This is a genomic window from Cetobacterium sp. 2A (assembly GCF_014250685.1).
Taxonomy (GTDB): domain Bacteria; phylum Fusobacteriota; class Fusobacteriia; order Fusobacteriales; family Fusobacteriaceae; genus Cetobacterium.
Genome location: NZ_JACFAJ010000005.1, coordinates 1 through 56,411, shown reverse-complemented (window position 1 = coordinate 56,411; position 56,411 = coordinate 1). Strand labels below are relative to the sequence as shown.

Below are 56,411 nucleotides of genomic sequence, written 5' to 3'. Positions count from 1 at the left end.
AACCTCCTATAAGCGGAATAATAAAGCCTAAACAAAGGTATTTAAAAAGATTTATTATATAGAGCATTAAATTTTCTAGTATATCTTTCACAAAATCTCCTTTCTTACTTTTTGAAGTCTGCTTCAATTTTGGTCATTTTTTTAATTTTGTCTTTCCCTCCAGTTATGTGTAAAAATATTTTTACACTATTCCAAATAACTTTTGTTACAGTAATAAATTTATTCATTAGTTTTCTCCATGTGTTTTTTAATTTGTTGCATCTCTTTTACTAATTCATTTATTTGTTTTTGCTGTTCTTGTATTGCTTTTGTTAGAACTGGTATAAACTCAGTATAACCAATACTTAAAACTTCTTTTCCACCATTTATAGAATGGTCCTGATAGCCACCAAAATCAACTCCCAGTTCTCTCATAGTTTGAAATACTTCTTGCGCTATAAATCCTTGATGAAGTCTCCATCCTTTTTTACTTCCATCTTTTTTTATATTTTCAATATCAAATATTTTCAATGCTTCTGCATGATTTATCTTTCTACCCTTTTTATTTAATTTTTCTATTTTTTTTCTAATTTTATCAATTTCTTGATAATCTCTGTAAGATTCTCTATAGTCAAATCTGTATTCCCTAGGCTTTAATTTCATAATGAACCCTAGTCCTAGTTCCGTATCTTTTATATCAGTTTTATCTCTTTCGTCCGAACGATTCTGAACACTCCCATAACAATAAGCTGTTGTAGATCTATCACCAAGTTGTAGTTGATGATCTCCAGTTGCAGTTGACTTGTATCCTAAACATGTTGTGAATGAAAAATCATTAATACCTTCTCCACTCTGAAATCCTACCGCTGTATTGAAATCTCCATATTGTAAATTACGAAGAGACCCTGATCCCAAAGCTGTATTCCCACTTGCACTGTATTGTCTGTCGCATAAAGCCTCACTTCCAAACGCTGTATTATCAGTGCCTGAGCTTGTTTTAAAGAGAGCTTCATTTCCTACCGCTGTATTATTTCTTTCAAGCATCTCTTCACCATCAACTTTATTGAAAATTACTGAAGAACTGTTGTATCTAAATGAACCACCAACTGATATTTTTCCATTATCAATATTAATTCCTTCTCCTATTTGAACTATACCTCTTCCATTTTTTGTTGAAATTGGATATATTGGGTTAATTACTCCATCTGGATTAATCTGCATATTTACACCAACTCTCACTCCACCTAATTTAGTTTTAGTTGCTGGTTTTAAAGTTTCAAACTCTCCCGCCATTTTAACAACAAATTCAAATCCTTTTTGTTTTTTTTCAAATAGTTTAGCATTGTCTAAATTATCGCTTGAGATAACTACATATGATCCAATAGGAATTTCATCATTGATAAAATCATTTTCCATCTCAACAATTGATGAATATGTTTTAAAAATATGAAAAGAATTCCCTTTTGTACCTTTAGGAGAAATAAATTCTCCTATTTTTTCATCGTTATCAATAAAAATTTCATATACATTATCACCGTTTGGAAGTGTCTCTTTAAATTTTAAAATTTTTATTGAGAAACCTCTGTAAGCTTCAAAAAAATCCTCTAATGTTCCTTCATTATCTTTTCCCAACCATAATTCAAAAGCACTTTCACCATCTAGAAGATTGACTGGATAACTAGTTCCATTTGTAAGAGATATCAAAATTCTATTAGTAAGCCCCTCTTTTACATGGGTTATATTAGAAATTCCAACACCATCTTCACCTTTAGGACCTAAAATACCCTGTATACCTTGTTCTCCTTTTGGAATAGTGAATTCCCCTATAATGAAGTTATCTTCTCTTATGACTTTATAAACACTATCTCCATTTGGAAGTTTTTCTTTAAATACTATCTTTGAAATTGATAATCCTGATGGTCCTGTCACAACACCAGCTTTCACTTTTAAATTTATAATTCCAGTGCTCATTAACTCACCCTTTCCCATATATATTTAGTTATATATTTAGGTACAATACTAAAAGGTTTCCCTTCACCAACTTTATCAGTTTTCAATTTCCATAAAGTTCCACCTTTTCCACTTTTAAATTGTTCTCCCGATTGTTGAATTGACGGTGAAAATCCCCATCTCGCATCAGTAAAACCACCTACATCGTGACCGTGTTCTGGCAGGTGCTTTAAAAGTAGATTTATTTCATAGTTTCCCCCAGTTTGATTTAGAGTTTTAAATAATGGTTCTCCATCAATAACAGGATGGATGAATCCTTCTGTTATTCTTTTCCATTTAGTTTTAGGCCATCTAGTTTCAGGATTTGTATTGGATGAAGTAATTAAGACTTCGCCTACACCATGTGGACAAGCTTCTAATAAAGTTTTAACTTCTTTAGCCATTTCAATATTAAAATTTGTTAAGAGTTTAAGAGAATTACAAAGATTATCCCAGTTTGTATTTAATACATGACCTGCCGGTATGTCTGCCATTGGTTTATTTAAAGTATTTATATCAGTGCTATAAATTTCAGGTTTATATACTTCTGTAATGTTTGAAATAACACCTTCTAATGTTTTTGTTAGTTGATCTAATCTATTCATGTAGGTCTCCTTATTTAATTATAGTAACTGTATCATCTTTTATTTTGCTGTCTACATAAAGCCAGTTATTTCTTTTGTATGATATTTTCCCTCCTCCTAAGATGGATGTTGTACACTCCATGGATCCATCATCCTCAACAGAAATTCTGTGAACTATTGAATGAGCTCTGAGGTGTAAGGGTTGTTCTGTTATGTTTGGATGTATAAACCAAAGTTCATCATTTAATTTTAACTTAGGCATCAAGGTAGTTTCTATTGAGTAACTAACCTGCGGGTCTTTTAAATCACTAAGAGCCATATTGGCCAAATTAAGAGCTCTATCTTTTGTTGTTACTACATCTTTGGTAACTTCAAGACCTAAAGTTAGTCTATTTTCTCTTTGGTAGAGGTCTATACTTCCTTGACTTCTAACTTCAATGATGTTCTCTTTAGATAACTCCTTATCTTTATAAATGACTTCTACAATATTTCTAACTTCACTTAATCCTCCAGAAGAGGTGAAATTTCCTATTAGGTCATAGGTATTTAATTGATAAGTAATATAATTAACATTAACAATGTCTTCAAAGGCTAAAACTTGCTTGTTTTTGCTTCTATTGTATTTAAAGTATAGAGCCCATCCTTTAGCTAATGCTAGCTTCTGGATAGCTTCCCAGATAGTTACATTTTCTATTTTGTAATCTTCTGTTAGAATTGTAGTATTATCAGCACTTTCAACGCCATATATAAACTCGAAATCAGTTTGTTTATTATCTTCTAAAATAGCTTTTATAGTATCTACATAAGTAGTATTTTTAGGATAAGTCTTATTTATTGCCATAACATCAAGTTTCCACGATAAATCTTGGCATATATATGTTACTTGGTGATATTCATTTGTTGTATAGTCGTCTATATATCCATCAAAGATAATAACATCTTCTTTAGAGTTAAAAAGCAGACATACTACAAGTCTGACTCTTTTTGGAATAGGTTTATTTAATTTAACTCTAATTCCTGTTCCTTCTTTTGTTACTTTCATAATTTCATAAGGGAAATTTAAAGGATCCTCTTCTTTAGAAAAATATAAGTATTCAACTCCGTATCTATCACTAAAATATAATCTAGAAAGATAACCTTTAGACCAAGGAACAAAGTGATATTTGTAATATCCTAAAAGTTCAATTACATCTGGATCAACGTTAGGAATATAATACTCATCTGTCTCATTCCCTTCAATTTCAACTCTATCACTGTCTAAATCACTTGCAATTACCTCTATTAATAAATTTATATTTTCATATTTTTGTAATATTCTGTTGAAATAAAGATAAACTCCATTATTCATTTTTGAAATACTCGTTATCTCAATATTTGCTTCGCTTGGAGTCAAATCTTCTCCACCATCATTTAAAGAAACTATCTTTACATTTTGGACTCTTTTTAAATTTCTAATAAATAGATAATCTTTTTCAATCCCAGCAAAGTCATAATTATAGGATTGAAGTGATTCAACTGTTCTGACTTTTACCCTTATCCGTCTATTTGGCTGAAATTGGTTGGTAGATAGTGCCGGTTGAACTGTTAAAGCTTCATTGATATTACAGTGAGTTGTTATATCTGCAAATTTCTTTAGGTTATCAAGTCCGAAACTATTATTTCCAATTCCATTAGTGTTTCCTAATCTAATTTCTGTGGTTCCTATAACTAAATTGGTAATATCTTGCCATTCTCCAACATTATTGAGGATTTCATATTTAACCTGGTATTTTCTTTTCAATTATTAAACCTCCTCTAATGTGAAGGAATATGATTTTCCTAGTTTTAGTTTGCCATCTATATGTACCTTTTGAAGCTTTTCTTCTACTTCTCCAGTTAATAATGTCTTATATTTTTTTCCATGAATACAAATAACTATCCATTCTCCTACAAAATTTCCATAGATAGATCTTTCAAATTCATCAATAGAATTTATAATAAGACCTTTTTTCAGTTCGTATGGATTATCTGTCATAGGTATAGTTTGAATGTTAAATTTTCTTTTTCTTTTAGAATCAAAAGTACTACTAGATATTAGCTCTCCTTGATGATTTCTAACTATAGATAACATTGTTGAAATAGTTGTATTATTTATCGTTGAAATACTATTAATTCTTATTCCGTTTATAATTATTCCAACTTTATCATTAGCTACACATGAATACTTAAAATCACCTGTGTATTCATTTGAATAAGAGGTTGAAAACAACAGTTCCGAATGATTTCTTATAAACCCTTTAAATTCAATTTCAATACTTCTATTTCTCACTAAATCAGGAAGAAGAATTGTTCCTCCACTTAAATTTATTGTTTCAAATTTAGATTTAGCCCACGAAGGCAAAAGAAATATTGGGGTAACATCTTTTTCTAAAATAAAATCAAAATGGATTGTAACTATTTCAGTTTGTATATTTTTTTCGATAGTTATTATATGATCTGTATTTTCCGCCTTTAAATTTTCTGTTCTTATCATGCTTTACCACCTTATCTATATCTAACTGTAGCTTTCATTTGTTGATTATCAATTCTCTTAGCTTTTTGTACAACTTCATTAATTTTCAAATCAAACGCTTTTCCTCCAATTTCAAGAGATATCACGTTATCAACTTTTAATTCTGGTATTTCAATCATTATATTTTTTAAAGTTTTCTCTAAAGAGTTTTCTTTTAATTGTGGAATAGATATTGCATTCTTTTCAGATTTCATTAGATTATCAGTTCTTAAATTCATAGTATTTAGGGTGTTTACTAGACCATTTAAATCACTTTGATGATTTCCTAAGTTTTGTAACCATAGATTAGTTGCCATTCCTTGAACAGTGTTCTTACTATTTTTATTGGCTTTATCTACAGTATTGTTTAGATTATCTAAAGATATACCTAAAGACTCAAAGATACTCTTTAGTTCTTCATTCCCAAGTTCCATATATTGTTTTATGAGGTTTATATATTCATCTAAAGATAAATTCTCAAGATTTGATATATCCAAATCAATACCTAGATTTTTATCATTCTTAAACATGTCAGTTATCATATTTGTTACCTTATCACTTAATCCATTAAATAGACCCTTTGCTATTTCAGTTTGTAAAAAGGCATTCTTCAAGCTGTCTGCAACAGCTTTTTCAAGATTATCTCCTAAGTCATCTATTCCATCCCCAAATCCCTCTCTCACTACTCCACTTATTTTATCTGCTGAAAAGTCTATGATGTTCTTAATAGTTTCTTTTAGAGACTCCTCAAGCTCTCTATTTGCCTGTGTTATCTGTTGTGCCAATGCTCCGATATCTATTGCTCCATATTTCCCTTCTCCTGTTGAAATAGTGTCTCCATTAACGACCGCTCCACCAGTTGTAGCTTTAAACCAATCCATAATCTCTTGCTCTTGCATATGCGGCATAAGTTTTTTTAATTGAGAAATACTCATTCCATCTTTTCCAACTTGTGCTCCAGTTAAAGAACTTTTAATATCATCATAGTTAGTATTTTTAGACACTTGATCTAACATATTAACTTTAGTTCCTAACCCACTTTTTTCTAATTCTTCATTAAAGGCTTCAATTGTATCTTGAAATTTAAATTGTCCCGATATTTGCCCTTCCTGAAGTCTTTTTTGAGCTTCCTCAGCTCTTTTCTTCTCTCTCTTTGCTTTCTTTTTCTTTTTGTTACCAAATAATCCCCCCGTGGCTCCACCAACTGAACCCCCTACTATTGCTCCCACTTGTGCACCCGCAGGACCTCCAATAGCAAATCCTAATCCAGCTCCAGCAGCCGAACCTACAGCTGAACCGATTTGCCCTTCTTGACTCCCTCCTGAAATAGCAGCATCTACACCAGAACCTACTCCCATTCCATTTCCAAAGGCCTCTAATCCTTTACCAACTGAGGTATCTTTAAAAGCACTACTAGCACCTAAGGAGCTTGATATTTTATCCAAAGTTTCTGTAGGCATATTACTTACAGTATCAAAAATAGCACTTGCCCCTTTCATCATGTTTGAAGCAGTTTTGTTTCCTGTTGCATCAAATACTTTTGATAAATTATTTAAATTTTTAGTAACGCTATTTATAGAATCTTCGAATTCTTTTATTCTCTTTTTAGTTGATTCTTCCAACCCGGTAGTATCAAAATTTAGCTGAGTAGAAGTTATCTCATTGTTGATAGATTTAATCTCGGAAGAATCTTTATTTGGATCTAATTTATCTTTTTTTGATTTTAAAAGGGTTATTTTTTCGTCGGTATTAATTAAGGCTAATTCTCTTTCCCTCTCTTCTTTTAATCTACTGTATCTCTCTTCAGAGAAGCTGCTTTCTATTTCTTTTAGGTTCTCTTGATACTTTCTTTCTACTTCAATCTTTTTATCATTAAAATCATTTTTGATATCTTGTTCCTGGAGTTTATATAGTTTTTCTTGTTCTTCTTTTCTCAATTTCTCTTGATTTTTTCTATTATTCTCTTCTCTAATTGCTGCATTTGCTTGAACATCATCTTTTTCAAGAGTTAAACTATTAATTTCATTATTAGTCTTTTCTACAATCGATTTATCTCTCTCATTAAGTATCCTTGATTTTAATTCTTCAATCTTAATTTCAAGCCCCGCTATTCTACTGTCATCTTCAATTTTAGATAGTTTACCTTGATAAGCTTCATCTATTTTAGGTCTTGTTCCATCTGTTGTAGTTTTCAATTGTACAGCATATTCTTTTTTTGCTTCAATGATAGCTCTTTGTTTTGTTCTTTCTAATTCTTTATTTTTAGCATCCCAGTTAGTGTAATTTCCTTCTGTTTGAGAAGTAGTTTCTATCGTTTTATTCTCTTTTGTTTTATTCTCTTTTAGTGACTGTAATTTTTCAGAATTTGGATTCAACAGTTTATCTTCTATATTTTTTTGATCTGTTACTTGTTTTTCTAATTGTTTCACTAAAGATTCTCGCAATTGAAAATAACCTAAATCTTCAATTTTTTCTTTATTATTAGCAGAGTTTTGTATTTTTGGTAATTTAATTTCTCTTAACCATTCATCGAATGTTTTTGCAGGATACTCTCCATTTTTTTCATATTCTTCTTTTTGATATCTATTAAACTCCCCAGTATTAAATCTTCCTCTTCCAAGCTTAGCTTCAACATCAGCAAGTTGCTTTCTTGTTGATTTTATTTCTTGTTCTTTACTTTTCAAAGTAATAATACTAGCTTCTTCATTTACTTTCTTTTGAGCTTTATGGATCTCTTTTAATACTTCTGCGTAATCTCCGCCATTTAAAGTCCACTCTTTATATGTTTCAGCAACTCCTGGAGCCAAAATTGTTAAATTTTCAATAGCTTTATTAAAAGTTACTTGTTCTTCTTTACTTAAAGTTTGTTTTTTAGAAAGTTCTTCTAAAGTTTTTATTGAATTATCTAATTCATTATTTAATCTTTGTCTTGCTGCCGTTTCTGTATCCGCACCAGTAACAAGGTCTCCAATACTTGCTAAGACTTCCCCTGCAACACTTCCTATTGTTTGTTTAAATTGAAGCCAGTAATTATTGGCTCTAGCTAGTCTTTTTTCTTCAGTATTTAATAAATTCTCAAAATTTCTCTGTAGTTCATTAACAGGGTCATTAATTGCATTTAGTTTATTAATGTATCCATCTATATCATTTCCTATGTTTAGCCAAAAAGATTTTGCTTCTTTTCTTCCAAATAAGCTTTCTATTTTAAAGTTATTTGCATTTGAATAATCTTTAAGTTGTCTTAAAATTCCTTCAAAGTTTCCACCACTACTCATATAACTATCTAAACTTTGTCCTGAAATTTGTGTGAATAGTTTAGATACGTCACTTCCAACATCTAAGAGCTCATACATGAATGCACCCATTTGTGTTTGTGCTATTTCTGCTTTAGAGCCTTTCGCTGTTAAAAGAGCTATAGAAGCTCCAACTTCATCAATTCCAATTCTAAGTTCTTTGGCAACTGGAACAGTTTTATAAAGTTCTCTATTAAATTCCTGAACTGTTAATTTCCCTACTTTTTGTGTTCTTACAAATATATTAGCTATCCTATCAGCATCTTCGATTTCTAAGTTATAAGCATTTAAAACTGTAGTTAATCCATTTACTGATTCTGTTGTAGTTGAAAATCCAACAGTTGCAAGCTTATTTGCAGTTTCTAGTAGAGCATACTTTTTATGAGTATCTCCTATAGCAGAAACAACTTGATATAGCCCTTCTTTTAGCTCCAATGGATTAACTCCAGTATCTTTAGCTATTCTCCATGTATTTGAGTTGATACTCGCTCCACCAGAAGCTGAAATAGTTCTTGCTTTTTCAGTTGCAAATTCCATCTGCTGATTGAACTTAGCTCCTTCTAAAGTAATATCTTTTAAAGCTCCTAAGACTTTTGTAGCTAATGTTGCTGCTAAATTTCCAACGGCTATATCCATCATTCCAAAAGCCTTTTTAGTATGACCAGATTGATTATTTATTTTATCTAACTCTAATGAACTATTTTTCAATTGATTAACAAGATTTTGGGTTTTATTATTCCCATCTGTATAATTTAGAGCTTTAGCTTTCAAAGTTGTAGATTCAATTTCAGCCCGTAATAATTTTATATCTTCAGTTGAAAAAGCTTTTGGATCTAGTTTAATAGATTTGACAATAGAGATAAGGGTTTTAGCATCAGCAAAGGCCTCTTTAAAAAGGCTTCCGCCAGTTCCAACTTTAAGTTCCTTAATTTCCTTCTTAGCTTCCTTTATTTGAGCTCGCCATTGTTTCACTTGCTCTTTATCAAATGCCTTTGGATTCAAGGCTACTTTATCAAGTTGATTTTGGACATTTTTAATTTCATTTTGCAATTCGTTTTTTTTCTTAAATTTTAAAGCTATTTCCGCAGTAAATTCAGGAACTATTTTTCCAAGATTTTTTATATCTTCTTCAGCTTTACGGGTATTTGCTCCTATAATTATTTTTAAATTTTCTTCCATCTACTACCTCCCCTCTATTTTTGAGAAATAAAAAACCACGGAGATTGTAAATTCCGTGGTTAAAGCTTTATTATTCAATTCCTAATTCTTTTTTTAGTGCTTTTTGGAGTACTTGAGAAAAGTTAATATTCTTTTCTGTTGCTAACATGTCTAGCCATGTTGGAATATTCAAAGTTTTCTTCTTGTATACTGTTTTTGTTAGAGCTTTTTCATATGGAAGCCACAAACTTATATAAATAACTTCCTGATTGTTTCCAAGGTTAGCTCTAAAATCCTTTGTCCCTGAAGGTTTTGGTAATTTCTTTTTAGAATCTTCATATTCTGTAATAAGAAGAGTTAATAATTCCTTAGAGTTTTGAATGGTATCGTTGATATTATTCCCATAAGTAGCACATTCTCCAGTGCTAAAATCAGGAATTTCAACATATATGACATCATTTATATAAGTTAAGATTACCGGATATACAATATCATTCATTTTTCTCCCCCTTTTTTAAAATGGAAGCCACAAACTTATGTAAATAGCTTCCTGATTTTTTTTAAGCTTCTTTCTAATTTCTTTCATGTTAGAACGTTTTGGAAGTTTTTTTTCAATGTCTTCATGCTCTAGGGTTAATTTTTTTAATAATTCTTTAGACTTCTTAATGGTATCATTTACATTATTTCCATAAGTAGCACATTTTTCTGTCTTAAAATCGGGAATTTCTACAAAAATTCTCTCATCTATATAAGTTAAAATAATTGGATACACAATATCGTTCATTTCTTCTATCTCCTTTTAAACGTTTCCATAAGATACTACAGAAATAAATAATATGTCAATACGATTACGGATTACTAATTATTTTTATTAAATTTCCAATGTTCCTAGATTCCTATTCTTCCTTATTCTTTAAAGAGTAGAATAAGTCTAAAGCCTTGCTTTCCAAAGGATATTTATCTTCTAAACTCCCTGTATTTTCTTTCCTGTTTAGCAAATCAAACTTTTCTTTTCCACCCATAATTCCAATCATTGTATTTACTATTGTATTTGTATGTAAAACTTCTCTTTCTAACTTTTTATAATCTGATTCAAATACCAAAGATATTTCCCAATTTGTTAAATTCAAAGCTTCTTTCTGGGTATAACCTTTACTCATAAGTTCCAAAATTAAAGCTTTATAATCTGTTTTTATATATTTCTCTAGCTCTTCTGAGTCTTTATCTGAAGTTCTCAACTCAAAGGGATCTACAGCCATTTTAATGAGTTTGATAGACAGTTCTAGTAGAGCTTGCTTTGTTTCTTGAATCAAGGGATACGAATTTAAAAATTCTTCATCTGAAATATCCTCTTGAATACAATATCTCGTGAATATGACTAAACTATCTAAATCTTGTTCTTGTATTAACTCCAACATATCTTGTTCACTTTCAAATTTTTGAGAAAGTTTTATTCTTGATAAAAGATTGTATTTTAATGTATATTGCTTATCATTTATAATTAACTTCAACTTAGCCCTCCTCTTTTAGTCTATAAATCTAAATAAATATATTTACTTACATTTATAGACTAAAGGGGGAATAATCCCCCTTTAATATTATTTAATTGAATATTTTCTTTTCAATTTGACCTGATTGTAACTTTAAAGCTGATTTATATTCTAATTTGCTATTTCCAGATACTTCACCAGATGTTGTAAATTCAGATACTTTATAAATCCCTACTGTATATGGAGCAAACTTAACCTTCATAGCTCCCTGTCTTACTCTTACTGTTGATTCGTTGTTATAAGCTGCCATTAGAATAGCAACTGTTGGGATTGATGCATCATATATTCCAGCTATCCCTTCTATTGAAGCTGATTTTAACCCTCCTATTGATCCTTTGTATCCACCAGAAGTTTGGGTATCAACACTTATCTCATCTTGGCTCTCATTTGCATCAAAGTTTGTTAGTTGTCCTATTTGGAAGAATCCCTCATTTTCAGAAATAATTATATCTGTAAATGTTCCGTCCAAAGGCTCTCTTTTTAAAGTTATTTTCTTGTCTACTATAGATATAATCGGTATTGTCTCTACTAGATCTGGATCTGCTAGTTTATTGAAATTTTCTTCAGTATTAAGAGCATCCAATTCAGTTTTGTTAAAAAGAATAGCTGACATTCCATCTTTGAATATTGGGACAGTTTCTACTCCAGTTATAGTAAATATTTTGGGGTTATCTGAATCAATAGCTCCTTTAGAGCTTTCTAATGCTGGGAATATTGTTTTAAAATCTCCCACATAATTAGGTTGACCTTTTAAAACTGAATATGAACTTAATCCGACTACAACTCCTGCTCCATTTAACTCTACTTCTAGAAATCTCTCTCTTGAATTGTGAGCTATCTCTGTTATCTTCTTTTTCTTATCTGCTGTTTTAATATTCTTTAGAACTTTATTTTCTTTCTCTGCCATTATCTAACTCCTCCAATTTTAAAGTTGATACTAAATATCTGTAATGTTGAATTGGCTCCTACATATCTAGATCTAACCTGATAAGCTCCTGTTTCTTCTTTAAGAATAGATATAATTCTTTCTGATATTTCTTTAGCTTTCAAGTACGGATCCATAACTAAATCATTTACCTGAACCAATATTTGAATACTGTCTTCTATAGATGTATTTGTTACCCCTTGAGAGTTTGTATCTAATATAAAGATTCCTTCCGATTTCTCACTAGAATAGCCAAGACTAGCTAAATATCCTAACTCGCTTTCGTTCAAAAGTTTTGCTATTTCTTTAATCACTCTCTTTTATCTCCTCTTTTATAAATTCAGAAACTAAGTGCTTTGTTTCTTCAAAAGGTCTTTCTAAAAATTTATGTCCTGTACCTTCTGTAGAATAATTTGTTTTTGGTATTTCATGAACATATACATTGTATGGAGCTATTGCCCCTCTACTTCCAACCTCTATTGTTAAACTATCCTCTGTAGCCTCAGTTTTATAGATACTTCTTCTTAATTCACCAGTATCCAAAGGTGTGGCCTTTAAAACTTCTTCATGGAGTCTCTCTCCATATTTATTTAATGCTTTAGCAACTGCTTGATTTAATCTTTTAGATATAGATAATCCACTCAATAGTCTCACCTCCTAGCTGGCTAATCTCTTCATAACTTAGAGACTTTAAAGCTTCTTTTCCTGGTAATTCTTCTTTATTCTCCAACCTCTCATAAAGAAGTTCTTTTCCATATGGATTAAAAGGGACTATTAACATTGCAGTACTTGTAATGTCAGTTCCATTCTTTCTAATAACTTTAGTTTTATACTCCCACCTACCTTTAACAATATGCTTGATGAAAATTATTTTAGGCCTACCTATTTCATCCTTTTGATCTGTAGGATGTTTTTCCCAAATAGTTATCAAATCTTTATTAAATCCTAGCATCTCTCCTAGAGTCATTTCTCACCTCATATTAAAAGATTTTGGAATATATTTTTTTATAAAGTTATATGCTTTTAAGTTATTAAACTCACAATTTTTCAAACTTGTTACCAAACCTTTATCAAATGTAACTGATGCACTCTTATCTGATTTTGATACAACCCCTAATTGGGATAGTTTAATCTCTTCTGATCGCTTATTTAAAGCTATATATAATGTTTCTAATGCTACACACAGCTGAATATCAAACCCTAAGATTCCATTTTGATAAAGAAGAGGGAAAGTTAATTCCCCTACCTTTTTACTTTTATTAACAATTCCAAGATTTTCAATTTTAAAAGTAGCTCTTTGTGCTGCATATTGCTTTTTACTATCTTCTAATTTATAAAATTCTTCATAAATATTAGGCTCTTCATTCTGAATTATCTCGCTTATCTCCAGAAGAGTTAAATAGCTTTTATTCATTTTTATCTTTACCTTTTCCTTTAGTTTCTGGAGCTACATTAGTTTCTTCTGTAATAGAATTTTCTATTACAATATTTTGAGGAATTGCCCCACTTAAAGCTGTTGCTATAGCTTTCCCAATTTCTTCAGCTCCACTCTTAGGAGAAGTTGTAAATTCTGTTAAATCTACTTTATGTTTTATTAAAACTACTGGAATTTGTTTGTGAGAGTATACTTTTTTCCAGTTATCACCTTTTTCAAGTTCTTCTACTGTACACATCCCATCTGTTTTCCCATCCCACTTTGTCCCTCTGATATGGAACGTATGATTTTTTCTAACTAAAATACCTTCCTCTTCCATAAAAGGAATTTTTCCAGATTCTACTGGATATTTCTCTCCACCTCTTCCGTACGCTATAGACCCTGACGTAAATAAATATGTTGTATAAACTCCATCTGCTGTAGGAACTAGCGCATCATCTATAATAATTCTTTTTCCTGCATATACTTCTATTTCTTGTCCTTGTTCACTTTGTTTAATACTTGAAATTAAATTTTTCATTTTTAAATAGGTGTAAGTAGTTGAGTGTACTGCTATTGCTGCTAAATTCTTTTGTCTATCCCCAAGTAATCCTTGCCCTTCAATCACAGTTGTAACTCCAAAGTTTTGAGCAGTTCCTGTTCTTGTTGTTATATCTAAAATATTACTTTGCATTTCAGCTGAAGAAAATACCCCTTTCAAAAGACTCAATATTCTCTTTTGATCTAAGTTTGATATTTTATGATTGAACTTTTGTCTTATAGCTTTTATTGCATCTGCTCCTGCAAGTTCAGATGCTAATTGAGAAGATCCAGCCGTATATTTGTCAAATAGCTTTACTGCAACTTCATATTTCGCTGTGATTTTATTAAAGTTAGGAAGACCTGTGTCTGAATCTGTTCTTTCTTCATATTCCCCTTCCAATTCATCCCAGTAAGGCATAGTGAAGGTAAATCCACCTCTCGTTACTAATCCGTCAAATTCACTATTTCTTACCATTACCCCACTTTGATAAAAAGCATTAAGCTCTAAAGGTTCCTTGTTCATATATCCAGCAAATATCTGTGGGACTACAACATCTGATATTTTTGTTGCACCTGTTGGTCCAGCAAACAACTGTATATTAAGCTGGTTACTCAATAACCTCTTCTCCTCTATTTGTTTCACTCTTACTTCTTTTGATTTTCTCATTGTTCCCTCCTAATTTTAGTAGTTATATCCTGTCTCGTTCATAAACTTTTCCGCTAATTCTTTGTTTGTTTGAAAAAGATTTATTTGTTTATTTTCATCCCAATGTTCTTTACTCCAGGGATTATCTTCTGTTAAAATTCCTTTTCCACCTCCCGTTCCATCTCCAGGTTTTCCATCTTCTTTAGCTTTAAACAAATCAGGATAGTTTGTTTTTAGTGATGTTATTTGTTCTTCTAATCCTACTATTTTAAAATCAGCATCAATTTTTATAGTATCTAACTTGATGTGAGGTTTTAATAGTTCATAATTACTACCTAAATGTTTCTCTATTTCGTTCTCTACTAACCTATTGTTATATTTTCCAACCTCTTCATCTAATTTGATTTTCGTTACTAACTCTGCTTTAATTTCATCATCTGTTATTTCATCTGCTTTTTTACCCAACTTTTGAGCCAAATAATTTTTAACATTTGAATTATACAAACTATCTGCATATTCTTTATTTTGGGTTATAAAAGCATCAACACTCTCTTTTGTATGTTCTTTTACAACCTCTTTGGTTTCAATCTTTACAGTTCCTAATTCTATTAATTTAGCCTGAATCTCTTCAGGTGTTTTCAAATCTTTTATAGCCTCTCTAATTGCATCTGCTGTAATCGCAGCAAATATTTGGATCCCTCTAAATTTAAACATTGATTTGTTCATCCTTCTCTCCTCCTATAGTTCTTTTAACCTTTTATTTAAATCTCTAATAATCGCTTTAACGTTCTTTAATCTAAGTCTTAGAGTTTGTATTGTCTCTACATTGCTATCTGTTATCTTGACCCCTTTGAAGCGGTCTAGCTCTATCTCTAGTGCTCTTTTCCTCGCATTATATATATTAAGTTTTTGTTTTATATTGTATTTCTCCCTGTCTTTATCTCTTCTGTTATCTTCGTGATTGTTTGAGCGCCTTTTTATTTCATCTATTTCCTCTTTGCTTCTCCCAGTCTCAAAAAATCCACTTAAAAGATGTTTACAGTTAGGATGTAGTGAATTATACCCTTGTATAAATCCTGGAACTGTTTCATAAAGATAAGGATAATCTTTATTTCCTCTCTTTATGCTATAAACTCTACCTTCCGCATATTTTGCACAGCTTTCACAAGTCCAGTAATGCTTTGAAAATATCACCAAATCACTTTCAAGCTGCTTTACAGTGTTTATAGTTGCTGTATTTCTAGCTTGCTGAAACATACTATTTAAGCTTAAATTTGCATATGAATCTATTTTCATCTTTAAAGGATTCCCATTTTTATCTATGAGTTTGAAATAGATATTTTCTCTTAATCCATCCACTAGACCACTTATGGCCTCTTCCTTACTTTTTCCCATAAATCTACTTGTTAGTTGGTCTCTAGTAGCTCTATTTGTCGCATTTGTTATTGCTTTTTGTTCTTTCTCAAACCAACCTCTAACCTGTCTACCTATTCCTTTCTCTGCTCTATTAATCTTATCGTTAAACATTGAATAAATAGTTTCAATCTCTCTAGAATCAATCTTTGTAAACTTCTCAAAATCGATTAGTTGTTGCTTTGGAGATAATAAAGGTTTTGCTTTCTCCCACTCTTCTATTTTTTGTTTTATATATTCTTCCTGGAGTGAGTGTCTTATCTCTCCTCGTATCTCTTTAGCTTCCGTAAAAGCCTTTAAAAGGCTTTTAATTAAATAAATCTCATAATCTATGACTTTATTATCTCTTAGCTTTTTTTCAAATGAATAAAGAAGATTATCAATGGTCTCTTGATATAACTTTATCAATCTATCTGTAGATTTTTTATTCATTTATGCCTCCAGGAATATTAACCTCTGCATCCTCAAACATATCTGCAAGAATCTTTTGTTCTTCAGCTATTTTTTTCAACTCTTGCTCCGGGTTAGCTACTCCTCTATTTTTAAGCAAAGTTGTTCTTGAAATAAGCTTCGCATCTATGAGTGCCCTTTCGTTTTCGATTGCCTCTTTTTCTGAAAGACTTATTCCATCTTGAAACTCTATATCTATATCCAACTCTTTTCCTGTCTCTATCTTATATGCTTGCTGATATAGCTTTATAAGAGGAACATATAGATTATTTGCTATATCTCTACATGTATTGAGAGTTGGAGTTATGGCTTTTTTGAAAGCTTCTCCTGATGCTATCCCACCATCTTGGGTAAGACCTAAAGAGATTTCATTAACCCCTAATTGGCCATAAGCATTTTTAAGCATTCTTTCTAGATGAGGGTAAGTAACTTTCATATGATCCACTGGAGGAGCTAAATATCTCAAAGAATCTGTCAAAGTTGAATCTTCCCCATAATAATAATCTCTTTCCTTTACAATTCTCTCTCCAGTCGTTGTGTCAGGTTCACTAAAGTCTAATGCTCCAACCATTTTAGGATTTGTATATTTGTTAAATACTCCTGAAATTGATGTTAATCTTGTTGTTAATTCAACAAATGTACTTGTCAACCCTTCGTATATAGAATTTGAGTATAGTGATGTTTCATCTTCATAAATACCACTCACATGATGTATATTAAACTCTCCTAGCTCTATATCCACATCTCCATTGATTTTTTTATTATCTATTTTCACAAAAGCTTTACTTTCGTTATTTAATACATGAACTTTTCCATCTGGTTGAAATACTTCTACATACGAATAAATCTCTCCTAAATCGTTCTTTCTCTCTTCTGCATAAATATATAATCCAGCTTCTGATCCATTCCATGAATCAGGAACTATAATCACATTCTCTTTTTTAAGTAAGATTACCTTAGCTTTCCCTTCTCGTTTCTCGACTTTAAAGAAACTATCCCCAACAACCAAAGAGTCATGAACTAATTTTTTAAATTTCTTATGGAGACCTTCTCTAATTTCAAAATCTTTAAGCCATTGTCTAGCCTCTTCCTGAACTATTATTTTAGGTTTTTCTCCTACAGAATATTTTTTTAATGTTTCTATAGATGATTTCGGTAATGTATCTTCTACTAAAATATCTAATATTGTTCTTCCTGTTGAATACCCATTCCCCTCAGAATCGTAAGCTTGTAGTACTCCTTCATCTGTTAAATGTCGAGCTACTTCATTTTGGAGTCTTAAATTCTTAACAATCCTGCCTTTGTGATACCTTCCAACTGCATTTTTAGAATAGTCTCTATATCTCGTGATAGTTGGTATTCTTGATTTATGATTTGAGATATAATCTTTAATATTATTTTGTATGTCTTTATAATTCATAGGCAGCTTCTCTCACCTCCTTTCCTAACACTTTAAGCAAATACTAAAATCCACTTGGTTTATTTCTAGGAACATTAAGTTTCTCAAATCCTATTACAGTGTTAAATAAATATCTTGCCTTATCCATATGATGATCAAAGGCTTTAATTGGTTCTTCTACTCCTCTCTCCAATTTTTTAGTATCCCACGCGTAGGTATAGAACTCTGATATTGTTTTTTCACATCTATTACAAACAAAGAATTTTTTATTACTTAAATATGTTTGTACTAAAGGTATTCCAGCTATTTCATCCGACTGTCCTTTGACCGTATTAACAGCCTTTCTAACTGTTATATGCTTGTTTTGTAATGCTATACGGAAAGAAGCTGCTGAAGGGTCAAATATTGCAAACTGTATATATCCATGTTCACTTTCAAGCTTACTTTTCCAAGCTATAAACTCATCAGCATATTGGCTATCATCTTTAGGTTTTTGAGTCTCATTTCCCGAATGATGATATTCGTCTATTAAATAAACATATTTCTCTCTTCCTTTGTTCTTCACTCCAAAGAATCCCCAAGCCATTGGATTTTGTGTCCCATAGTCTCCTGATATATAGTATTTATCGCACCTAGGAATATCATCAATATCTATTAAGTTATCGTCTGTGAATGAATAGACAAGTCCATCAGCCCCTACCCATAATCCCAGAATGTATCTTTTATAAAATACTCCCGTATATAGATTTTTGTACCTATCTTTGATTTTTAAAGATAAGGATGGATTATCTTCCATTGTAAAATGAAGGTATAGAAATTTCTTATCTCCTGCTTTGTCTATATAATCAGTTTTAAACCAGTGAAACGGACTTCCTGGATTACAAGTAAACCAAAACTTAGATCCCTCAACTGAGCATCTTGACATGGCCATAGATACAAAAGTTTCTGGCATTAAGACAACCTCATCAAAGTAAACTCCAGCTAATGTTTTACCTTGTATCAGTTCAGATGATCCTTCATCTTTTCCTCCGAACATATAGAAGTAATTCTTTACTTCTCCTTTAGAAATTATAATCAGATTATCTGTAGTCTTAACTACTACTTTGTAACCATTTCTTTTAGCTATTTTTTTAAGATCCTTCAGTATGTTTCTCTTAAAAGCTCCTACAGTCTTAGCACAAAATGCAAAATCCTCCTCGTTAAATGAGTGCATAGCCCACTCTAAAAAACTAAATGATGTTGATAAAGTTTTTCCAGATCTGACTGATCCATCTGAAACTATTCCCTCATAATCTTTGTACGGGCTTTCCTCTCTCCACCAAGTCATTACTTTCTTTTGCTTCAAACTTGGCTCTATAAGATTAAATATCTCAGTTGATTTCTTTCTTTGACTTCTCTGAATATTTAATCTAAAACAATTCTCTACTTCCATACGTGTAAAGTTATAATTTGACATCTGTTGTGTCTTCAATATTCCATATTCCCTCCTCTTTCCACTTTTCTAATTCTTCCTCTACTACTCTCTCTGTCTCTCCTACAGTTGGATCATTTACTTTAATTTTAGTTTCTAATAACTTCAATTGAGTTATAGCTATCTTTTCTTGAGTTATTAATGATAATCTCTGTTTTTCTATTTTCAGTTTCTCTTTATTTATCTCAAATATTGGATCTAATCCATAAAATTTGTTTAGAAAATCTAAAGATTTACCTTTGTCTTCTAGTTCAATCATAGGTCCATTTGAACCATACCCAATCTTCTTAATTAAAGTGCCATCTACTTCGTCATCATCTTTGATTTTAAAGTTCCATCTTTTTAATCCTAAATCATCTTCAGTTGTTTTAAATTCAACAAAATCTTTTATATCTGCAAAAGCTATTTGTTTATGTCTTTCTAAAATTCTTTTTGTTTCTAAATAATCATCTTGTGCATAAAACTCTTTTAGCTCATTTAGATACTCTTTTACCTTAACATTTCTTAACAACCTGCAACCTTGCTCCATAGCTGTTACTTTGCTATATCCAGCTTTGATAGCTGCCTTGGCAGCATTAAAGTTTTGCATATAATATATACAGAAAAGTCTTTGTTTATCAGTAAGTTCGCTATCAATAAAAGTTTCTAAAATTTCTTCTTTTACTACTTTTTCATATGCATTATTTTCTTCACTTTTGTGTGCATACTTTTTTGTATTTTGTACGCATACCTTTTCTTCATCTTTACACCATTTATATCGTTGTTTCCAACTCTTTACAGTATTAAGTGATACCTTATGTTTATCTGCGATATCTTTATACTTCATTCCATTCTTATAATCTGATTCAGCTAATTCATACTTCTCCACTTAACCACCCACTTTAGATGGAGCTCTTATTCTCATTATTATTTATCCTCCAACAAACTAGTCTCTTCACTATATCCTCTTTTGTTGCCCAAAATTTGGCAACGTTTCTACTTTTTTTATTTTTTATAGATTTTTTTGCTTTTTAATCCAAAAGGTTGTAAAATATTAGATATAAATTGAAGAATTTCTTATTTTTGTAAAATTATTAAAAAAATTAAGGAGGTATACTATTGTGAAAAGTAAAATATCATTATTTTTAACTGGAATAAGTTATATTGCTGGTTCTTTTGCTAATGTTAGTACTACTTCACTTACTTCATATACTCATAAACCTTTACCAAGTGATTCAGCTTCTTTAAGTAAAGATTGGATAAATGTTGGTAATAGCATAAGGAGGGGAATGAGTGAGTACGAAACATCAAAAGAGTATGCAGGCAAGCGGAAAAAGTGATAATGGGCAAGAAATGAAAGTTGTTCATCAAGAAGCATATCAAGGGCCCTTGCCTCACCCAGACTTATTAAAGAAATTCGAGGATATTACCCCAGGAGCTGCTGAAAGAATTTTATTAATGGCTGAAAAAGAACAACAACATCGACATCAGTTAGAGAATGAAATTTTAATAAAAGAAAGTGAAAATATCAAAAATGAAATTGAATTGAAAGGCAGAGGATTGATTTTTGGATTTTTATTAGCTTTACTGATAATAATCGCCGGAGTTTATCTTTTAATATTTAATAAATCATTAGAGGGATTTAGTTTAATCCTAGGAAGTATTGCTATGATCATTACTCCTTTTTTCTTTAATAAAACTAATAATCAAAAGTAATAATTGAATCGTCTTGAGAACATTCAAATAGAAACCACTCTTCATTGAGTGGTTTCTATTTATAAAAAATAACTATATCGCTAACCCTCTTAGATCTATTTTTTCTCTTAGCCATTTTTCATGATTTTTTATTTTGTATTTTATTTTTACTAATCTTCTTCTTACTCCACTGCCCTTCAATCCTAATTTGTCAGCTATGTGCCTTGGTTTCATTCTCTTGCTCATTATATAAATCTCAAACTCTCTAGGCGTTAATATTCTCTCTATCATGTCGTACATCAATTCAAGTACTAGCTCTCTCTCTTTTGCTCCTGCCATTTCATAACCTCCCTCCAAATTTCAAAGACTAACTTTTTTATTAAAAATGTTAGTTAGAATAAACTCTGCTGTTTGTACTTATCCCTCAGGCTATTTGCTAAAAGATTATATTTCCCTCTGTAAAATTCATTTTCTGAAACTCCTATCTTTTCAGCAAGGTCCTTATTTGTTAAGTTAAAGTTGATGTATACTAAACTCTCTAATTTTTTATATCTTTGCTTTATTTTATTTTGAGATTTTCTGTATTTAACACCACTTACCCTTAATCTTTTAGTATTTTCCATAACTACGCTCCTCTCTCAACTGAGTGATATCGCTTTAGTATTTCATACTTAGTTTTAGTTCTGGCCATAACTTTTGCTGTAGCATGTCCATATTGTTCTAAAGCTATTTCGTATGCTTTGTTCTCTATATCAATTCTTTCTTTTTCAGGAAGTTTATAAAAAAAATCATTTAAATTTTCCCTTAACTCCAGAGCCACTTCTTTTTCTTTTTCAGCTAAGATATTAGACTCAATAGCTTCACGATTCACCTTGGAACCTCTAACAGTTTCTCCTGGCTTTAAAACTTTATCTTCTTTTGCTAAAGTCCAGTTCTGCTCTAAAGCTTTATATATAAATCCAGATCCTTTTTGATATTTATTAGCATGATTAACAACCTCTTTGATTTTCTCAAGAGGTAAATATCTATTCTCAACTAAAAACATGATATTCTTACAAGTTGTTATATCTTTGATTTCTTCATGTAGATATGTTTTAATCTCTTTAATTTTTAAATTAAGAGAACTACTACTATTTTCAATTTCATTAGAGGTTAGTTCTATATAATTTATATTATCTTGTTTAGTAGTAGTTCTTATTGAGTTATTCTTACTAAAGTTATTCTTACTAGCGTCTAAGTCTTCTAGACTACTAGCAGTTAAGCTTTCTAGACTATCAGTAGTTAAGGTTTCTTTACTAGTCAAAACATCTTTACTAGTAAAGTTTTCTAGACTACCATCATATATATTTAAATAGAAGATTGAACTAGAATTAAATCCCTTCTTTTTATCTATTAATTTTAGTTTTTCTAAATCTTTTAGATTGTTAGATACTGTTTGTCTAGAACAATCTAAATCTTTCTGCATTTCATCATATGAGTATCTAATATACACTTCTCCAGTTTTATCTATCCATCCTTTTTTAGATGAAAGTCTTAAACGATCATACATAAGAATATAAGTTTTAAATGCTCCTTGTGATATTTTTCCAGCTATGAAAATATCCATCAACCATTTAGGTACTTGATAATAGTTAATATTATCTAAATCTTCTTTTTTTATTGCTCTCATTTGTTCCTCCTATGGACCAGAACACCGCCAAGTAAATCTAGTCTTTTTATTTTTTTATAGATACCACCTACTAGTAAGATTTACTTGGCTTTCTAGTAAGTAGCACATACAAAGAAATAATATTTGTTTTTAATTGTTACCCTCAACCCTTAGTTAGATTGGCTATGGATTAAGAGCATTAATTGAATACTTACTTTAAAGCCAGCTAATAGGAAAAAAAGTATTTCAGATTCTTCTTGAATCAAAGTACTATATTATTAATAATCTAGGCCTAGATTAATACTTGAAAAAAGGAGAACTAAACCTATGAAATTTTATATTAACAAAGTAACTCACGAAGTACATAAGCATTTTTGTGAGCATGTAGATAATCCTAATCTTGTTGAATTAGGAAATTACGAATGCTGTTACAGCAGCAAAGGTAAAAGGATATAATAGAGCTGATGGGTGCGCATATTGTTGCCCACAATCTCACAATAATTAGTTATGTAGAAGGGGAGGCAATTATGCCTCCTTTTTTCCTTTTCACAATTCGAAGATTTCTACACTATATACTCTTACATTCCATCACAATGATTCTTTTAGGACTTATCACTCCTATATCAAGTCCTTCTATTTGAGCTGATTCATCTTTACAGTGATTACTTATAGTTCTTATTACCTCATCAGTAAATTCATCAAATGTTTTCCCTGGATTTTTTTCAAGCCACATATCAAATATATCCTCTGTTTCCTTAGGTATTTCCTCCAATACAACCCCAACATTTTCTAAAATTGCAAGCTTTGTACCTAGACATACTTTATCAAGATCAAGAGTTATATATACTTCATTCCCTCTTTTCAAAAGTAACGCATTTCCTATCGTTTTAAGTTCATATTGATTTTCATTTGATACAATTTTGTACTTCTTACCTCTCATTACTATTTTATTCATTTACAACACCTCCTAATTAAGTTGACAAATATCAACTTAATATCAAAAAAATTTAAATGGTTTTAAGCAATTGAAACATCTGTTTTAAAATTTTTCCGTTGCCTTCTGAACAAGATTTGTGTAAGTACTGTCTGCTTCTACCATCAGCTTCGACTAAATCTTTAAATTTTTTATTTTTTTTAATTAATTCCAATTTAAGATTTTTAAAATTCATATTAATCACCTCTTATAAAACATTATACAATATAATTGACGATTGTCAACTGCGATTTGTAGGTGGTTTAAAATTTTACTTTTTATATATAATAGATAATCTTTTGTTGCGGATTTAATAAATCAAATTATATAATATAGGTTAATTTCACTAAAAAAATAAGGGAGGGATTTTATGAAATTTTTTTTAATAATCACAATTTTATTTTCATTATTAATCGGGGGATGTGCTCCATCTTCAACGGCAGTTTTAAGAGAAGCTCAAAATAATGAAATTGCAATGCTACAAGATGTAAAAAGACAAATATTGTTAAGACCAGCTAATACTCCAAAAGAGAAACTAGCTAAAAAAGGGGACTTAAAAATGGTAGATGATCAAATAGCCTCATCTATGAAAGTACAACAAAATGCTCAAAATATCCAAAATCAAAAAACTAATAATACAATAAAATCAGTTGTAACTGGAGTAGGAGCTGTTGGAGCTGCCACATGGGGAATTCATGAATTAACTAAATAAACTAATAATTAAATAAGGAGAATAAAAATATGTTAGATTCACTAATGAAAAATACTAGAAAAGTAGCTAAATATTTAATTGGAGTAGGATTTATAGGTGCATTACTATTGGTTGGAACTCTAAGAGGTTGTTCATCTGATAACTCTACAAATAAGCATGATGCTGCAAATACACAAGCTGTGGTTGATGGAGCGGTTGAATTAAAGAAAACTTTGGATACTACTTCTATTGAAACTAAAAAATTAGAAATGCAAGATAAATCAATACTTGATGTAAATAAATCTGAAGAAATGAAAATGCAGTTAGAAATGAAAAAGTTGGAATTAATTGAAGCTCAGAAATTAAAAAATGAATTCGAAATAGAAAAGTTGAAAATGGACAATGAGGCTCTTATAAAAGAAGAACAAATAGCTGAAAAAACAGCTAAAATTAAAGCTGCTTCAGCGGAAAAAGCGGCTAAAATTAAAGCTGCCGCTGCAGAGAGAGCTAGAAAAGAAAGAGAAGAAATTGAAATCTTAAAAGCTCTTGCAAACTAAAAAATAGAATACTCATCTTAATACTGAAGGAATTTTATAAAAAAATCTACAGCAAATTATAAATTTAAATTAGATGGAAGTATTGAAGTTGAAAAAGTTGAATATTTTTAAAATTAAAATTATTAATATAGAATATAATTCCAATTATTTTTAGGAAGAAAATACAATAAACTAAAGCAAATAGGTGGGAAAAAGCGTGTCTGAAAAACGATTGAAAATAATTTCTATTACATTAATACCAATTATTTTGCTTTTAGCAATATTAGGAATTATTTTTAAGAAAAAAGAATTTACTGAAAAGAATAATCAAAATGAAATACAGGATAGTATTACTGGGAATAAAATAAATAAAAATAAAGAAATTACTGATTATTATAAGAATTTAGGGTATTATGACATTCATATTATAGATGATAAAGTTTTTGTACAAACTGGATATTATAAAAATGATAATATCAGATCCTTTACAGTTTTTACAGAAGAAACAGACCCCGAAAAACTTATTGAATATTCTGTAAAAAAAGATTACACTCCCGGCGGTGAAACCATCATTCATTTCTTTAATGATTTTATAAATACACCAGATAATAATCTTTATAAGGGATTTAGTTCAGCTGTATGGCTTAGAGGAAGTTTCTTCGATAAAAATAAACCTTATATGATAGGAACTTATCAAAAATTAATAAATGGTGATATTACATGGTACGATAAATCAGATGCTACATGTAAAATCTAAGGGGATGATTATGAAAAAAATAATTATGTTATTAATATTATTTAGTAATGTTATTTTTGCAAATTATAAAGTTAAAACTTTAAATAAAGAAATTATTCCAAATATAAAATATTCTATTGATTTTGAAATTCCAATAGTTAATGGAAAATTCCCAACGGAAAAACAAATGCAATCAATTGCATTAAAAGAAAAAAAAGATAATCCTGGGTATGAAAATTATTTTATTTCTTTTTTATTACCTGGAATGGAATTAAATAATGGATATTTTGCCACAGCAGTTAGTATCAATAATAATAATTCAGACATGGTTCCAGAAATTCTTTTATACATGCTCTTTGGAACTGAATATCAAAAATATTTGAAAGAAGATAAAAATGGAGCATTCTATTTAGAAAATATTAAATAATTTTTCTAATAATAAATATAGAAGGTGATAATTTATGAAAAGAACTTTAGTTTTGTTAATACTTCTATCAATGTCTAGTTTTGGCCATTCTGGAAGGTTAGATTCTAATGGTGGTCACTGGAATAGAAAGACTGGAGAATACCATTATCACAGAAAATCTCCTAGTTCTTACAATTCTTCTTCTAGTAAAACTGAAGAGGAAAAGGTATCTAAAAAAACTAGTATTCCTCAAGTTAAAAAGATTATTCCTAAAAAATTAATGTCAGAGGATGAAATTTATACAAATTTACTTTTTTTAGGCTATAAAGGTGAAAATGCTATTTATGATTTTCAAAAAGAAAATGGATTAGTTGCAGATGGAATAGCAGGAACTAAGACTATTGAACTATTAAAAAGAAAAGTTAGCGAATAAAAAAGTAAGAGAAACTATTGCTTCTCTTACTTTTTTTATTTAAATTCAACTCTTAATAATTTATTTTCTACCCCATCATCAGTTAACTCTATAACTTTTTTTGAATCTACAAAACTATCAAATTCTGAATAAATTCCAGAATACTGAAACGTGTTTAAAGATACGATATACTGTTTATTTTCTTTTTCTGCAATATGTTTACCTAGTGAAATAATGGAAATTATATTTCTGGAGTCTATTCCAGAAAAACATGACGAATCATGTATCAAAAACTGACTCTTATCAGAAAATTTTAAAATTATAAAATCCATTAAAATATTTTTTACAGCTTTTCTTCCTTCTCCAGTATCTCCATCTAAAGTTAATTCTAAGTCAAATAAACTTTTTTTTCTATTATTACTTGATATAGAAAAATCAAAATATGCTGTTACATTTGTAGAGAAAATATCTTTAACACATTGATATACAAAATTATTTATAGTTTCTAATTTTTCTTGATATTCTTTGAATTTTTTTGAAATTTGTGATTTTTTTAATTCTATATCATCTTCCATCTTTTCTATATTCAAAAGTAAATTATCAGTACTACTTAACGAACCTCGCTTGTAATTTAGTTCCTGAATATCTAAATTTATTTTCGATATATTATTAATAATTTCTTGATATAACTTACTTTCAGATATGATTTTCAGTTCTTTTTTTATAGTATTTTTTAATTTTTCTATCTGAATATCAAATTGTTTTATTTCATAATTATTATTCTCTATTTCTTTATTAATTGATAAAAGTCTATTTTGATAAATTGTTTCAAAAAAACTTTTAACATCAACAAGTCTTTTCACTACAACTTCTCCTAAATCAACCTTTGCTTTCTTGTATAGGCCCTCAATCATCAACGACCCTTTATCTAATTTGTTTGACTCTTCTAAATATTTTCTTAAGTTGTTATTTTCTATTTCAACTTTATATTTTTTAAATTCAAGCTTTTTTAAAGAATCTGAATTTTGAGCATATTCTTGAATTATATTTGAATTTAAAGATGTTAAATCTAAATTTTCCAATTTTAAATTTAACTTTTCTATTTCTTGTTCTTTTTCCTCTAATTGTTTAGTAATATTAAAAAGTTCTTTCCTTACATCTTTCAAATTTATTTCTAACATCTTTAACATTTCTTTAATTGCTTTAGATTTTTTTTCTTTTTCATCTTTTAACTTGTCATATTCTTCTAAATCATTAATAAAGTCAAAATTCATAAGATTACAAAACACTTCAAAGTCTTTAAGTGATGGATTTGGAAATCTTGTACTTATTATATTTTCTCTAGATTTTAAAAGGAATACTTTTTCTAATTCTGGTCGATTTATCCTTAATATTTTTTTAAAACTATCTAATTCCAACTTTGTGTTGTTATAAAAAATTCCCTCTGTTCCTATAACTCTTTTTATATTTACTTTATTTCCATCAAATAATATTTCACCTTCTATTGCCCAGTCATTTAAAAATTTTGAAAATAATTTACTCGTAGAATTACTTCCTAAAATATAATTAACAAAAAGTAGTAATAATGTTTTCCCAATACTATTTGAACTTTTTTCTTTTGCTTCAGGGTCTATTATTCTACCTAATATAACAGATAGTCCTTCATTATTAAAATCAACTTCCCTAACTAGTTCTTCTTGAGGGTTATATACTTTGATTTTTAAAATTTTCATTAAATACTTCCCCCTTTTCATTGTAGTTTATACATCCCATTAAATACATTACTTCGAGCGTGTATAAAAATTTATTAAACGTTGGAGGGTATTTAACAATTTTACTTCCTATGTATTTTTTATTAAAACTAGACCACAGTTTATCAATAGTCATATATTTTTTCCCAATCACATCTAAAAGAAATGCCCCAATTCCTATCAAACTTTCTGATGGAGTTATATACTTATCTGGTAAAATCATCTTTTACACCTCCTTATATTTTTATTAAAATTATATCATAACTATTAATTTTAGATAATCTATTTTTCAAAAATATCACATCTCTCAAAAAGAAAAACAACAATTAATTCTACAGTGGGTTTTATTAAACTCCCCTTATCTACCAAGCTAGATAAAGCTTGTATTAAATTATTATATAATTCATCTCCAGAAAAAAAATTTTTTAGTTCCAAATATTCTCTTATTATGTATGCTTTTAAGATATCAAATTTATCTTTTAACTCGAAGTCAGAATTAATTATGCTTCCTTCTACTTCTTCCATAAACATTGTCTTTTTTAAAATTCTATTTATTTTAGAATAATTTTCAGTTAAATTATTCTTACTTAATTTTTCTTCGGGAGTAATAATTTTGTAATTTAAATCTGATGTTGTTTCTAAAAAATAAACTTTTTCACAAATTAGTTCTATAGTATCTATTATTACCTTTGGAGTTATCTCATCTAAAACATCTATTGTAAAATTACCCATTTGTTTTAATAATTTACTCAAACTTTCTGAAGATAATTCTCCCAATAAATCTCTTATATGATCTAAATTTACTAAACTAGACTTAAATTCACATGAATATTTTTTAGAAATTTCTAAAGAAATATCTTTATAATTACTTTTAGTTTCAGCAGGAAGACCTCCATCGTGGGTATTGTATAAAAATATAAATTCACTAAGTTGTCCCCCCCAGTTATTTTTTTCAACAACATGCTTTACCAATCCCTCCAAATCTTTTCTAAATTTTTCCCTTAAATCTCCTATTATAGATTTTTTTTCTATTATAGTTCTGGGAGCATATATTTGATAAAAGATTCCTTCCTCTTCTATCCAACCATCATTTTTATCATCTCCTGCATAAATTGGATCAGGTGTTGTAAAAGTTTGTTTTTTTATTGTTTTATAATATTCTCTCAAAATAGGACTTACTCCATTTTGAAAATTCATTCCTGTTCTTCCTTGCAAATCTTTTACAATAGCTTCTACTTTAGAATACTTATCATTCATTAATTATACCCCATTTATAATTTTTTATTTTATAAGAAACTCCCCTTGTAAACAACCTTTATTTTAATAAAATCTAACTATTCGTTAAAATTTTTATAAATAATTTCAATTCACTTTTTAATTCATCTGAATAAGTTGAAATATCTATTAATTTTTCAATGGCTCTTTGCAGAAGTTTCTTTTTTTCTTCACTCATTGTACGGTACCCATTAGAAATATTTAAAAGTTTTCTTTTTACTTCATCAGAAAAATTTATTAGTTCTTTTCTTTCATCCAATGTTATGTCTTTGCAAGTTTAAAAAAAATCTATCATATTATCAATATATAATACTTTATCTTTTAAAGGTAATTCATTAAAATACTTCCAAATGTTATTAATCGAATCTTTGATAGAACTATTCATAGAATTTAGAATATTTTTATACATTCCCATAGCTATCCTCCAAAAAAATTGATTTTATTATAAACTCCCCTCGCAAACAAACTTTATTAATTTATTTCTTTTCTAATAATCCATTAATCATCATTTCAATAATATTTCTTTGGCCAGGTTCCAATTTATCTATCATTTCATGTAATGGATCTACTCTTTTCTTTAAATCTTTTTTTATTATATTTACAACTTTACCGCAGCAAACTATATCATCTGTTTTAAATTCTATATCTTTAAATATATGATTATCACTTTCTAGTATATATGTCCCATTTTTATTTTTTAATCTTTTTACGACAGATTCTCCAGTACTTTTATTTAAAAATACCCCTATTTCTCCAATAGAAATTTCTACTTCTTTTTTTAAAACTATTAAATCTCCACTGTAGAATGTAGGTTCCATAGAATCGCCTTTAACTTTTATAGCCACACTCTCTCCTGACATTTCTGGGATAGAGATATAATCTATAGGTTGAGCATCTGGAATAACCCCTATTCCGGCAGCAACACTTTCAAATACTGGAATTGTTATCATTTTGATAGGGTCTTTTATTTGTTCTATAATATAATCTTTTTTATTGGATTGTTTTATATTTAATTCTTCAGTATTAATATAATCTCTATCAATAAAGCCAGCTGTAGAAAATAGCTCTATCTGATTTAATTTCAAAATTTTTGATAATTCTTTTAAATATATAGGATTAATCTTTTTCTTTTTTCCGTTCTCTATTCTTGATAGGTCAGCTTTATTTATTCCAGTACGTATTTCTATAAAATTTGTACTATATCCAAGTTCTTCTCTTCTTCTTTTTATAATATTGCCTATTTTTAAAGCTACCTCTTCTGACAATTCAAAATTTTTCATAGTTAAATTAACTCCTCATTACCCTTTATTTTATTTTAAACTTTATTATTGACAAATATCAATTAAAAAATAAAATACAGTCGACAAACGTCAATAAAAAATATATAATAACTTTATATATACAAGTATTTAAATTTTTTTAACTTTTAAGTTGATGATTGTCAACTTAAACAAGTTTTTAGAAGTTTATCAATGAAACAAAAAAGATTATTAAAATATAAGAAATATAAATTTTATTTTTTATATTGCAGTGTACAGCTTAAGAATTTTAAAACAGAACAAAAGGAGGATTTATGACACTAGCAGAATTTTATAAAAGATTAGAATATTTAGAATCACTTGGAATTGGTAAAAATATAACTGTTAGTGAATTAAAAGAAAAAATGGGGTGGAAATAATGAAATTTAAAAATTTCTTGTCAACTATGAAAATAACGAATGATGTCTGGAAAATTTTACAGTCTTGGGAACAAGAATTTGCAATTCAAGATTTATAGAATGTGGTGGATTGTTACAAGATGTTCTTATATACCTGAATAAAATGGAGGTAAAAAATGCAAGTAGAAAACATATGTGGTAAGGCAGTTGCAGATGAAATCTGGAGAGTTATAGAAACGAATGAAACATTAGAAGAATATGAAAGAATAATGTGTGAGTGTGGAGAGCATGAGGCCAAATTCAGACTAACTGATGAGCTTGGAAGTGATTTAAAACTGTGTAAAAAATGCTTAGTTGAAGTTGAACAAGAATATTTAGAAGAAGAAACGAGTTATGAATTTAAAAATATTTAAGTTTTTTAGGTTCTTTAATCCGAAAATAAATGATTGAAGAACTTATCAAAATTTAAAACTTTAAATTTTAGTAGTATGCTCCAAAACTCCCCTAGAAGTTACCCCCCAAAACTTCTGGAGCATACCACTAAGACTTAAAAATAATAGGGAGGTCTAAACTATGACTATAAAAGGGTTGAAAGAACTAGCAAAATCAAAAGGATTAAAAGGGTATAGTAAATTGAATAAATTAGAACTTGAGGAATTATTAAAAGAACCAACTGAAGCAGAAAAATTTGAAGAAACAATTCAAGAAGAAGTTGAATTAATAATCTACAAGGATCAGGACAATTGGTTAGAAACAAGAAAACTTGGTATTGGAGGGTCTGACGTCGCTGCAATACTTGGAGAAAGTAAATATAAATGTGCAGTCGATATTTGGAATAGTAAAGTAAATGGGACATCATTTGAAGGAAATAGATTTACTCATTGGGGTCATATGCTTGAAGAAGTTGTGGCAAAAGAATTTAGCAATAAGCATAATGATTTTATTGTTTTTGAATTTAATAAAACATTCAAAAGAGGTAAATCTTTAGCTAATGTAGATAGAATTTTATATGATCCTTTAAAAAATGAACATGGAGTTCTAGAAGTAAAAACAGCTAACTTTTTTTCTGGTAAAGAATGGAATGGCGAAACAATACCTCAAGAATACTATTGTCAAGTTCAACATTATTTGGCTGTAACAGGTTTAAAATTTGCATATATATGTTGTCTTGTTGGAGGTAATGATTATAAAGAATTTTATCTTGAAAGAAACAATGATGAGTGTAATTACTTATTAGAGTATTGTGACTGGTTCTGGAAAACTTATATAGATACTAAGTTACAACCTCCTCCTGATGGTTCTGCTGCATATAGTGAGTATCAAAAACAAATGGCTGAAAAGTTAGAGGATAAAGAGATTGAACTTAATTTTGATACTGTTGAATTTGATAAGTTAAAAGCAGAAATAGAAGAGAGAAATCAAAAAATAGAATTAATCAAACAAACTTGGATAGATGAAATGATTAAAACAGGTGCTAAAAAAGCTAAACTTGGTAATCATAAAATAACAACAGTTACTCAAAAGAGAGAATCTATTGATAAGAAAAAGTTAAAAGCAGAAATTAAAGATGCAGATAGATTCTTTAAAGTAACAGAAAGTAAATTTTATAAAGTAAGCTAACCGAAACGATTAAATAGGAGGATAACATGACAAAAGAAATTAAAACAGCAAAAAATAAAATAGGTACTAGTGCAAATATAACACAAGCACAAGAAGGACAATTCAGTCCAACAACAATACTTCAAAATATGCTTAAAGAAAATGGGAAGAAACTAAAGGCTGTTCTCGGAGATAATGCTGGTGCTTTTATGGTATCTGTAATCAATCTATATAATACAGACTTAATCGGAGTAGAGCCACAAACAGTTTTAAACTCAGCTTTTATAGCAGCAGCTTTGAAGCTTCCTATAGAAAAAAATCTTGGATTTGCATATATTTATAAATATGGTAATCAAGCCCAGTTTATTCTTGGTTATAAAGGGATGATTCAGTTAGCTCTTAGAAGTGGTGGAGTAAGAAAAATAAATGCTATTCCAATAAGAGAAGGACAAATAATATCCTTCAATCCACTTACAGAAGAAGTTAATTTTAACATGACAGTAACTGGTGGAGAAGTAGTTGGATATGCTGCTTATATGGAGTTAATTAATGGTTTTAATAAGACTATTTATATGAGCAAGGATGAAATTGAAAATCATGCAGATAAATTTTCTCAAACATATAAAAAAGATAAAGATAGAAAAGAATGGGATAAAAAATCAGTTTGGTCAAAAAATTTTGATGAAATGGCCATCAAAACTGTATTGAAAAAAATATTGAAGTTTGCTCCATTATCAACTGAAATGCAACTCATGGAAACTATTGATCAATCTTCAATTAAAAAAGCCGATATTGACGAAGCAACAGGATCTTTAATAGTTGAAAGTGTTGAATATGTAGATAACCAACAAAATATGACAAAAGCAACTAAAGAAGAAAAAGAAGAGCTGTTATCTAATGCACATACTATTTCATACGATATTCTTAAGGTGGCAAAGGAACAAGGTATTGATTTTAACAATGCTACTAAAGATGATTTAGATACATTACAATCAGTATTAGATGAAGAAACCAATAAGAGGATGTAATTATAAAATTGCAAGGGAGTAAATAAGTTGAGAAGAGTGGATGAAAGTGGAATACAACTAAAGGATGTTAAATATTTTAATCCAGAATTTCATGATAAACATAAAAATGAATGGACAACAAAAGAAATTGAATACATCACAACTTAAGATACATTAGTTGTGATGAGCCTGACCCTTGGTCGAACAGCTGGAGCTATTTGTTAAATAAGAAGTAAATTAAGAAAAATAAGAGGTTGAATAATGAGATTAAATAAAACTTGTCTATCTTGTAAGCATGTAACTGGAAATATAAATATAGGGGATGAAGTTTTCCTTAAATGTGGATTTTTATCAAAAGTAGAAATATTTGTCGAAATAGATTATCAGTGCAAAAATCATGACTTTATAGATGTTATTAAAAAAAATATAGATAAACAGGAGGATTAAAAATGTCAAAATTATCTTATTCTTTTGATGAAGAAAATTACTATGGAGATTTCGATACAATAGAAGAACTTATTAATGAAGTACTAAACGATTCTAATTTTACAGATAGAATAGAACAAGGTGAAAATTATTTGTTAATTAATATAGGTGAAAATGTTCCGTATTGTGATTGTGGGTCAGATATTTACGAAGATATGATTGAGTTTTTTCAAGAAATAGCTTATAAGGAATCGGACTATGCAGAAAATTATTTATCAAATATAAAACCTGAACACGAAGAGAATTTTAAAAAGAAACTAGATGAAATATGGAACGACTTTAAAAAACAAATTAATGACGAGCATCCATTCTACAATGTTGAAAATTGTAAAGATTACAGAGTTTATACAAATGGAAAATATGAAGTTTTGGATGATAAAAATCGGTAGGTGTGTTTAAAATGATAATTAAAAATAAAGAATATCTTAATCGTATTTTGGAAATTGTTCCTCTTGAAGGTGAGGTTAAAAATTATCAAGTTAGATATAAATTTATAAAAAATTCAGAAAAATTAAATTATTTAGTAGTTAGAGTAAAGTTCATTGGTTTCATTGTTAAAATGAAGGTTCAAAATTAAAAAAATGGAGGGTGAAATGAAAAATAATATAGGTAAAATTAAATTAAATGTTAAAACAACAGTGAGTAAAAATAATATAGAGAAGAATAAAGAGATTCTAATTAAATTTTTAGAAAAGAAAATAGCTGGTTAGGAGATATAAAATGAAGAAAGCATTGATAATCTTAAGAGTTTCTGACCAGCACCAAGAAGAAAGAAACTCTTTGGAGAAACAGGAGGAGCAAGCTTTGCATTATTGCTCCTTCAAAGGATACGAAATATATAAAGTTATAAAAACTGTTGTTTCTGGAAGAAAAAATAACAGAGAAGACTTTCTAGAATTAGAAAGAGAAATAGAAGAAAATAATTTTGATGTTTTAGTGTTTTATGAATTATCAAGGCTTGCAAGAAATGCTTATTTTATTCATAAATTAGTTCATTCGATGAGAATTAAAGAAATATCCTTTGAAAGTATAACTGAAAGTTATCTTAATGAGGGAACTCCAACATCTAAAATAATGCTTGGTATTATGGCTTCGCAGGCCGAAATAGAAAGTGATATAATCTCTAAAAGAGTTAGAAATAGAATGCAATTTTATGCAAGTCAAGGTTATCATCTTTTCCCTGCTCCGAAAGGTTATCGTTTAGAAAATAAAGTATTAGTTATAGATGAAGCTGATTCTCAAAATATAAGAGAAATTTTTAAAAAGTTTTTAGAGGGATCTTCATATAAAAGTTTATCAAGAGAATATAATTTATCAAGTCTATCAATCAAAAGAATTTTAGGAAATGTAACGTATTTAGGAAAGATAAAATTTGGATTTGAAGGTAAAAACCCCAATACAGGAAAGTGGGAAAAGAATAAAGCTGGAGCTATCTACGAAGGAAAGCACAAAGCTATAATAGATGATACAACATTTGGTTTAGTTCAAGAATTAATAAATCAGAAAGATAAATCAAGAAATAAAGTTATCGAATCGGATTATATTTTGACTGGATTAATGCATCACAAATGTGACAATTCTAGAATGTTTGGAAAAACTCACAGAAGAAAGAAAACCGGTTTATATAGACTTTATTACTGTAATAAATGTTATAAAACTATAAAGGCAGATATTTTGGAGGAGTTAATTTTATCATCTTTAAAAGAAAAAATAGTTGAATTGAATTTTTTAGAAAAGAAATCAATAAATAAAAAAGTAAAAAATGTTCAAGATGTTGTTAACAAACTTTTTTCAAAGCGTGGTAGAATAATAGAAATGTATGGTGATGGAGTTATTAATAGAGAAGAGTACTTAAAAAACATAAAAGATATTGATAAAAAAATATCTGAATTAGACAGTAAAGATAAAAAAATAGAGAAAGATACAAATATGGATATTTTATTAAAAGATAAGCTTGTTGAGATTATTGAAAATTTTGAGAACTTGACTATATCAGAAAAAAAGAGTCTGTTAAATATTTTTATAGAAGAAATAATAATAGATGATGAAGTCCTGATAACATTCAAGTTTTAATTTAACCTCTAGAGACACAGTTGGACAACCTACGATTAAAATCAAGAATATGGTTATAGGTGGGAGGTAGTATCAAAATATAAAAGGAAGAGATTTGAGTCTCTTCCTTTCATATTTTAAAGATTTATTTTCTTATTTTATTTTATACACAGTTTTTCCATTTTTAATAGTTTCGATAACCTGTAAATCTAACAATTTTTCTTTAGGTACTTCTAAAGGATTTTCACTGAGAATAACAAAATCTCCCATTTTTCCAGGTTCTAAAGTTCCCTTTGAATCTTCTTCTCCTAATTGCCAAGCTGCATTAACAGTAATAGCTTTTAAAGCATCTAAATTACTAACTCTTTCGGACTCTCCCAAAAGTTTACCTTCTTTAGTTATTCTATTTGTTGCTGTCCACATTGTCATAAATGGATTCAATGGTGTTATTGAAAAGTCTGTATGATTTGTTGTAATAAGACCTTTTTTATTAGCTGAGTTCATAGGACTTATTCCAGAAGCTAACTTCTCTCCTAGATTTTTAATATGAACATCTCCCCAGAAATATACATGATTTGTAAAAAAAGATGGAGAAAGTCCTAAATTTACATATTCATCAAGTTGATATGGATGCATAATTTGAGAGTGAATTACAATATCCCTTCTTCCATCTCCCTTTTTACCACCTGTAGATTTAACTGCTTCTATAACCATATCAATACCGTTATCTCCATTAGCATGAGTCCATACCTTTATATTATTGTCGACCAATTTTTTATATACTTTATTTAAGGATTCTTGATCTAATAATGATTCCCCTTTCCAATGTTTCTCGCCATTTGGACCAGGAGTCTTTAATTCTTCTTTAAAGGAGGCTGTTTTTCCTTGAGGAGAACCGTCAACAATAAGTTTAATGCCTCCTATTTTTAAGTTCTTATTATAACCACCAAATTGCTCATTTATATTTTCTATATTGATTTTTTTATCATTTGGATTTACTAAATATTCACTTACTAAAGTTGGAACTTCTGTTATTAATGGAAGTGATACTATATCAATATATAGCTTATTATTATTAGATGCTTCTTTTAAGAGTTTTAATTCATTGGCATGAGTTGCTCCCTCTTGAATTGTAGTATATCCTTCTCTAGCATAAGTTTGTTGAGCTATATCAAATTTTTCTAAAAGTTCTTGGTTAGATGGTTGAGGAAGTTTTGCAAAGACTTCAAGAAAGGCAGTTTCCATAAGTAGCCCTTCTGGTTCATTTGTTCCGGGAACTCTAGAAATAACTCCACCATTTGGAGTTGGGGTATCTTTATTTATATTAAAAGAATTTAATCCTAAACTATTTAAAACGCCACCGTGGTTAGAAACATGAAGTATTAAAATTGGATTATTAGGAAATTCTTTATCTAAATCAAATTTAGTTAAATTTTTATCTAGATAATTTTCATCATAACCATAACCTATAATCCACTCTCCATCTTTTATATTTTGTTTTAGTTTGTGATTTTTTAAAATTTCTAAAATATTATCTATCGACTTAGCTTTTCCAACTGGGGGTGCAGAGACATTTGCCCAATCAGAAATTCTTAGTGCATTCATAAAATGACTATGAATATCTATAAATCCTGGGGATATTGTCTTTCCTTGTAAATCAATTTTTTGAATAGATTTATTATCAAACTTTTTGAGAAGATTATTACTTTTACCAACTTCAACTATTTTTCCATCTTTAATATAAATAGACTCTTCAATTGCCCCATTTTTATCAAGGGTTAAAACAGTTCCATTGTAGTAAAGTTTTTCATCAGAATTTATACCTGCAAAAGAATTAATAGCTCCTAAAAATAAAAAAAATAAAAGACTTTTTTTCATAATTTATACCCCCTAATCTATTATTTTACTAATTTTAGACTTTATATTAAAAGCTTCTATATAATCCTCTTTAAAAGGGTCTTTTTATTTAAGTTTAATTAATTTTTGTTAAAAGTCCATGCTAAGACTCTGCTTATTTTTTGACCTTGACTCATCTCTAAAACTTGACATTTAGCACCTAATTTTTCAAGAACTTTTATTGTAGGCTGTACATTCTCCTTATTTGATATTAAAGATGTGAAGTAATATACTTGGGAAGCAAAAAGAGCACTCTCTTTAGCCATTTTTTTAAGAAAAAGACGTTCTCCACCAGTACACCATAATTCAGCCTTTTGTCCTCCAAAATTCAAACCTTTTTTAATATTTGTATTTCCCTTATTGAGATTATCAACCTTTCTCTTATTTGCCTTTAAAGCTTCTTCAAGAGAGGCATGGAAAGGTGGATTACACATAGTTAGGTCAAATTTATCATTTTTTTCAATAATTCCTGTAAATATATGGTTTTTATCTTTTTGAAGTTTAAGTTTTACCTTATTCTTCAGATTTTCATTTGAATCTATTATTTTTTGAGCATTTTCAATAGATTCTGGATCTATATCTGAAGCAGTATAGTTCCACTCATAGGTTTGGCTACCTATAATAGGATAGATACAGTTTGCACCAGTACCTATATCCAAAACGTTAACATTTTTCTTTTTAGATAACAAATCTGCTATGTAGTGAATATAGTCAGCTCTTCCAGGTATAGGTGGACACAGAAATCCTGTTGGAATATCCCAATTGTCAATATTATAATATGTTTTTATTAAAGCCTTATTAAGACAGATAACAGCTTGGTTATCACTAAAATCAATAGAGTCTTCTCCAACAGGGGTTTTTATAATAAACGACTTCAACTCTGGTAGATTATCGACTAAAGTTTTGAAGTTATATCTTCCTTTATGGGGATTATTTGGATGTAATTCCCCTTTTTTTACTTCTTTTTTCAATAGAAACACTCCTTGTATTTTGCATATTAATTATATTTATATTTATATATTTTATCATTAAATCTATTAGCATACAATGTTATAATTAAAAGCTTATACATTAACCGAATTTTGAACCTTTTTATTTTTAGAAATATATGAGATAATACTATTTTAAATAACAAAACTATATAAATTAAGTAAAAATTGGAGGGTCGGATGAAAATATTTTCATTTCTTTTTATAATATTTTTGGTTGTATCTATAGTTGCATCTGTAACTACATATGCGATGTATGGAATTTATGATTCAAAAAAAATGCTTTATATTATGCCAGTTTTTGGATTTTTACCTTTTATAACTTTAATAATTGGAAGAATTTACGGAAGAGGAAGTATCGAGAAATATCTTGGACATTTTCTTTTTTATTACAATTATATTTCGATTTTATGTTTAACGATTGTTTTTATTCAGATACTATCTCAACTTATGAAGAGAAATTTTTTTAAATATCTCAATGAAAATCAGCTTCGATTTTCTGTGATGATGTTAATTGTAATAGGATTAATAGCCATATATGGGAGATATAAATTTGAAACAGTTAAAGGAATTACCTATAAGATAAAAATAGATAAAAAAAATAATGGAAAAAAAATGAAGATAGGATTTATATCCGATATTCATCTTAATAATATCTTTGATGGAGAAAAGTTAAATTTTGCCCTAGAGAAGATGAAAAATGATGGAGCAGAAGTTATTCTTATTGGAGGAGATTTTGTAGATAATAACTCTTCTCTTATAGGTTCAGGAATAAAAGAAATAATAGAAAAATATAATTTCAAGCATGGAATCTATACAGTTCTAGGAAATCATGAGTATTATGGCGGTATTGAAAAAAATATAGAGTATATAAAAAGTATTGGAATAAATATATTGAGGGATAAAACTCTTGAAATTGATGGAATCACTGTTCTTGGAAGAGATGATAAGACTAATAAAGAAAGAAAAAATCTAAAAAAATTATTAGAAGAAAGAGACAATAAAAATCCAATTATAGTAATTGATCATAATCCTATGACTTTATCTGAAAGCATTGAGAATGAAATAGATCTCCATCTATCTGGTCATACACATAATGGGCAGTTATTTCCAATGAATTATCTCACAGATTACCTAAATTTAAATGGGAATGGATATAAAAAATTCAAAGATACTCATAGTTTTGTGAGTTCAGGACTTGGAACCTGGATGATTCCATATAGAGTAGGAAGTCAGAGCCAATATGTTGTGTTAGAGCTTCAATTTGATTAGATATATTTTATTTCTCAAGAAGTCAGAGTATCTAAATAATTTAAGGATTTAAGATTTTAATTTTATATTAAAATTGTATATTTTGTAGTATAATAATTTTAAATAAAAACTTATTGTACAATATGGAGGAATATTATATGGACAGAAGAGCACTGATAATAAATTATACAGAGGATCATAAAAAGCAACTAAAGAGTGTGATAGAAATTGGAGGGTGTAAAAATATTGAATGTGAATATTGCATATTTAACATTAGAAACTCTGTAAAAAACAAAAAATGTTCTGAGATTGGAAATATAAAAGGAAAAAGATGGAAAGAAATGAATGCCAAGGAATTTATAGAAAAATTAATTATAGATTTGGATAATAAATAATGAAAATAATTTTTTCACCAAGCAAAGGAATGGAATCAAAAAAAATAAAAAATACAGAACTAAAAAAAGAGTTTTATATTAGCGATAAAACAAAAGAATTACTTGAAACCTTAAAAAACTTAAATAAAATTGAGATTGGAAATATAATGAAAATCAAGGGCGAACTTTTAGAAAAAACTTATTTTAATTTTCAAAACTATAATTCTTTAGCCTGTCAACCAAGTATAGGTTTATATAGCGGAGTAAGTTTTAAAAGTTTAAATATTGAAAAATATAAAGATTCCAATTTTAATTATATGGAAGAACATTTAAGGATACTATCGGCTTTCTACGGTGTCTTAACGCCTTTCGCAGAGATAAAAGAATACAGATTAGATATGACAATGAAAATCCTTTCAGAGTCATTGTATAGCTTCTGGAAGAATGAAGTTTCAAAATCCTTTGAGCCGAATGAAATTATTGTAAATCTAGCATCAGCAGAATTTTCAAAAATGATTGATAGAAAAAAATATAAAGTGATAGAGATAGGTTTTGGTCAATTACAAAATGGGAAAATAAAGAGTATAAGCACAGAAGTTAAGAAAATGAGAGGAAAAATGTTAGAGTTTATGATAGTAAATGAAGTAGAGGATATTGAACTATTAAAAAACTTTACCGTTGATAATTATGTCTATTCTTTAGAATTTTCAAAAGAAGATAGTTTAAATTTTATAAAAAATAATTAAAGAAGCCCCATAATAGATATTGTATTTTACTTTGTTTTATGGTATATTAGCATAAAAATAGTTTACTAGTAAACTAAAATTAGGAGTGATTAAATATGCAATATAAAAACAAGGCTAAATTTATATATTTGGGTATTGTTATTAGCTTTTTATTAGTATTTTTTATAAATATTGGAGTTCAAATGAATATTCCTTATTCTTCAAGAGCGTTCTTAGAATATCAAATAGTTCCTGTTTATAGTAAAGTTTCTGAGAGTGTTGAGAATATATTTGTCAAAAATGGAGATTATGTTAGTATAGGGCAACCACTTTTCGAAGTTGATAAAAATATTTATATAGCTCAATATACATCTGCTTTAGGACAATATAATGAAGTTTTAGATTCTATAAAAAATTTAAAAAATGATATTGAAAAAAATAAAGTATTAGTCAGCAAAAATAAAGTTTTAGTGGAGCAAAACAAGAAAGAATTATTAAAATATAAAAAACTTTTTGATAAAAAGTATATAAATGAATTAGATTATGAAGCTATGAATACTAAACTTATTGAATCAGAAAAAATTCTAAAAGAAAGTCAAAATACACTAAATAATCTACTTGTTAAATATAAGAAAGAAGAAGAATCAACTCCACAATTACTTATAGCTGAGGGAGCTTTAAAAAAAGCTGAAATCAATTTGAAAAATACCACTATCTTATCTCCTATATCTGGAGAGGTTGTTATGGATAATTTTTATCAAAATACTCTTATAAAACAAGATACTACTTTATTTTATGTAAAAAATGACAATATTTTAACAGTTAATGTAGATTTAAAAGAAAAAAATTTAAAATCAATTACGAAGGGAAGAGAGGCTCTTATTGTTTTTGATGGGATTTCTCAACAAGTAATAAAAGGAAAAATCGAAAAAATAACTTCTGTTTTAGTTGAAGGATTTTCTACTTCAAATACTTTGGTTGATATAACAGATGATAACCGTTGGGTAAGAGATCCTGGGAAAATAAGAGTTTCTATAACAATTGAAAATTCCAATCTTATAAAAAATTTATCTAGTGGATCAAAGGCATCAGTAATACTACTTTCTGAAAGCAATAATATATTTTATGATGCATTAGCAAAATTATGGATAAATATTATAAGGGTATTTAATTATGTGTATTGATTATACTAAAGATATATTGAGAGATTTATTAGCTATTGTTTTAGGACTTATGCTTAGTAAATATACAACATATTCTTTTAATTTTGAAATTCCAATAATTGCTTTAAGCGTTGTTACAACCATGCCTAAATTTTGTATTAAAAGATTTATAAAAGACAACTGGTGGCTTGCTGCTGCTGCTGCTCTTGGATTTTTTGTTGCTCAAATATTTAAAGAAAATTTTTTACTTTTTTATATATTTACTTTTGGTATTTTCTTTAGTTGTTTTTATTTTATTGATAAAAGTCCAAAGGGAGCTCCAAATATCATACTAGGATATTCTTTTACAACCATTTATACAACATATCAAAAATTAAATATGGAAATAATGGTTTATGATGTATTTATAGTTACCATTTTAGGTGGTTTATTAGGATTTTTAATCTTAACTTTATTACCAAAAAATAAAATTGAAAATATACAAGAAAACAATATTTCAAAAGAAGCAACTCATAAAAATTTGGGAAATATAGTCTTGGTAACAACTATTGTTTTTATAACTTGGATTTTTTATGTTATTTTTGATATAAAAGATACATTCTTTGCGTATGCAACATTAGCAGGGATATATGGAAGTATAAATATAGAAAGGATACATAAACTTACACCTATGAATATAGTTATACATACGAGCGGATGTCTGTTGGCTACTTTGTATTCTTTTTTAGTTATTGGAGTAAGCAAATTTTTTCCTATACTCGCATTATCTCTTTCCCTTTTATTTTTTCCAATGCTATACTCTAAGTATTATAGCGATTCAAAAATAAAGAAATCTATTGCTAGTGGATTAATTGGAGCAACAATAATGCCACTTGCTTTATATTTAACCCCTTTTGGAGATATTACATCAAAGGCAGGTGCAAGAGCATTGCAAATAACTACAATGCTACTTATTTCGTTGATAATAACTAGACTATTAATAATTTTAGGAGGAGATACAATTGAATGAAAATTTAGCATTTTTAGTATCTAAATTAAGTAGATATCAAAAAAAATATCTTAATACTTGCTTGAAGAATACTGATTTAGAAGACTCTCAAGCTATAGTACTTTTAAAGATAAAAGAATATAAAAGTTTAACACCGAAGGAACTTTTCGAAATGAGAATAGTAGAAAAATCTTCAATAACTAAAATTTTAAAAAAATTAGAAGAGTTAGAATATATAAAAAAAGTTTATTCAAATAATGATGGAAGAAGTTATTCGGTTGTAGTAACTAAAAAAGGATTTGAAATGTGTTCCTTTATAGAAAAAATTCTACTTGAGTTAAATCTACTTTATAAAAAATTAGCTTCTAATACATTTTTTGATGATCTTACAAAAATTTTAAACGAAGTATATGATGAATATATTTAAATTATCAAAAATATCTGTAGTCAGAAGAAGTCCCGACTTTTTTAGGTCGGGACTTCTTGATTCATTTAAAAATATTTCCTATCTCTTCAAAAAATCCGCTCATAATAATACTTGGTAGATTCTTTCTTTCTCCAGTTTTTGTTATCATGTAAATATTATTGGGAATAGTTTCTATATAGTCACCATTTTTAAATGTTGGAATATAAACTTTATACCCAGAATATTCTGCAAGAACAATTTTTCCATCATTTGTATCTCCATCTATCTTCCAAACTACATCTTTTGCAACAACATTTTGTTTGGATTCAATCTTTAAGAGATTAACTACTAGTTCTTCCACATTATTGGCACCTATTATTTGCTCAGAAAGGACTATACCTTTTACTGTTGAAATATATTTTTCATCGGTATTAAAACATCCAGTGAATACAAATATAAGTCCCAATATAATTAGTAACTTTTTCATGAACCAACTCACCTCCTTTTTATTATTTAACAGAGACTTCTGATTCCTCATGTTCTTCTACAGTATTATATCTTTCTTCTAAGATTTTAACAAGTGTAGCTATTTCTTCATTAGTTTTATTTCCTACTTCAATTTGTTTTTCAAGACAATCAACAATTTTATTTATTTTAAATAACCATCTTACAATTAAAACTTGAATAGCAATAATGATAGCCCAAAATAATAATATCCCAGTGAATCCGTAGTATCCATAATAACCCATTTAAATACCTCCTGAACATAATAATTTATATTTTTAATATACGAGATTCAAATTTCAATTCCTCTAGTTAAAATATAAAGATAGGGATTTACCTAAATCTGAGGTATAATATTATTACGTGGTAAAAAAGGTAACTTAATGGAGGTATTTATTATGCAAATTTATATCGTTAATCGTATTAAAGATAGCAATGGAATAAATCAAGTTCATTCAGTTGATTGTAATCATGCAGCATCTTCAACACAAACAACAACATTAGGATATTTTGCTAATGGAAAGGGCGCTGTAATCCATGCAAAAAGACATGGATTTCCGAATGCAGATGGTTGTAAAGTTTGTTGTGAAGAAGCGTATACAGGATAGATAAAAAAAAACTGAGGATTTCCTCAGTTTTTTATATTATATAATATTTTCTTAGTACCATCCGTTTACGTCAAATTTATATCCAACAGATACAGTAACTCTTGAGTAATCGAATTTCTCTGAATTAGAATATCCATTATCATGATCGTCCACTTTTAATTTTGCAGTATTAACTTTGTACATAGCATCTAAAGTCCAGTCATGGTACTCTACCCCAAGACCTGCTCCCCAATACATTCCATCGTCAATTTTTGCACTTGAATTAAATTTCTGATCGTTTGATTTAAAGCTAAAATCTCCACTCTTTCTATTGAATGAATATCCTATATCTGCTTTAGCATAAGGTTTCCATCCGTTCCAATCAGTGAATACATATTTTGCAATTGCATAAACTGGGATAGAATCATATCTTGGAACATCAAATTCATAATTTAATTGACCATCGTTATAAGAATTAGATTTTGCATCAGCATGTCTTTGATAAGCTGCTCCAAGTCCTAATTGTAATCCATACTCAGGCCAAATTTGTCTCATAAATTCTAGAGCAACTTCGCCACCCCAGTCATCTCCAGATTTGTCATTAATATCATATCCATGTTCACCATGATCGAATGAAGCAGATTTATATCTAGGTGCAATATCTCCTCCCAATCTTAATGTAAGGTAAGTTTCAGGAACCAATACAGGTGTTTCAGTAATAACTACTTCCTCAATAACTACTGGTTCGGCAATAATTTCTTTAGATGGAGAGATAGGCTTTTGCATATTTTCTTTTGCGAATAATGTAGATGATACAACTAAAATTCCAGTAACAAATAGTGCTAACTTTTTCATAATATCCTCCTAAGTTTATTTGTTTCTTAAACTCTATTTTTTAATAGACTAAATTTATATACACCAGAACACATCAGTATCCTTTTTTTATAATAAAAATAATTTTTCGAATTATATATAATATATATGACATCCATTGTTGACCAATAGATTAAAAAGAGGTATATTTTATTATAGTTAAATAACAACGGGGGGTTGATTAAATGAAGGTGAATATATCTTCGTGTTTAAAAGGGGATTTTAGTTTGAAAGATATAAAATTTAAATTAGAATCCGGAGAAATTTTAGGAGTTATAGGAAATAGTGGTTCAGGAAAGACAACACTTATAAAATCACTTATGGGAAATTATAAGTTTAAAGGAGAAGTATCGCTGGGGGGAACAGTGATAAATAACTTGACTACTTTAGAAAAATCACAACATATTTCTTATGCATTACAAGAAAATTCAGAGACTAATTTAACAGTTTTTGAAAATTGTATTTCTGGCAGAAGTCCATTTATGAACTGGAGAGAAAGCGAAGAAGATAAAAGTATAGTAGAGGAAATATTAAGAGATTTAAATCTAATTAAATTTAGAGATAGAGCAGTTTCTAGTTTAAGTAGAGGAGAAAGAAAAAGAGTAAATATAGCAAGGGCTTTGAGTAAGGATGCTCCAGTTATAATTATAGATGATTTAACTGATAATTTGGATATGAAAAATGCTTTAGATATTGTATTAGCATTAAAATGTAGGGTAAAGAAACAAAATATAAAGACAATAGTTGTAATAAATGATTTAAGTTTAGCAAGTTCTTTTTGTGACAAATTTTTATTTTTAAAAGATGGGAACCAAATTAAATTTGGAGGGATAGAACTTATAAATTCAAAAAGTATAAGTGATCTTTTAGAAATTAAAATAAAAGTAGAAAAGAAGAATGAAAAAAATTATGTACGTCTGGTGGTATGATATATGGATTGGATAGGTAGAGTCGACGGAGAAGAGTTAGATGTTTTGAGAATTCATCAAGTAGTTAAATCAATGGAATTAGATGAACTTTTAACACAGGATATCAGTGAAAAAAAAGTATGTTTTGTCAGTTTTAATTCAGATGAAGGAATAAGAAGAAATAATGGAAGATTGGGTGCAAAAGATGGTTGGGTTCATATGAAAAAAGCACTATCTGGATTTCCTATCTTTACAGATTCTTTAAAATTTTATGATTTAGAAAAACCAGTAGAAGTTTTTGATAATGATTTAGAAAAGGGGCAAGAGTCACTTGCAGAAATTGTATCTAAATTAAAAGAGAGAAATTATTTAGTTATAGTTTTAGGTGGTGGACATGATATAGCGTATGGAACTTATAAAGGGATTTTAACAAAAGCATTGACAGAAACATCGAATCCTAAGATAGGAATTATAAGCTTTGACGCACATTTTGATATGAGAAGTTACGAAAATGGAGCTAGTTCAGGAACTATGTTTTTACAAATTGCAGACGAATGTGCTGAAAAAAAAATAAATTTTGATTATAATGTCATTGGAATTCAAAAGTTTTCAAATACAAAGAGACTTTTTGATACAGCAAAAAGAAATAATGTAAATTATTACTTAGGGGAAAATATAAGAAATGTAAGTAGTGATGACATGTTTGGGATTATAAAAAGAAATGATTATATTCATTTAACAATTTGTACAGATGTATTTCATATAACTTCAGCCCCTGGAGTAAGTGCTCCACAGAGTTTTGGAATTCAACCATACGAAGCTTTAAGACTAATAAAAACAATAAGTAAAAATGCTAAAGACTTGACGATAGATATTGCAGAAATCAGTCCAAGATATGATTATGATGATAGAACTTCAAGACTTATGGCCAATATTATTTATGAAACAATACTGTCTCACTTCTCATTATCTGTGGAAGAGAGCTGGAAATAAAATCCAAAAAAATATTTACAATTACTAAAAAGTAATGTATACTACGTGTAGTTAAATGTTTATAAATAAGAGTTTAATGTGTTAATAATAGAAGGAACCTTTTTGTGTATACTGCTTTATTACAATTAATTGAAGATTTATATCATTAAAATTTAATTTTTGGAGGTATACTATGAAAGGTATCGTTAAATGGTTTAATCAAGAGAAAGGATTTGGATTCATCACTGGTGAAGACGGGAAAGATGTATTCGCACACTTCTCTCAAATTCAAAAAGACGGATTCAAAACTTTAAACGAGGGAGAAGAAGTTACTTTTGATGTAACTGAAGGACAAAAAGGACCTCAAGCTTCAAACATCAAAACTAAGTAATTATAACTTATGCTTGTTAAGGAACTAACTATTGTTAGTTCCTTTTTTTCTTATTAAAATATTTGATTTATACTAAATATGTATTCACAACTTTTAAAATTTCAATTTTTTTCTTTACCGCATCATTATAAATTTTATCAATTTCTTTTAAAGTTTCAGCTCTGAATTCTTCATCTGTAATAGAAGAAAGGTTAACTTTAACATTTAAAATTCCGCCTTCGATACCTGATAAAAACATTATTGCAGCAACACCTAAATCAGTTATTGCATTTGAATTTCCATATTCTAGAATTGGTTCAATAGAATAAAGTCCTTTAAGAGAAAGTCTACAAATTTCTAAAGGAGTATATATAGCAAGTTTTAATGATTTTTGAATTTCATCAACTCTAATTTTTTTATCTTCTTCAGTTTCTTTAGGCAATTTATAAGCATCCATAACTAAATTATATGCATCAGTATCTTTATCTATAAGTTTTTCTAATTCATCTTTTAAATTAGCAAACATATCAAAAGTCTCTTCGAATCTTATTTTAATATTCTCATCTAATTCTTTATATTTTTTTTTATTTAAAGTTAAATGTCCAACCATTCTAGTAAGAGATGCACCTAGAGTTGAAGCTAGCGCTGCAACCGATCCCCCACCAGGAGCTGGAGTATTAGAATCTACTTCTTTTAAGAAATTTTCAACAGACATATGTATAAGTTTCATGTTGCTATTTCCTCCCTATTTTTTATAAACTAAACTTCCACCTATGTAAACTGATTGAGTGTGTGAAGTTCCAAAATGATATAAAATATAATCGATATTATGTGCATCAAAGATAACAAAGTCAGCTTTTTTCCCAACATCGATAGATCCAATAGTATCTTCTTTACCTATAGATTTAGCTGCGTTTATAGTTACAGCTTTAAACACTTCTTTGGGAGTCATCTTCATTTGAGATGCTGCTATTTGCATTATAAGCTGTAAATTTTCACATGGACAAGATCCAGGATTATAGTCCGTAGAAAGAGCAATTTCAACTCCTGATTCGATTAATTTTCTAGCTGGGGCATATGCTTTACATAAATTAAAAGAGGTTCCAGGAAGAAGATTCCCAATAACTTGATTTTCTTTAAGCGATTGTATCCCTGCTTCACTTATTGCCATAATATGGTCAGCTGAAACAGCTCCCAGTTCTCCAGCAAGTTCCGCTCCCCCTAAAGATTCAATTTCATCAGCGTGAATTTTAATTTTAAATCCCAATTCTTTAGCTTTTGACAGAAGTTCTTTACTTTCAGGTATAGAAAAAATATTCTTTTCACAAAATACATCACAAAATTCTGCTAATTCTTTTTCTTTGATTATTGGAAGCATATTAATAACAGAATCTAAAAATCTTTCTGGAGAGTCTTTAAATTCCTTTGGAGTTGCATGAGCTCCCATAAAAGTTGATATAATATGAACTGGTTGAATAAGGTTTAAAGTTTTATTAACCTCAAGTTGTTTAATTTCATTTTCTAAATCCAGTCCGTATCCACTCTTTGATTCTACTGCTGTAACACCAAAACTTAACATTTTAGCTAAAGTATTTTTAGCTTTTGATAAAAGCTCTTCAGCTGTCGCTTCTCTAGTTGCAGAAACAGAACTTAGAATACCTCCACCATTTTTTAAAATTTCAAGATAAGGAACTCCAGAAATTTTCATAGAAAACTCATTTTCTCTTGAACCGCCATGGACTAAATGAGTATGAGAGTCAATAAGCCCTGGAGACAGCACTTTACCTTCAACATCAATTAGCTTAGTATTTAGACCCACCAGATTATTTGGAACCTTACCTGTTCCAAAAGTAAGGATGTGGCCGTTTTCAACGGCCACATATCCATTTTCTAAAATTTCTATATTCTCCATAGAAGAACCTGAATTTTTTTCAAGTTCTCTACTTGTAACTAGTTGTCCAATATTGTAAAAAATTAAATCTGCACCCATAGTTCACCTCTTACTTTAATAACTCAGTTTCAATAATTTTATCCATATTAAAACCCTGAAGTCCAAGATAATATGCTAGAGATTCGGCTAAAGCCTCAGTTGGAACAGCACCTATAATTTCACTTCCTGTGACATTTACCCCATATCTTTTCGCTTCCATTTTAACAGTTTCAAATACTCTATAAATAGGATTCTTTTTATAATCTTTAATATTCATAGTAACTTGAACAAATCCTTTTTCTTTAATCTCAGCCGGACCAGCTTGAATATATCTAAAACCACCGCTTGAAAATCTGATTGATTTAGCTATCTCTTTAGCTACATTCATGTCATTAGTGTCTAAGTTTATATTAAATGCAACAAGAGGCATACGTGCTCCAACTGCTGTTACACCAGCTGAAGGATGTGGAGCTCTGTCTCCGAAGTCAGGTCCCCAAGCTTCTAATTTTAATTTATCTGTCATACCTTCAAACTCTCCTTTTCTGATATCAGGAAGAGCTACTCTATTTGGAGCTGATGCCGAGTTTTCATAAAGAAAAACTGGAATTTGGAACTGTTTACTTATTTCTTCAGCTACTATTTTTGATAATTCAACACATTCATTAGTTGTCATATCTTTTATTGGTATGAACGGAACAACATCTGTTGCCCCCATTCTGAAATGTTCTCCTTTATGATTTCTTAAATCTATTAATTTAGAAGCGATTCCAACAGATTCAATAACTGCTTTTGAAACTTCTTCAGGATCTCCTATAACTGTGACAACAGTTCTATTATAATCTGCATCTGGTTCTGCACCCATAAATTTAATCTTACTATTGTTTTTAAATGGTGCACAAATTGCTTCGATGATTTCTAAATTTCTTCCCTCACTATAGTTAGGAACACATTGAACTAATTTTGCCATTTTATTCTCCCCCTTAAGTTTAAATATTAAGCTCTCCAATTGCATTTTCAACATTTTCAACAATACTATTCCCCATAATTAAGTTTTCTACAGCATCTATGTCTAGATACATAACTCTATCGGTGTCTAAGTAAGTTACTACTTCTCTAATAAGATCATAAGCTTTACTAGTTCCAGCACCTAGTTTTTCTACTCTTCTTAAGTCGATTCCTTGACATGCTGATAATAATTCCATAGCAACAACTTTTCTACTATTTTTTAAAATTTCTCCAGCTTTTCTAGCTGCGATAGTTCCCATAGAAACGTGATCTTCTTGGTTTGCAGAAGATGGAATTGAATCTACAGAAGCTGGATGAGCTAAAACTTTATTTTCTGAAACTAATGAAGCTGCACTGTATTGAACAATCATAAATCCAGAATTAAGACCACCATTTTCTATAAGGAAAGCTGGAAGGCCACAATTTAAACTAGGGTTTACTAATCTTTCAATTCTTCTCTCAGAAACATCAGCAACTTCCGATAATGCGATACCTAGAAAATCAAAAGGAAGTGCCATAGGTTGACCATGGAAATTTCCACCTGATAAAACATCATCAGTATCTGGGAATATAATAGGATTATCAGTTACAGCATCCATTTCTATTTCAACTTTTTTTCTAATAAAATCTAAAGCATCTTTACTAGCTCCATGAATTTGTGGAGAGCATCTTAGAACATATGCATCTTGAGTTCTTAACTCTCCTTGTTTTGTAATCGAAGAACTTCCATTTAAGATTCTTCTTACATTTTCAGCTGTTTTTATTTGACCTTCATGACCTCTAAGCTCCTGTATTCTAGGATCAAAAGCACAAATTATTCCGTTTAGAGCCTCCATAGAAAGGGCAACAGCTAAATCAAGATGTTTTAATAAGTTTATTCCATCATAAGTTACGTGTGCTCCAACAGAAGTCATAACCTGTGTTCCATTGATTAAAGCTAATCCTTCTTTTGAAGATAGTTCTTCTAATATTTCTACTCCAGCTTTTTTCATAGCCTCGGCTCCAGGAAGTAACTCTCCGTTATAATAGGCTTTACCCATTCCTAACATAACAAGAACCATATGTGATAAAGGAGCTAAATCTCCAGATGCTCCTAATGAGCCTTTTTCTGGAATATATGGTGTAACATTTTTATTTAACATATCTATTAAAGTATTAATTATAAGGGGTCTTACACCAGAATGTCCCTTGGAAAGATTATTAATTCTTAATAACATTATACCTCTAACCACATCTAATGGTAGAGGATCTCCTACTCCACAAGCGTGACTCATTATAAGATTTTTTTGAAGAGTTCCAGTCTGTTCTTTTGATATAACTTGATCTGAAAATTTTCCAAATCCAGTTGTTATTCCGTATGATATTCTTCCTTCATCAACATAATCCTCTACAAGTTTTCGAGCTATCTTCACTTTTTCCATAGCTGAGTCATCAATTTTTACAACATAATTTTTTCTAGTAACATTCATTAAATCTTGTAGTGAGAGTCTTTCTTTACCGATAATAATTTCCAAGTTAATTCCCCCTTTTTAAAATAGTACTCCTCCAATAAGCCCAGCTATTAAAAGCGGAATATTGTAGTGTAAGAATGTAGGGACACAGGTATCCCATATATGATCATGCTGTCCATCAGCATTTAATCCAGCAGTTGGTCCAAGTGTTGAATCAGATGCGGGTGAACCAGCATCCCCTAAAGCTCCAGCAGCAGCGATTAGAACTATTGTTCCAGCCGGAGATATTCCTAATTCTAAAGCTAGTGGGACATATATAGCGGCAAGTATAGGTATAGTTCCAAAAGAAGTTCCTATTCCCATAGTAACAAAAAGTCCTACAAGTAGCATAATTGAAGAACCTATAAACTTACTACCACCAACAAATCCACTTACACTTGTAACTAAACTTGTAACGGCACCAGTTTCTCTTATAACACTTCCATATCCAGCAGCAACTAGCATAATGAAAGCTATAAGACCCATGATACCAATACCACCATTTAGAACTGAATCTAATTCATCCCATTTAACAACTTTAGTTGCAAGCATAATAGCAATAGCTACAATGGCACCAAGAGGAAGAGAACCAGTATAAAGTTGAATAGAGAAAGCTACAATTGCAGCAACTAAAGTAATCCAATGTTTTGGCTCCATTACTTCTGCTACAACATTTTTCTCTCCAACTAAAGGTTTAAGTTGATAATCTCTATTTTTAGAATAAGTAATGAATACTGCAATGAAAAGTCCCGAAAGCATTGCTAATCCAAGAATCCAAGTCGATCTCCAAACTTGGCTCAGTTCAACAGCAACACCATTTGCAATAATTTGATCTTTTACAATTGTATGGAAAATCAGACCAAATCCTACAGGCATAACTATGTAAGGCATTTTCAAACCAAAAGTAAGGGCACATGCCATACTTCTTCTATCAAGTTTTAATTCATCCATTAGTTTAAGTAAAGGTGGGATAAGTATAGGGATAAATGCGATATGAACAGGAATTAAATTTTGTGAAAAACAAGCAATAGTAGCGATAATAAATAGAAGAATCCATTTTCTTCCACTTACAATTTTTGAAATCTTTTTTGCTAAAATAGAAGCAACACCGGTGTTACTAATTGCTACTGCAAGTGCTCCCAATAGGATGTAACTAAGAGCTGTTTCAGAGTTTCCACCCATACCACCAATTAGTGTACTCATGGTACTTGAAAGGCTCATTCCAGACGTGATACCTGCAACAAGCGCAGCAATTAAAATTGCAAAAATGACATTTAATTTTAATAGTGAAAGTATAATCATAGTAGTAACTGAAAGTATTACTGGATTAAAAATCATAAATATCCTCCTTTTAAAACTTATTTTATAAGTAGAAGATTTCATTAGTGCTAAGTATATTACTTAAAAGGTGATATAAAGTCAATAGAACGTTCTAAATATTTTAAAATAGATTGATTGCAAAAAAATTAGAAATAGTGTATTTTATTAGAATAAGCCAATAAAAATAGGAGGTCTTACCTTGATAAAAAGTATTTCATTAATAATAATTCCGTTTATATTAAATATATTTATTTTAGGAAAGGCAATGCATATTTCAGGAAATAATTTTTTTCCGAATCCCATTGAGCTAATCGAGAGTCTGGCTTTTTTCTTTGCTTTTGGTTTTGGAGTTCCAGAAACATTAGCCATTATTTTAGGTGTTATAGTTCTACTTATTCCATCATATATAGTACTTTTTATATATTTAAAATTTAAAAAAAATAATAAATAAGGAGAAGAAAGATTTTATGGAAAAAGTTATGAAACTAAAAAAATGGTTGATTGAAATTAGGAGAGATTTTCATCAATATCCAGAATTGGGAATGAATGAATTTAGAACTATGGGTCAAATTTGTAAATATTTAGATGAGATGGGAATAAAATATAGAAAAAATATCGCTAATACTGGAATAATTGCTAACATTAAAGGAGAAGATGAGACTTTTACAGTAGCGTTAAGAGCTGATATGGACGCTTTACCGATTCAGGACAATAAAGAAGTAGATTATGCGTCTAAAATTCAAGGAAGATGTCATGCTTGTGGTCATGATGCACATATGAGTATTCTTTTGGGAGTTGCAAAATATTTTAGTTCTGAAAAATAAAACCACCATATAATATCAGATTATTATTCCAACCTGCCGAAGAAACAGTAGGTGGAGCTAAGCCTATGATAGAGGCTGGAGCTTTAGAGAGCGTAGATTTAGTTTTTGGATTGCATATGGATGAAAATATTGAAACAGGAATGATAGGAATAAGATATGGATCAATGAATGCATCTTCAGATACTTTAAGAATAAAAATATACGGAGAAAGTTGTCACGGAGCTTATCCTTCAAAGGGTGTAGATGCAATAGTTATAGCCGCTCATACTATAATAGGGCTTCAATCAATCGTAAGTAGAAATTTAGATGCAAGAGAAAGTGGAGTTATTACTATTGGAAAAATAAATGCTGGAACAGCTGGAAATATTGTATCTGACTATGTTGAATTAGTTGGAACGCTAAGAACTTTAAATCCTGATGTAAGAAAAAGAATGCTAAAAAGAATCGATGAAATGGTTACAACGCTACCAATTGCATATGGAGGAAAAGGAGAGTTTATTAGAGAAGAAGGGTATACAGCTCTTGTGAATCATGAAAGACCTGTAACTATAGTTAAAGAAAATGCAATCGAACTATTTGGACCAGATAAAGTTTATGAAAAAGATATGGCCAATATGGGAGTAGAAGATTTTGCATATTTTATAGAAGAAGTTCCTGGAGCATTTTTTACTCTTGGTTGTAAAAATAAATTAAATAATAATTGCTTCCCTGCTCACAATGGAAATTTTGATATTGACGAAGATTCTTTAGTGTATGGAGTTATGATGCAAATTATGAATATTTATAATGGAAAAAAATATTTATAAATAAAAAAAACTAACTATATATATTATATATTGTTAATGCAATGAATTATAAGTTATAATCATAGTACCTTATGTTTTGTTTAGTAAACTCTCAAAAAAGTCCTTTTTTCAAGGGCTTTTTTGTTTTTTTTGTAACTACTTATATAAAACCACTAAAATAAATTATAAATAGGTTTTAGATATAAATTATAGATACTTAATCTTAATAATTATTTATAAAAAAATACAAAATAAAAATAAAGAAACTACATATAACTAGACTTATATGTAGTTTCTTTATTTAAGTTTAATTTTTATATTAACTAAGCATTTTGAAATACTGGAGCAAATCTTCTGAAAATTTCTTTAACTGTTAAAATCTCTTTAATTCTGTGAACTTCTTTTCCAGCAAAGAAAATTCCTTCGTCGTAGTTTCCACTGTGACCTTTTCTTAAAGATTCATTAACACAGAATTTCAAACTACATTTTTTTAAACATCTATGACAAGATTTAGGAGTTAGAACTTCTGTTCCTTCTATTATTTTTTCAACATATGGAGATCTAATTGCATTAGCAGGTAATCCTGCAGAACTCATTATAGTTAAAACATCTCCCTCTTCAGCTTTTATATACATTTCTTTGAAAAATTGATCAACCTCACACTCTTCAGATGCAATAAATCTGCTTCCCATTTGAACACCAGTGGCTCCCAGATCTAACATTCTTGTTGCATCTTCTGGAGTCATAACTCCTCCTGCTCCAAAGACTGGAATAGAAACATTCTTTGCTATTTCACCTACTATA

70 protein-coding genes (1 of these 70 running past the window's edge) are annotated in these 56,411 nt (G+C 29.1%); 27 read left to right on the top strand and 43 right to left on the bottom strand.

Annotation, left to right across the window (positions count from 1 at the left end; translation table 11 throughout):
- The 21 genes from H3N56_RS03125 to H3N56_RS03030 all read right to left on the bottom strand — a co-directional run.
- Positions 1-91, bottom strand: the 5' end (the start) of a protein-coding gene (locus H3N56_RS03125; protein ID WP_185879852.1) for a phage holin family protein. 347 nt of this gene lie to the left of the window's left edge; only the first 91 of its 438 coding nucleotides appear in the window; the start codon lies at positions 89-91; its stop codon lies off the left edge, out of view.
- 13 nt (positions 92-104) lie between these two features.
- Entirely contained in the window at positions 105-227 is a 123-nt protein-coding gene (locus H3N56_RS13335; RefSeq protein ID WP_255492140.1) for a hypothetical protein, read from the bottom strand.
- Positions 220-1,950 (bottom strand): tail fiber domain-containing protein, encoded by a 1,731-nt coding sequence (locus H3N56_RS03120; RefSeq protein WP_185879851.1) that lies wholly within the window; start codon positions 1,948-1,950, stop codon positions 220-222. The genes H3N56_RS13335 and H3N56_RS03120 overlap by 8 nt, the downstream gene beginning before the upstream one ends.
- On the bottom strand, positions 1,950-2,573 hold the full coding sequence (locus H3N56_RS03115) for a hypothetical protein (RefSeq protein WP_185879850.1): 624 nt from the start codon (positions 2,571-2,573) through the stop codon (positions 1,950-1,952). The genes H3N56_RS03120 and H3N56_RS03115 overlap by 1 nt, the downstream gene beginning before the upstream one ends.
- A 10-nt stretch (positions 2,574-2,583) precedes the next feature.
- Positions 2,584-4,332, bottom strand: coding sequence for a hypothetical protein (locus H3N56_RS03110; RefSeq protein ID WP_185879849.1), 1,749 nt, complete (start codon positions 4,330-4,332; stop codon positions 2,584-2,586).
- 3 nt (positions 4,333-4,335) lie between these two features.
- On the bottom strand, positions 4,336-5,064 hold the full coding sequence (locus H3N56_RS03105) for a hypothetical protein (protein ID WP_185879848.1): 729 nt from the start codon (positions 5,062-5,064) through the stop codon (positions 4,336-4,338).
- An 11-nt stretch (positions 5,065-5,075) separates the two neighbouring features.
- Positions 5,076-9,554 (bottom strand): phage tail tape measure protein, encoded by a 4,479-nt coding sequence (locus H3N56_RS03100; RefSeq protein ID WP_185879847.1) that lies wholly within the window; start codon positions 9,552-9,554, stop codon positions 5,076-5,078.
- A gap of 70 nt (positions 9,555-9,624) precedes the next feature.
- Positions 9,625-10,032 carry a type II toxin-antitoxin system HicB family antitoxin gene (locus H3N56_RS03095; protein WP_185879846.1) on the bottom strand — a complete coding sequence of 136 codons (408 nt, stop codon included), beginning with the start codon at positions 10,030-10,032 and terminating at the stop codon, positions 9,625-9,627.
- Positions 10,033-10,047: 15 nt separating this feature from the next.
- Positions 10,048-10,317, bottom strand: a complete 270-nt coding sequence (locus H3N56_RS03090; protein ID WP_185879845.1) for a hypothetical protein — start codon at positions 10,315-10,317, stop codon at positions 10,048-10,050.
- Between the two features lie 112 nt (positions 10,318-10,429).
- Positions 10,430-11,044 carry a hypothetical protein gene (locus H3N56_RS03085; protein ID WP_185879844.1) on the bottom strand — a complete coding sequence of 205 codons (615 nt, stop codon included), beginning with the start codon at positions 11,042-11,044 and terminating at the stop codon, positions 10,430-10,432.
- 91 nt (positions 11,045-11,135) lie between these two features.
- Complete coding sequence (locus H3N56_RS03080) at positions 11,136-11,990, bottom strand: phage tail tube protein (protein WP_185879843.1); 855 nt, start codon at positions 11,988-11,990, stop codon at positions 11,136-11,138.
- The gene (locus H3N56_RS03075) at positions 11,990-12,322 is read right to left on the bottom strand and encodes a hypothetical protein (RefSeq protein ID WP_185879842.1); all 333 of its coding nucleotides are present in this window, start codon (positions 12,320-12,322) and stop codon (positions 11,990-11,992) included. Before H3N56_RS03075 ends, H3N56_RS03080 begins: the two co-directional genes overlap by 1 nt.
- Positions 12,315-12,653, bottom strand: coding sequence for an HK97 gp10 family phage protein (locus tag H3N56_RS03070; RefSeq protein ID WP_185879841.1), 339 nt, complete (start codon positions 12,651-12,653; stop codon positions 12,315-12,317). The genes H3N56_RS03075 and H3N56_RS03070 overlap by 8 nt, the downstream gene beginning before the upstream one ends.
- On the bottom strand, positions 12,631-12,975 hold the full coding sequence (locus H3N56_RS03065; protein WP_185879840.1) for a hypothetical protein: 345 nt from the start codon (positions 12,973-12,975) through the stop codon (positions 12,631-12,633). The genes H3N56_RS03070 and H3N56_RS03065 overlap by 23 nt, the downstream gene beginning before the upstream one ends.
- A gap of 3 nt (positions 12,976-12,978) precedes the next feature.
- Positions 12,979-13,422 (bottom strand): hypothetical protein, encoded by a 444-nt coding sequence (locus H3N56_RS03060; RefSeq protein ID WP_185879839.1) that lies wholly within the window; start codon positions 13,420-13,422, stop codon positions 12,979-12,981.
- Positions 13,415-14,632: a major capsid protein gene (locus tag H3N56_RS03055; protein ID WP_185879838.1), complete on the bottom strand. Its 1,218-nt coding sequence runs from the start codon at positions 14,630-14,632 to the stop codon at positions 13,415-13,417. The genes H3N56_RS03060 and H3N56_RS03055 overlap by 8 nt, the downstream gene beginning before the upstream one ends.
- Positions 14,633-14,647: 15 nt before the next feature.
- Positions 14,648-15,337 (bottom strand): phage scaffolding protein, encoded by a 690-nt coding sequence (locus H3N56_RS03050; RefSeq protein WP_185879837.1) that lies wholly within the window; start codon positions 15,335-15,337, stop codon positions 14,648-14,650.
- A gap of 12 nt (positions 15,338-15,349) precedes the next feature.
- Complete coding sequence (locus H3N56_RS03045; protein ID WP_185879836.1) at positions 15,350-16,456, bottom strand: phage minor capsid protein; 1,107 nt, start codon at positions 16,454-16,456, stop codon at positions 15,350-15,352.
- Positions 16,449-17,894 carry a phage portal protein gene (locus tag H3N56_RS03040; RefSeq protein ID WP_185879835.1) on the bottom strand — a complete coding sequence of 482 codons (1,446 nt, stop codon included), beginning with the start codon at positions 17,892-17,894 and terminating at the stop codon, positions 16,449-16,451. The genes H3N56_RS03045 and H3N56_RS03040 overlap by 8 nt, the downstream gene beginning before the upstream one ends.
- Before the next feature lie 43 nt (positions 17,895-17,937).
- Complete coding sequence (locus tag H3N56_RS03035; protein WP_221893424.1) at positions 17,938-19,344, bottom strand: PBSX family phage terminase large subunit; 1,407 nt, start codon at positions 19,342-19,344, stop codon at positions 17,938-17,940.
- The gene (locus tag H3N56_RS03030; protein ID WP_185879834.1) at positions 19,316-20,212 is read right to left on the bottom strand and encodes a terminase small subunit; all 897 of its coding nucleotides are present in this window, start codon (positions 20,210-20,212) and stop codon (positions 19,316-19,318) included. The genes H3N56_RS03035 and H3N56_RS03030 overlap by 29 nt, the downstream gene beginning before the upstream one ends.
- A 232-nt stretch (positions 20,213-20,444) precedes the next feature.
- Here H3N56_RS03030 and H3N56_RS03025 point away from each other — a divergent pair, with 232 nt between their 5' ends.
- Together H3N56_RS03025 and H3N56_RS03020 are read left to right on the top strand one after the other, a co-directional pair.
- The gene (locus H3N56_RS03025) at positions 20,445-20,663 is read left to right on the top strand and encodes a hypothetical protein (RefSeq protein ID WP_185879833.1); all 219 of its coding nucleotides are present in this window, start codon (positions 20,445-20,447) and stop codon (positions 20,661-20,663) included.
- Positions 20,617-21,039, top strand: a complete 423-nt coding sequence (locus H3N56_RS03020; RefSeq protein ID WP_185879832.1) for a DUF2335 domain-containing protein — start codon at positions 20,617-20,619, stop codon at positions 21,037-21,039. Before H3N56_RS03025 ends, H3N56_RS03020 begins: the two co-directional genes overlap by 47 nt.
- Before the next feature lie 72 nt (positions 21,040-21,111).
- Here H3N56_RS03020 and H3N56_RS03015 read toward each other — a convergent pair whose 3' ends face one another.
- From H3N56_RS03015 to H3N56_RS02995, 5 genes are all read right to left on the bottom strand, one after another.
- Complete coding sequence (locus tag H3N56_RS03015) at positions 21,112-21,357, bottom strand: hypothetical protein (RefSeq protein WP_185879831.1); 246 nt, start codon at positions 21,355-21,357, stop codon at positions 21,112-21,114.
- Between the two features lie 53 nt (positions 21,358-21,410).
- Positions 21,411-21,641: a hypothetical protein gene (locus H3N56_RS03010; RefSeq protein ID WP_185879830.1), complete on the bottom strand. Its 231-nt coding sequence runs from the start codon at positions 21,639-21,641 to the stop codon at positions 21,411-21,413.
- Positions 21,642-21,643: 2 nt separating this feature from the next.
- Positions 21,644-22,687: a replication initiator protein A gene (locus tag H3N56_RS03005; RefSeq protein ID WP_185879829.1), complete on the bottom strand. Its 1,044-nt coding sequence runs from the start codon at positions 22,685-22,687 to the stop codon at positions 21,644-21,646.
- A 547-nt stretch (positions 22,688-23,234) separates the two neighbouring features.
- Positions 23,235-23,621: a hypothetical protein gene (locus H3N56_RS03000; protein WP_185879828.1), complete on the bottom strand. Its 387-nt coding sequence runs from the start codon at positions 23,619-23,621 to the stop codon at positions 23,235-23,237.
- 52 nt (positions 23,622-23,673) lie between these two features.
- Positions 23,674-23,835: a hypothetical protein gene (locus tag H3N56_RS02995; RefSeq protein ID WP_185879827.1), complete on the bottom strand. Its 162-nt coding sequence runs from the start codon at positions 23,833-23,835 to the stop codon at positions 23,674-23,676.
- A 174-nt stretch (positions 23,836-24,009) separates the two neighbouring features.
- On the opposite strand from H3N56_RS02995, the gene H3N56_RS02990 reads away from it, so the two are divergent.
- From H3N56_RS02990 to H3N56_RS02970, 5 genes are all read left to right on the top strand, one after another.
- Positions 24,010-24,351, top strand: coding sequence for a hypothetical protein (locus tag H3N56_RS02990; protein ID WP_185879826.1), 342 nt, complete (start codon positions 24,010-24,012; stop codon positions 24,349-24,351).
- Between the two features lie 29 nt (positions 24,352-24,380).
- Positions 24,381-24,887: a hypothetical protein gene (locus H3N56_RS02985; RefSeq protein WP_185879825.1), complete on the top strand. Its 507-nt coding sequence runs from the start codon at positions 24,381-24,383 to the stop codon at positions 24,885-24,887.
- Positions 24,888-25,083: 196 nt separating this feature from the next.
- Positions 25,084-25,623: a hypothetical protein gene (locus tag H3N56_RS02980; RefSeq protein WP_185879824.1), complete on the top strand. Its 540-nt coding sequence runs from the start codon at positions 25,084-25,086 to the stop codon at positions 25,621-25,623.
- Between the two features lie 10 nt (positions 25,624-25,633).
- Positions 25,634-26,029, top strand: a complete 396-nt coding sequence (locus tag H3N56_RS02975; protein WP_185879823.1) for a hypothetical protein — start codon at positions 25,634-25,636, stop codon at positions 26,027-26,029.
- A gap of 34 nt (positions 26,030-26,063) precedes the next feature.
- On the top strand, positions 26,064-26,441 hold the full coding sequence (locus tag H3N56_RS02970; protein ID WP_185879964.1) for a YHYH domain-containing protein: 378 nt from the start codon (positions 26,064-26,066) through the stop codon (positions 26,439-26,441).
- A gap of 35 nt (positions 26,442-26,476) precedes the next feature.
- Here H3N56_RS02970 and H3N56_RS02965 read toward each other — a convergent pair whose 3' ends face one another.
- From H3N56_RS02965 to H3N56_RS02940, 6 genes are all read right to left on the bottom strand, one after another.
- Positions 26,477-28,153 (bottom strand): DUF2326 domain-containing protein, encoded by a 1,677-nt coding sequence (locus H3N56_RS02965; RefSeq protein WP_185879822.1) that lies wholly within the window; start codon positions 28,151-28,153, stop codon positions 26,477-26,479.
- Positions 28,125-28,394, bottom strand: a complete 270-nt coding sequence (locus H3N56_RS02960; RefSeq protein WP_185879821.1) for an ABC-three component system middle component 6 — start codon at positions 28,392-28,394, stop codon at positions 28,125-28,127. Before H3N56_RS02960 ends, H3N56_RS02965 begins: the two co-directional genes overlap by 29 nt.
- 59 nt (positions 28,395-28,453) lie before the next feature.
- Positions 28,454-29,428 (bottom strand): hypothetical protein, encoded by a 975-nt coding sequence (locus H3N56_RS02955; RefSeq protein WP_185879820.1) that lies wholly within the window; start codon positions 29,426-29,428, stop codon positions 28,454-28,456.
- A gap of 73 nt (positions 29,429-29,501) precedes the next feature.
- Positions 29,502-29,705: a hypothetical protein gene (locus tag H3N56_RS02950; RefSeq protein WP_185879819.1), complete on the bottom strand. Its 204-nt coding sequence runs from the start codon at positions 29,703-29,705 to the stop codon at positions 29,502-29,504.
- An 18-nt stretch (positions 29,706-29,723) separates the two neighbouring features.
- The gene (locus tag H3N56_RS02945; RefSeq protein WP_185879818.1) at positions 29,724-29,861 is read right to left on the bottom strand and encodes a hypothetical protein; all 138 of its coding nucleotides are present in this window, start codon (positions 29,859-29,861) and stop codon (positions 29,724-29,726) included.
- 61 nt (positions 29,862-29,922) lie between these two features.
- Positions 29,923-30,726, bottom strand: a complete 804-nt coding sequence (locus H3N56_RS02940) for an XRE family transcriptional regulator (protein ID WP_185879817.1) — start codon at positions 30,724-30,726, stop codon at positions 29,923-29,925.
- Positions 30,727-31,279: 553 nt separating this feature from the next.
- Here H3N56_RS02940 and H3N56_RS02935 point away from each other — a divergent pair.
- The 7 genes from H3N56_RS02935 (at position 31,280) to H3N56_RS02905 (ending at position 36,268) form a co-directional block, all read left to right on the top strand.
- Positions 31,280-31,516, top strand: a complete 237-nt coding sequence (locus H3N56_RS02935) for a hypothetical protein (RefSeq protein ID WP_185879816.1) — start codon at positions 31,280-31,282, stop codon at positions 31,514-31,516.
- A gap of 160 nt (positions 31,517-31,676) precedes the next feature.
- On the top strand, positions 31,677-32,723 hold the full coding sequence (locus H3N56_RS02930; RefSeq protein WP_185879815.1) for a YqaJ viral recombinase family protein: 1,047 nt from the start codon (positions 31,677-31,679) through the stop codon (positions 32,721-32,723).
- 26 nt (positions 32,724-32,749) lie between these two features.
- The gene (locus tag H3N56_RS02925; protein WP_185879814.1) at positions 32,750-33,730 is read left to right on the top strand and encodes a recombinase RecT; all 981 of its coding nucleotides are present in this window, start codon (positions 32,750-32,752) and stop codon (positions 33,728-33,730) included.
- 240 nt (positions 33,731-33,970) lie between these two features.
- The gene (locus tag H3N56_RS02920; RefSeq protein ID WP_185879813.1) at positions 33,971-34,156 is read left to right on the top strand and encodes a hypothetical protein; all 186 of its coding nucleotides are present in this window, start codon (positions 33,971-33,973) and stop codon (positions 34,154-34,156) included.
- Between the two features lie 2 nt (positions 34,157-34,158).
- The gene (locus H3N56_RS02915; RefSeq protein ID WP_185879812.1) at positions 34,159-34,584 is read left to right on the top strand and encodes a hypothetical protein; all 426 of its coding nucleotides are present in this window, start codon (positions 34,159-34,161) and stop codon (positions 34,582-34,584) included.
- A gap of 11 nt (positions 34,585-34,595) precedes the next feature.
- Positions 34,596-34,772 carry a hypothetical protein gene (locus H3N56_RS02910; protein WP_185879811.1) on the top strand — a complete coding sequence of 59 codons (177 nt, stop codon included), beginning with the start codon at positions 34,596-34,598 and terminating at the stop codon, positions 34,770-34,772.
- 143 nt (positions 34,773-34,915) lie between these two features.
- A complete protein-coding gene (locus tag H3N56_RS02905) occupies positions 34,916-36,268 on the top strand; it encodes a recombinase family protein (protein WP_185879810.1) in 1,353 nt (450 codons plus the stop codon).
- Between the two features lie 132 nt (positions 36,269-36,400).
- On the opposite strand, the gene H3N56_RS02900 is transcribed toward H3N56_RS02905, so the two are convergent.
- Positions 36,401-38,125 carry an amidohydrolase gene (locus H3N56_RS02900; protein WP_185879809.1) on the bottom strand — a complete coding sequence of 575 codons (1,725 nt, stop codon included), beginning with the start codon at positions 38,123-38,125 and terminating at the stop codon, positions 36,401-36,403.
- Between the two features lie 98 nt (positions 38,126-38,223).
- The gene (gene rlmF / locus H3N56_RS02895) at positions 38,224-39,114 is read right to left on the bottom strand and encodes a 23S rRNA (adenine(1618)-N(6))-methyltransferase RlmF (RefSeq protein ID WP_185879808.1); all 891 of its coding nucleotides are present in this window, start codon (positions 39,112-39,114) and stop codon (positions 38,224-38,226) included.
- 198 nt (positions 39,115-39,312) lie between these two features.
- Here rlmF and H3N56_RS02890 point away from each other — a divergent pair, with 198 nt between their 5' ends.
- From H3N56_RS02890 to H3N56_RS02865, 6 genes are all read left to right on the top strand, one after another.
- The gene (locus H3N56_RS02890) at positions 39,313-40,404 is read left to right on the top strand and encodes a metallophosphoesterase (RefSeq protein WP_185879807.1); all 1,092 of its coding nucleotides are present in this window, start codon (positions 39,313-39,315) and stop codon (positions 40,402-40,404) included.
- 137 nt (positions 40,405-40,541) lie between these two features.
- A complete protein-coding gene (locus tag H3N56_RS02885) occupies positions 40,542-40,778 on the top strand; it encodes a hypothetical protein (RefSeq protein WP_185879806.1) in 237 nt (78 codons plus the stop codon).
- Positions 40,778-41,503 carry a YaaA family protein gene (locus tag H3N56_RS02880; protein WP_185879805.1) on the top strand — a complete coding sequence of 242 codons (726 nt, stop codon included), beginning with the start codon at positions 40,778-40,780 and terminating at the stop codon, positions 41,501-41,503. The genes H3N56_RS02885 and H3N56_RS02880 overlap by 1 nt, the downstream gene beginning before the upstream one ends.
- A 95-nt stretch (positions 41,504-41,598) precedes the next feature.
- Complete coding sequence (locus tag H3N56_RS02875) at positions 41,599-42,666, top strand: HlyD family secretion protein (RefSeq protein WP_185879804.1); 1,068 nt, start codon at positions 41,599-41,601, stop codon at positions 42,664-42,666.
- Complete coding sequence (locus tag H3N56_RS02870) at positions 42,656-43,654, top strand: hypothetical protein (protein WP_185879803.1); 999 nt, start codon at positions 42,656-42,658, stop codon at positions 43,652-43,654. The genes H3N56_RS02875 and H3N56_RS02870 overlap by 11 nt, the downstream gene beginning before the upstream one ends.
- Positions 43,647-44,060: a MarR family winged helix-turn-helix transcriptional regulator gene (locus H3N56_RS02865; RefSeq protein WP_185879802.1), complete on the top strand. Its 414-nt coding sequence runs from the start codon at positions 43,647-43,649 to the stop codon at positions 44,058-44,060. Before H3N56_RS02870 ends, H3N56_RS02865 begins: the two co-directional genes overlap by 8 nt.
- Positions 44,061-44,121: 61 nt before the next feature.
- On the opposite strand, the gene H3N56_RS02860 is transcribed toward H3N56_RS02865, so the two are convergent.
- A complete protein-coding gene (locus H3N56_RS02860; RefSeq protein ID WP_185879801.1) occupies positions 44,122-44,526 on the bottom strand; it encodes a hypothetical protein in 405 nt (134 codons plus the stop codon).
- A 22-nt stretch (positions 44,527-44,548) separates the two neighbouring features.
- Complete coding sequence (locus H3N56_RS02855) at positions 44,549-44,788, bottom strand: hypothetical protein (RefSeq protein ID WP_185879800.1); 240 nt, start codon at positions 44,786-44,788, stop codon at positions 44,549-44,551.
- Between the two features lie 153 nt (positions 44,789-44,941).
- Between H3N56_RS02855 and H3N56_RS02850 the strand changes: the two genes are divergently transcribed.
- Entirely contained in the window at positions 44,942-45,151 is a 210-nt protein-coding gene (locus H3N56_RS02850; RefSeq protein WP_185879799.1) for a hypothetical protein, read from the top strand.
- Positions 45,152-45,202: 51 nt separating this feature from the next.
- On the opposite strand, the gene H3N56_RS02845 is transcribed toward H3N56_RS02850, so the two are convergent.
- Positions 45,203-45,985: an outer membrane beta-barrel protein gene (locus H3N56_RS02845; protein ID WP_185879798.1), complete on the bottom strand. Its 783-nt coding sequence runs from the start codon at positions 45,983-45,985 to the stop codon at positions 45,203-45,205.
- Between the two features lie 203 nt (positions 45,986-46,188).
- Here H3N56_RS02845 and H3N56_RS02840 point away from each other — a divergent pair, with 203 nt between their 5' ends.
- The 3 genes from H3N56_RS02840 to H3N56_RS02830 all read left to right on the top strand — a co-directional run bounded on the left by H3N56_RS02840 (position 46,189) and on the right by H3N56_RS02830 (position 48,274).
- Positions 46,189-46,932, top strand: a complete 744-nt coding sequence (locus H3N56_RS02840) for an ABC transporter ATP-binding protein (protein WP_185879797.1) — start codon at positions 46,189-46,191, stop codon at positions 46,930-46,932.
- A gap of 3 nt (positions 46,933-46,935) precedes the next feature.
- On the top strand, positions 46,936-47,904 hold the full coding sequence (hutG, locus tag H3N56_RS02835) for a formimidoylglutamase (RefSeq protein WP_185879796.1): 969 nt from the start codon (positions 46,936-46,938) through the stop codon (positions 47,902-47,904).
- A gap of 172 nt (positions 47,905-48,076) precedes the next feature.
- On the top strand, positions 48,077-48,274 hold the full coding sequence (locus H3N56_RS02830) for a cold-shock protein (protein WP_185879795.1): 198 nt from the start codon (positions 48,077-48,079) through the stop codon (positions 48,272-48,274).
- Positions 48,275-48,341: 67 nt separating this feature from the next.
- Here the strand turns inward: H3N56_RS02830 and H3N56_RS02825 are convergent, their stop codons facing one another.
- Genes H3N56_RS02825 through H3N56_RS02805 form a run of 5 tightly spaced genes read right to left on the bottom strand, consistent with a single transcriptional unit; the run spans position 48,342 to position 54,016 of the window.
- Positions 48,342-48,983, bottom strand: coding sequence for a cyclodeaminase/cyclohydrolase family protein (locus H3N56_RS02825; RefSeq protein WP_185879794.1), 642 nt, complete (start codon positions 48,981-48,983; stop codon positions 48,342-48,344).
- Positions 48,984-48,998: 15 nt separating this feature from the next.
- Positions 48,999-50,243 carry an imidazolonepropionase gene (hutI, locus tag H3N56_RS02820; protein WP_185879793.1) on the bottom strand — a complete coding sequence of 415 codons (1,245 nt, stop codon included), beginning with the start codon at positions 50,241-50,243 and terminating at the stop codon, positions 48,999-49,001.
- Positions 50,244-50,253: 10 nt separating this feature from the next.
- Positions 50,254-51,150: a glutamate formimidoyltransferase gene (ftcD, locus tag H3N56_RS02815; RefSeq protein ID WP_185879792.1), complete on the bottom strand. Its 897-nt coding sequence runs from the start codon at positions 51,148-51,150 to the stop codon at positions 50,254-50,256.
- 19 nt (positions 51,151-51,169) lie between these two features.
- Positions 51,170-52,702, bottom strand: coding sequence for a histidine ammonia-lyase (gene hutH, locus H3N56_RS02810; RefSeq protein WP_185879791.1), 1,533 nt, complete (start codon positions 52,700-52,702; stop codon positions 51,170-51,172).
- Between the two features lie 15 nt (positions 52,703-52,717).
- Positions 52,718-54,016, bottom strand: coding sequence for a Na+/H+ antiporter family protein (locus H3N56_RS02805; protein ID WP_185879790.1), 1,299 nt, complete (start codon positions 54,014-54,016; stop codon positions 52,718-52,720).
- Positions 54,017-54,197: 181 nt separating this feature from the next.
- On the opposite strand from H3N56_RS02805, the gene H3N56_RS02800 reads away from it, so the two are divergent.
- The 3 genes from H3N56_RS02800 to H3N56_RS13325 are packed head-to-tail and all read left to right on the top strand — an operon-like array spanning position 54,198 to position 55,628.
- Positions 54,198-54,449, top strand: a complete 252-nt coding sequence (locus H3N56_RS02800; protein WP_185879789.1) for a hypothetical protein — start codon at positions 54,198-54,200, stop codon at positions 54,447-54,449.
- A 16-nt stretch (positions 54,450-54,465) separates the two neighbouring features.
- Positions 54,466-54,822, top strand: a complete 357-nt coding sequence (locus tag H3N56_RS13330) for a M20/M25/M40 family metallo-hydrolase (protein WP_255492139.1) — start codon at positions 54,466-54,468, stop codon at positions 54,820-54,822.
- Entirely contained in the window at positions 54,819-55,628 is an 810-nt protein-coding gene (locus H3N56_RS13325) for a M20 family metallopeptidase (protein ID WP_370521050.1), read from the top strand. The genes H3N56_RS13330 and H3N56_RS13325 overlap by 4 nt, the downstream gene beginning before the upstream one ends.
- 302 nt (positions 55,629-55,930) lie before the next feature.
- On the opposite strand, the gene H3N56_RS02790 is transcribed toward H3N56_RS13325, so the two are convergent.
- Positions 55,931-56,411, bottom strand: a 481-nt coding sequence (locus tag H3N56_RS02790) for a nitronate monooxygenase family protein (protein WP_185879788.1), incomplete at its 5' end; no start/stop codon positions are given.

Excerpts from the sequence above, each read along its gene's own strand:
- H3N56_RS13335 (WP_255492140.1), bottom strand. The coding sequence starts at position 227 with ATGAATAAATTTATTACTGTAACAAAAGTTATTTGGAATAGTGTAAAA.
- H3N56_RS03120 (WP_185879851.1), bottom strand. The coding sequence starts at position 1,950 with ATGAGCACTGGAATTATAAATTTAAAAGTGAAAGCTGGTGTTGTGACA.
- H3N56_RS03115 (WP_185879850.1), bottom strand. The coding sequence starts at position 2,573 with ATGAATAGATTAGATCAACTAACAAAAACATTAGAAGGTGTTATTTCA.
- H3N56_RS03105 (WP_185879848.1), bottom strand. The coding sequence starts at position 5,064 with ATGATAAGAACAGAAAATTTAAAGGCGGAAAATACAGATCATATAATA.
- H3N56_RS03100 (WP_185879847.1), bottom strand. The coding sequence starts at position 9,554 with ATGGAAGAAAATTTAAAAATAATTATAGGAGCAAATACCCGTAAAGCT.
- H3N56_RS03095 (WP_185879846.1), bottom strand. The coding sequence starts at position 10,032 with ATGAATGATATTGTATATCCGGTAATCTTAACTTATATAAATGATGTC.
- H3N56_RS03090 (WP_185879845.1), bottom strand. The coding sequence starts at position 10,317 with ATGAACGATATTGTGTATCCAATTATTTTAACTTATATAGATGAGAGA.
- H3N56_RS03080 (WP_185879843.1), bottom strand. The coding sequence starts at position 11,990 with ATGGCAGAGAAAGAAAATAAAGTTCTAAAGAATATTAAAACAGCAGAT.
- H3N56_RS03065 (WP_185879840.1), bottom strand. The coding sequence starts at position 12,975 with ATGACTCTAGGAGAGATGCTAGGATTTAATAAAGATTTGATAACTATT.
- H3N56_RS03060 (WP_185879839.1), bottom strand. The coding sequence starts at position 13,422 with ATGAATAAAAGCTATTTAACTCTTCTGGAGATAAGCGAGATAATTCAG.
- H3N56_RS03055 (WP_185879838.1), bottom strand. The coding sequence starts at position 14,632 with ATGAGAAAATCAAAAGAAGTAAGAGTGAAACAAATAGAGGAGAAGAGG.
- H3N56_RS03050 (WP_185879837.1), bottom strand. The coding sequence starts at position 15,337 with ATGAACAAATCAATGTTTAAATTTAGAGGGATCCAAATATTTGCTGCG.
- H3N56_RS03045 (WP_185879836.1), bottom strand. The coding sequence starts at position 16,456 with ATGAATAAAAAATCTACAGATAGATTGATAAAGTTATATCAAGAGACC.
- H3N56_RS03040 (WP_185879835.1), bottom strand. The coding sequence starts at position 17,894 with ATGAATTATAAAGACATACAAAATAATATTAAAGATTATATCTCAAAT.
- H3N56_RS03015 (WP_185879831.1), bottom strand. The coding sequence starts at position 21,357 with ATGGCAGGAGCAAAAGAGAGAGAGCTAGTACTTGAATTGATGTACGAC.
- H3N56_RS03010 (WP_185879830.1), bottom strand. The coding sequence starts at position 21,641 with ATGGAAAATACTAAAAGATTAAGGGTAAGTGGTGTTAAATACAGAAAA.
- H3N56_RS03005 (WP_185879829.1), bottom strand. The coding sequence starts at position 22,687 with ATGAGAGCAATAAAAAAAGAAGATTTAGATAATATTAACTATTATCAA.
- H3N56_RS03000 (WP_185879828.1), bottom strand. The coding sequence starts at position 23,621 with ATGAATAAAATAGTAATGAGAGGTAAGAAGTACAAAATTGTATCAAAT.
- H3N56_RS02995 (WP_185879827.1), bottom strand. The coding sequence starts at position 23,835 with ATGAATTTTAAAAATCTTAAATTGGAATTAATTAAAAAAAATAAAAAA.
- H3N56_RS02990 (WP_185879826.1), top strand. The coding sequence starts at position 24,010 with ATGAAATTTTTTTTAATAATCACAATTTTATTTTCATTATTAATCGGG.
- H3N56_RS02985 (WP_185879825.1), top strand. The coding sequence starts at position 24,381 with ATGTTAGATTCACTAATGAAAAATACTAGAAAAGTAGCTAAATATTTA.
- H3N56_RS02975 (WP_185879823.1), top strand. The coding sequence starts at position 25,634 with ATGAAAAAAATAATTATGTTATTAATATTATTTAGTAATGTTATTTTT.
- H3N56_RS02970 (WP_185879964.1), top strand. The coding sequence starts at position 26,064 with ATGAAAAGAACTTTAGTTTTGTTAATACTTCTATCAATGTCTAGTTTT.
- H3N56_RS02965 (WP_185879822.1), bottom strand. The coding sequence starts at position 28,153 with ATGAAAATTTTAAAAATCAAAGTATATAACCCTCAAGAAGAACTAGTT.
- H3N56_RS02960 (WP_185879821.1), bottom strand. The coding sequence starts at position 28,394 with ATGATTTTACCAGATAAGTATATAACTCCATCAGAAAGTTTGATAGGA.
- H3N56_RS02955 (WP_185879820.1), bottom strand. The coding sequence starts at position 29,428 with ATGAATGATAAGTATTCTAAAGTAGAAGCTATTGTAAAAGATTTGCAA.
- H3N56_RS02945 (WP_185879818.1), bottom strand. The coding sequence starts at position 29,861 with ATGGGAATGTATAAAAATATTCTAAATTCTATGAATAGTTCTATCAAA.
- H3N56_RS02940 (WP_185879817.1), bottom strand. The coding sequence starts at position 30,726 with ATGAAAAATTTTGAATTGTCAGAAGAGGTAGCTTTAAAAATAGGCAAT.
- H3N56_RS02935 (WP_185879816.1), top strand. The coding sequence starts at position 31,280 with ATGCAAGTAGAAAACATATGTGGTAAGGCAGTTGCAGATGAAATCTGG.
- H3N56_RS02930 (WP_185879815.1), top strand. The coding sequence starts at position 31,677 with ATGACTATAAAAGGGTTGAAAGAACTAGCAAAATCAAAAGGATTAAAA.
- H3N56_RS02925 (WP_185879814.1), top strand. The coding sequence starts at position 32,750 with ATGACAAAAGAAATTAAAACAGCAAAAAATAAAATAGGTACTAGTGCA.
- H3N56_RS02920 (WP_185879813.1), top strand. The coding sequence starts at position 33,971 with ATGAGATTAAATAAAACTTGTCTATCTTGTAAGCATGTAACTGGAAAT.
- H3N56_RS02915 (WP_185879812.1), top strand. The coding sequence starts at position 34,159 with ATGTCAAAATTATCTTATTCTTTTGATGAAGAAAATTACTATGGAGAT.
- H3N56_RS02910 (WP_185879811.1), top strand. The coding sequence starts at position 34,596 with ATGATAATTAAAAATAAAGAATATCTTAATCGTATTTTGGAAATTGTT.
- H3N56_RS02905 (WP_185879810.1), top strand. The coding sequence starts at position 34,916 with ATGAAGAAAGCATTGATAATCTTAAGAGTTTCTGACCAGCACCAAGAA.
- H3N56_RS02900 (WP_185879809.1), bottom strand. The coding sequence starts at position 38,125 with ATGAAAAAAAGTCTTTTATTTTTTTTATTTTTAGGAGCTATTAATTCT.
- H3N56_RS02890 (WP_185879807.1), top strand. The coding sequence starts at position 39,313 with ATGAAAATATTTTCATTTCTTTTTATAATATTTTTGGTTGTATCTATA.
- H3N56_RS02885 (WP_185879806.1), top strand. The coding sequence starts at position 40,542 with ATGGACAGAAGAGCACTGATAATAAATTATACAGAGGATCATAAAAAG.
- H3N56_RS02880 (WP_185879805.1), top strand. The coding sequence starts at position 40,778 with ATGAAAATAATTTTTTCACCAAGCAAAGGAATGGAATCAAAAAAAATA.
- H3N56_RS02875 (WP_185879804.1), top strand. The coding sequence starts at position 41,599 with ATGCAATATAAAAACAAGGCTAAATTTATATATTTGGGTATTGTTATT.
- H3N56_RS02870 (WP_185879803.1), top strand. The coding sequence starts at position 42,656 with ATGTGTATTGATTATACTAAAGATATATTGAGAGATTTATTAGCTATT.
- H3N56_RS02860 (WP_185879801.1), bottom strand. The coding sequence starts at position 44,526 with ATGAAAAAGTTACTAATTATATTGGGACTTATATTTGTATTCACTGGA.
- H3N56_RS02855 (WP_185879800.1), bottom strand. The coding sequence starts at position 44,788 with ATGGGTTATTATGGATACTACGGATTCACTGGGATATTATTATTTTGG.
- H3N56_RS02850 (WP_185879799.1), top strand. The coding sequence starts at position 44,942 with ATGCAAATTTATATCGTTAATCGTATTAAAGATAGCAATGGAATAAAT.
- H3N56_RS02845 (WP_185879798.1), bottom strand. The coding sequence starts at position 45,985 with ATGAAAAAGTTAGCACTATTTGTTACTGGAATTTTAGTTGTATCATCT.
- H3N56_RS02840 (WP_185879797.1), top strand. The coding sequence starts at position 46,189 with ATGAAGGTGAATATATCTTCGTGTTTAAAAGGGGATTTTAGTTTGAAA.
- hutG (WP_185879796.1), top strand. The coding sequence starts at position 46,936 with ATGGATTGGATAGGTAGAGTCGACGGAGAAGAGTTAGATGTTTTGAGA.
- H3N56_RS02830 (WP_185879795.1), top strand. The coding sequence starts at position 48,077 with ATGAAAGGTATCGTTAAATGGTTTAATCAAGAGAAAGGATTTGGATTC.
- H3N56_RS02825 (WP_185879794.1), bottom strand. The coding sequence starts at position 48,983 with ATGAAACTTATACATATGTCTGTTGAAAATTTCTTAAAAGAAGTAGAT.
- hutI (WP_185879793.1), bottom strand. The coding sequence starts at position 50,243 with ATGGGTGCAGATTTAATTTTTTACAATATTGGACAACTAGTTACAAGT.
- ftcD (WP_185879792.1), bottom strand. The coding sequence starts at position 51,150 with ATGGCAAAATTAGTTCAATGTGTTCCTAACTATAGTGAGGGAAGAAAT.
- H3N56_RS02805 (WP_185879790.1), bottom strand. The coding sequence starts at position 54,016 with ATGATTTTTAATCCAGTAATACTTTCAGTTACTACTATGATTATACTT.
- H3N56_RS13330 (WP_255492139.1), top strand. The coding sequence starts at position 54,466 with ATGGAAAAAGTTATGAAACTAAAAAAATGGTTGATTGAAATTAGGAGA.